Origin of the sequence: Hydrogenophaga aromaticivorans (assembly GCF_013387465.1) — a bacterium.
Lineage (GTDB): Bacteria > Pseudomonadota > Gammaproteobacteria > Burkholderiales > Burkholderiaceae_C > Hydrogenophaga > Hydrogenophaga aromaticivorans.
On sequence record NZ_VYGV01000003.1, the window covers coordinates 112,541 to 169,483 of the forward strand.

The 56,943-nt window shown below is 66.4% G+C and carries 53 protein-coding genes (2 of these 53 only partly in view); 26 read left to right on the top strand and 27 right to left on the bottom strand.

The window, feature by feature from the left end; all coding sequences use genetic code 11:
* The 6 genes from F3K02_RS02595 to F3K02_RS02620 form a co-directional block, all read right to left on the bottom strand.
* On the bottom strand, positions 1-929 hold the 5' portion of the coding sequence (locus F3K02_RS02595) for an ABC transporter ATP-binding protein (RefSeq protein ID WP_246309105.1). The gene continues 163 nt to the left of window position 1, outside the view; 929 of the gene's 1,092 nt are visible here — the first part of the coding sequence; its start codon is at positions 927-929; the stop codon falls past the left edge of the window.
* Positions 926-1,924, bottom strand: a complete 999-nt coding sequence (locus F3K02_RS02600) for an ABC transporter ATP-binding protein (protein ID WP_177132999.1) — start codon at positions 1,922-1,924, stop codon at positions 926-928. Before F3K02_RS02600 ends, F3K02_RS02595 begins: the two co-directional genes overlap by 4 nt.
* 6 nt (positions 1,925-1,930) lie before the next feature.
* Positions 1,931-2,842: an ABC transporter permease gene (locus F3K02_RS02605; RefSeq protein ID WP_177133001.1), complete on the bottom strand. Its 912-nt coding sequence runs from the start codon at positions 2,840-2,842 to the stop codon at positions 1,931-1,933.
* Between the two features lie 142 nt (positions 2,843-2,984).
* Positions 2,985-4,562: an ABC transporter substrate-binding protein gene (locus F3K02_RS02610; RefSeq protein WP_177133003.1), complete on the bottom strand. Its 1,578-nt coding sequence runs from the start codon at positions 4,560-4,562 to the stop codon at positions 2,985-2,987.
* Between the two features lie 37 nt (positions 4,563-4,599).
* The gene (locus F3K02_RS02615; protein WP_177133005.1) at positions 4,600-5,826 is read right to left on the bottom strand and encodes a M20 aminoacylase family protein; all 1,227 of its coding nucleotides are present in this window, start codon (positions 5,824-5,826) and stop codon (positions 4,600-4,602) included.
* Position 5,827: 1 nt separating this feature from the next.
* Positions 5,828-6,808, bottom strand: coding sequence for an ABC transporter permease (locus tag F3K02_RS02620; protein ID WP_177133007.1), 981 nt, complete (start codon positions 6,806-6,808; stop codon positions 5,828-5,830).
* A gap of 615 nt (positions 6,809-7,423) precedes the next feature.
* Between F3K02_RS02620 and F3K02_RS02625 the strand changes: the two genes are divergently transcribed.
* Positions 7,424-7,765 carry a ComEA family DNA-binding protein gene (locus tag F3K02_RS02625; RefSeq protein WP_177133010.1) on the top strand — a complete coding sequence of 114 codons (342 nt, stop codon included), beginning with the start codon at positions 7,424-7,426 and terminating at the stop codon, positions 7,763-7,765.
* 93 nt (positions 7,766-7,858) lie between these two features.
* Here the strand turns inward: F3K02_RS02625 and F3K02_RS02630 are convergent, their stop codons facing one another.
* Together F3K02_RS02630 and F3K02_RS02635 are read right to left on the bottom strand one after the other, a co-directional pair.
* Positions 7,859-8,785 carry a porin gene (locus F3K02_RS02630; protein ID WP_177133012.1) on the bottom strand — a complete coding sequence of 309 codons (927 nt, stop codon included), beginning with the start codon at positions 8,783-8,785 and terminating at the stop codon, positions 7,859-7,861.
* A 287-nt stretch (positions 8,786-9,072) separates the two neighbouring features.
* Entirely contained in the window at positions 9,073-10,026 is a 954-nt protein-coding gene (locus F3K02_RS02635; protein ID WP_177133014.1) for a porin, read from the bottom strand.
* A gap of 308 nt (positions 10,027-10,334) precedes the next feature.
* Between F3K02_RS02635 and coq7 the strand changes: the two genes are divergently transcribed.
* Complete coding sequence (gene coq7, locus F3K02_RS02640; RefSeq protein ID WP_177133016.1) at positions 10,335-10,979, top strand: 2-polyprenyl-3-methyl-6-methoxy-1,4-benzoquinone monooxygenase; 645 nt, start codon at positions 10,335-10,337, stop codon at positions 10,977-10,979.
* A gap of 28 nt (positions 10,980-11,007) precedes the next feature.
* Here the strand turns inward: coq7 and F3K02_RS02645 are convergent, their stop codons facing one another.
* Positions 11,008-11,457: an OsmC family protein gene (locus F3K02_RS02645; RefSeq protein ID WP_177133018.1), complete on the bottom strand. Its 450-nt coding sequence runs from the start codon at positions 11,455-11,457 to the stop codon at positions 11,008-11,010.
* Between the two features lie 232 nt (positions 11,458-11,689).
* On the opposite strand from F3K02_RS02645, the gene ilvA reads away from it, so the two are divergent.
* Together ilvA and F3K02_RS02655 are read left to right on the top strand one after the other, a co-directional pair.
* Positions 11,690-13,300: a threonine ammonia-lyase, biosynthetic gene (ilvA, locus tag F3K02_RS02650; RefSeq protein ID WP_177133021.1), complete on the top strand. Its 1,611-nt coding sequence runs from the start codon at positions 11,690-11,692 to the stop codon at positions 13,298-13,300.
* Between the two features lie 63 nt (positions 13,301-13,363).
* Positions 13,364-14,398: a nicotinate-nucleotide--dimethylbenzimidazole phosphoribosyltransferase gene (locus F3K02_RS02655; protein WP_246309107.1), complete on the top strand. Its 1,035-nt coding sequence runs from the start codon at positions 13,364-13,366 to the stop codon at positions 14,396-14,398.
* Positions 14,399-14,411: 13 nt separating this feature from the next.
* Here the strand turns inward: F3K02_RS02655 and F3K02_RS27740 are convergent, their stop codons facing one another.
* The gene (locus tag F3K02_RS27740; RefSeq protein ID WP_177133025.1) at positions 14,412-14,909 is read right to left on the bottom strand and encodes a general secretion pathway protein C; all 498 of its coding nucleotides are present in this window, start codon (positions 14,907-14,909) and stop codon (positions 14,412-14,414) included.
* Positions 14,910-15,053: 144 nt separating this feature from the next.
* Here F3K02_RS27740 and gspG point away from each other — a divergent pair, with 144 nt between their 5' ends.
* The 17 genes from gspG to F3K02_RS02745 all read left to right on the top strand — a co-directional run bounded on the left by gspG (position 15,054) and on the right by F3K02_RS02745 (position 35,200).
* The gene (gene gspG, locus F3K02_RS02665) at positions 15,054-15,482 is read left to right on the top strand and encodes a type II secretion system major pseudopilin GspG (RefSeq protein WP_177133186.1); all 429 of its coding nucleotides are present in this window, start codon (positions 15,054-15,056) and stop codon (positions 15,480-15,482) included.
* 171 nt (positions 15,483-15,653) lie between these two features.
* Positions 15,654-16,133: a prepilin-type N-terminal cleavage/methylation domain-containing protein gene (locus F3K02_RS02670; RefSeq protein WP_281362704.1), complete on the top strand. Its 480-nt coding sequence runs from the start codon at positions 15,654-15,656 to the stop codon at positions 16,131-16,133.
* Entirely contained in the window at positions 16,130-16,519 is a 390-nt protein-coding gene (gene gspI, locus F3K02_RS02675) for a type II secretion system minor pseudopilin GspI (protein ID WP_177133027.1), read from the top strand. Before F3K02_RS02670 ends, gspI begins: the two co-directional genes overlap by 4 nt.
* A gap of 1 nt (position 16,520) precedes the next feature.
* Positions 16,521-17,327 (top strand): PulJ/GspJ family protein, encoded by an 807-nt coding sequence (locus F3K02_RS02680; RefSeq protein ID WP_218179337.1) that lies wholly within the window; start codon positions 16,521-16,523, stop codon positions 17,325-17,327.
* The gene (gspK, locus tag F3K02_RS02685) at positions 17,327-18,328 is read left to right on the top strand and encodes a type II secretion system minor pseudopilin GspK (protein ID WP_246309111.1); all 1,002 of its coding nucleotides are present in this window, start codon (positions 17,327-17,329) and stop codon (positions 18,326-18,328) included. Before F3K02_RS02680 ends, gspK begins: the two co-directional genes overlap by 1 nt.
* Positions 18,329-18,435: 107 nt before the next feature.
* Positions 18,436-19,683: a type II secretion system protein GspL gene (gene gspL / locus F3K02_RS02690; protein WP_177133033.1), complete on the top strand. Its 1,248-nt coding sequence runs from the start codon at positions 18,436-18,438 to the stop codon at positions 19,681-19,683.
* Positions 19,684-19,688: 5 nt separating this feature from the next.
* Positions 19,689-20,228 (top strand): type II secretion system protein GspM, encoded by a 540-nt coding sequence (gspM, locus tag F3K02_RS02695; RefSeq protein WP_177133035.1) that lies wholly within the window; start codon positions 19,689-19,691, stop codon positions 20,226-20,228.
* Positions 20,225-21,019, top strand: a complete 795-nt coding sequence (gene gspN / locus F3K02_RS02700; protein ID WP_177133037.1) for a type II secretion system protein N — start codon at positions 20,225-20,227, stop codon at positions 21,017-21,019. The genes gspM and gspN overlap by 4 nt, the downstream gene beginning before the upstream one ends.
* A 45-nt stretch (positions 21,020-21,064) precedes the next feature.
* Positions 21,065-23,224: a type II secretion system secretin GspD gene (gene gspD, locus F3K02_RS02705; RefSeq protein WP_177133039.1), complete on the top strand. Its 2,160-nt coding sequence runs from the start codon at positions 21,065-21,067 to the stop codon at positions 23,222-23,224.
* A gap of 4 nt (positions 23,225-23,228) precedes the next feature.
* Positions 23,229-24,668, top strand: a complete 1,440-nt coding sequence (gene gspE, locus F3K02_RS02710; RefSeq protein ID WP_177133041.1) for a type II secretion system ATPase GspE — start codon at positions 23,229-23,231, stop codon at positions 24,666-24,668.
* 435 nt (positions 24,669-25,103) lie between these two features.
* Entirely contained in the window at positions 25,104-26,816 is a 1,713-nt protein-coding gene (locus F3K02_RS02715; RefSeq protein ID WP_246309113.1) for a multicopper oxidase family protein, read from the top strand.
* A gap of 432 nt (positions 26,817-27,248) precedes the next feature.
* On the top strand, positions 27,249-28,958 hold the full coding sequence (locus F3K02_RS02720) for a multicopper oxidase family protein (RefSeq protein WP_177133044.1): 1,710 nt from the start codon (positions 27,249-27,251) through the stop codon (positions 28,956-28,958).
* Between the two features lie 48 nt (positions 28,959-29,006).
* Complete coding sequence (locus F3K02_RS02725) at positions 29,007-29,597, top strand: SCO family protein (RefSeq protein ID WP_177133046.1); 591 nt, start codon at positions 29,007-29,009, stop codon at positions 29,595-29,597.
* Positions 29,598-29,662: 65 nt separating this feature from the next.
* Positions 29,663-30,892 carry a type II secretion system inner membrane protein GspF gene (gene gspF / locus F3K02_RS02730; RefSeq protein ID WP_177133048.1) on the top strand — a complete coding sequence of 410 codons (1,230 nt, stop codon included), beginning with the start codon at positions 29,663-29,665 and terminating at the stop codon, positions 30,890-30,892.
* Positions 30,893-31,059: 167 nt separating this feature from the next.
* Positions 31,060-31,956: a 5'-nucleotidase gene (locus F3K02_RS02735; protein WP_177133050.1), complete on the top strand. Its 897-nt coding sequence runs from the start codon at positions 31,060-31,062 to the stop codon at positions 31,954-31,956.
* Positions 31,957-31,972: 16 nt separating this feature from the next.
* Complete coding sequence (locus F3K02_RS02740) at positions 31,973-33,757, top strand: ABC transporter ATP-binding protein/permease (protein WP_246309114.1); 1,785 nt, start codon at positions 31,973-31,975, stop codon at positions 33,755-33,757.
* A 198-nt stretch (positions 33,758-33,955) separates the two neighbouring features.
* Positions 33,956-35,200 carry an MFS transporter gene (locus tag F3K02_RS02745; protein WP_177133054.1) on the top strand — a complete coding sequence of 415 codons (1,245 nt, stop codon included), beginning with the start codon at positions 33,956-33,958 and terminating at the stop codon, positions 35,198-35,200.
* Between the two features lie 61 nt (positions 35,201-35,261).
* On the opposite strand, the gene F3K02_RS02750 is transcribed toward F3K02_RS02745, so the two are convergent.
* The 14 genes from F3K02_RS02750 to flgB form a co-directional block, all read right to left on the bottom strand.
* A complete protein-coding gene (locus tag F3K02_RS02750; RefSeq protein ID WP_177133056.1) occupies positions 35,262-35,675 on the bottom strand; it encodes a nuclear transport factor 2 family protein in 414 nt (137 codons plus the stop codon).
* 46 nt (positions 35,676-35,721) lie between these two features.
* The gene (gene queC / locus F3K02_RS02755) at positions 35,722-36,471 is read right to left on the bottom strand and encodes a 7-cyano-7-deazaguanine synthase QueC (protein WP_177133058.1); all 750 of its coding nucleotides are present in this window, start codon (positions 36,469-36,471) and stop codon (positions 35,722-35,724) included.
* Between the two features lie 41 nt (positions 36,472-36,512).
* Entirely contained in the window at positions 36,513-37,766 is a 1,254-nt protein-coding gene (locus F3K02_RS02760; RefSeq protein WP_177133059.1) for an HDOD domain-containing protein, read from the bottom strand.
* A gap of 3 nt (positions 37,767-37,769) precedes the next feature.
* The gene (flgL, locus tag F3K02_RS02765; RefSeq protein WP_177133061.1) at positions 37,770-38,990 is read right to left on the bottom strand and encodes a flagellar hook-associated protein FlgL; all 1,221 of its coding nucleotides are present in this window, start codon (positions 38,988-38,990) and stop codon (positions 37,770-37,772) included.
* A gap of 26 nt (positions 38,991-39,016) precedes the next feature.
* Positions 39,017-40,930 carry a flagellar hook-associated protein FlgK gene (gene flgK, locus F3K02_RS02770; RefSeq protein ID WP_177133063.1) on the bottom strand — a complete coding sequence of 638 codons (1,914 nt, stop codon included), beginning with the start codon at positions 40,928-40,930 and terminating at the stop codon, positions 39,017-39,019.
* A 118-nt stretch (positions 40,931-41,048) separates the two neighbouring features.
* On the bottom strand, positions 41,049-41,912 hold the full coding sequence (gene flgJ / locus F3K02_RS02775; RefSeq protein WP_177133065.1) for a flagellar assembly peptidoglycan hydrolase FlgJ: 864 nt from the start codon (positions 41,910-41,912) through the stop codon (positions 41,049-41,051).
* The gene (locus F3K02_RS02780; RefSeq protein WP_425485557.1) at positions 41,913-43,085 is read right to left on the bottom strand and encodes a flagellar basal body P-ring protein FlgI; all 1,173 of its coding nucleotides are present in this window, start codon (positions 43,083-43,085) and stop codon (positions 41,913-41,915) included. It abuts the gene before it with no gap.
* Positions 43,086-43,132: 47 nt separating this feature from the next.
* On the bottom strand, positions 43,133-43,825 hold the full coding sequence (locus F3K02_RS02785) for a flagellar basal body L-ring protein FlgH (RefSeq protein ID WP_177133067.1): 693 nt from the start codon (positions 43,823-43,825) through the stop codon (positions 43,133-43,135).
* A 146-nt stretch (positions 43,826-43,971) separates the two neighbouring features.
* Positions 43,972-44,754 (bottom strand): flagellar basal-body rod protein FlgG, encoded by a 783-nt coding sequence (gene flgG / locus F3K02_RS02790; RefSeq protein ID WP_177133070.1) that lies wholly within the window; start codon positions 44,752-44,754, stop codon positions 43,972-43,974.
* A gap of 12 nt (positions 44,755-44,766) precedes the next feature.
* Complete coding sequence (gene flgF / locus F3K02_RS02795) at positions 44,767-45,507, bottom strand: flagellar basal-body rod protein FlgF (RefSeq protein WP_177133072.1); 741 nt, start codon at positions 45,505-45,507, stop codon at positions 44,767-44,769.
* 166 nt (positions 45,508-45,673) lie between these two features.
* Positions 45,674-46,888: a flagellar hook protein FlgE gene (gene flgE / locus F3K02_RS02800; RefSeq protein WP_177133074.1), complete on the bottom strand. Its 1,215-nt coding sequence runs from the start codon at positions 46,886-46,888 to the stop codon at positions 45,674-45,676.
* Between the two features lie 40 nt (positions 46,889-46,928).
* Entirely contained in the window at positions 46,929-47,594 is a 666-nt protein-coding gene (locus F3K02_RS02805) for a flagellar hook assembly protein FlgD (RefSeq protein WP_177133076.1), read from the bottom strand.
* A 14-nt stretch (positions 47,595-47,608) separates the two neighbouring features.
* Entirely contained in the window at positions 47,609-48,013 is a 405-nt protein-coding gene (gene flgC, locus F3K02_RS02810; RefSeq protein ID WP_177133078.1) for a flagellar basal body rod protein FlgC, read from the bottom strand.
* Between the two features lie 10 nt (positions 48,014-48,023).
* The gene (gene flgB, locus F3K02_RS02815; RefSeq protein WP_177133080.1) at positions 48,024-48,437 is read right to left on the bottom strand and encodes a flagellar basal body rod protein FlgB; all 414 of its coding nucleotides are present in this window, start codon (positions 48,435-48,437) and stop codon (positions 48,024-48,026) included.
* A gap of 236 nt (positions 48,438-48,673) precedes the next feature.
* On the opposite strand from flgB, the gene flgA reads away from it, so the two are divergent.
* From flgA to F3K02_RS02840, 5 genes are all read left to right on the top strand, one after another.
* Positions 48,674-49,456 carry a flagellar basal body P-ring formation chaperone FlgA gene (gene flgA, locus F3K02_RS02820; protein ID WP_177133082.1) on the top strand — a complete coding sequence of 261 codons (783 nt, stop codon included), beginning with the start codon at positions 48,674-48,676 and terminating at the stop codon, positions 49,454-49,456.
* 123 nt (positions 49,457-49,579) lie between these two features.
* The gene (flgM, locus tag F3K02_RS02825; RefSeq protein ID WP_177133084.1) at positions 49,580-49,927 is read left to right on the top strand and encodes a flagellar biosynthesis anti-sigma factor FlgM; all 348 of its coding nucleotides are present in this window, start codon (positions 49,580-49,582) and stop codon (positions 49,925-49,927) included.
* A gap of 23 nt (positions 49,928-49,950) precedes the next feature.
* Positions 49,951-50,319, top strand: a complete 369-nt coding sequence (locus F3K02_RS02830) for a hypothetical protein (protein ID WP_177133086.1) — start codon at positions 49,951-49,953, stop codon at positions 50,317-50,319.
* Between the two features lie 278 nt (positions 50,320-50,597).
* Positions 50,598-51,695 carry an enolase C-terminal domain-like protein gene (locus F3K02_RS02835; RefSeq protein WP_343066960.1) on the top strand — a complete coding sequence of 366 codons (1,098 nt, stop codon included), beginning with the start codon at positions 50,598-50,600 and terminating at the stop codon, positions 51,693-51,695.
* Positions 51,696-51,944: 249 nt separating this feature from the next.
* Positions 51,945-54,416, top strand: coding sequence for an HAD family hydrolase (locus F3K02_RS02840; RefSeq protein ID WP_177133090.1), 2,472 nt, complete (start codon positions 51,945-51,947; stop codon positions 54,414-54,416).
* A gap of 69 nt (positions 54,417-54,485) precedes the next feature.
* On the opposite strand, the gene F3K02_RS02845 is transcribed toward F3K02_RS02840, so the two are convergent.
* The 3 genes in view from F3K02_RS02845 to F3K02_RS02855 are tightly spaced (each overlapping or abutting the next) and all read right to left on the bottom strand, a layout consistent with a single transcriptional unit that may run on beyond the window.
* Positions 54,486-54,989 carry a class I SAM-dependent methyltransferase gene (locus F3K02_RS02845; protein WP_177133092.1) on the bottom strand — a complete coding sequence of 168 codons (504 nt, stop codon included), beginning with the start codon at positions 54,987-54,989 and terminating at the stop codon, positions 54,486-54,488.
* Entirely contained in the window at positions 54,986-55,999 is a 1,014-nt protein-coding gene (locus F3K02_RS02850; RefSeq protein ID WP_177133094.1) for a class I SAM-dependent methyltransferase, read from the bottom strand. Before F3K02_RS02850 ends, F3K02_RS02845 begins: the two co-directional genes overlap by 4 nt.
* On the bottom strand, positions 55,996-56,943 hold the 3' portion of the coding sequence (locus F3K02_RS02855; RefSeq protein ID WP_177133096.1) for a hypothetical protein. 186 nt of this gene lie beyond the right edge of the window; the window shows 948 of its 1,134 coding nt (coding positions 187-1,134); its start codon lies off the right edge, out of view — the gene reads right to left on this strand; it ends in the stop codon at positions 55,996-55,998. Before F3K02_RS02855 ends, F3K02_RS02850 begins: the two co-directional genes overlap by 4 nt.

A 56,943-nucleotide genomic window follows, 5' to 3' on the forward strand; every position in this document is an offset into this window, starting at 1 on the left:
GGCGTGCGCGCCTTGCCGGTGTCGTGCATCTTGGGAATGGCGTCGAGCAGCATGCGCGTGTAAGGGTGGCGCGGGCTGTCGAACAGCGTGTGCTTGGGCGCCAGCTCCACCAGCCTCCCCAGGTACATCACGCCCACCCGATCGCTCACGTGGCGCACGACCGCCAGGTTGTGGCTGATGAACAGATAGGTCAGACCTCGCTCGCGCTGCAGGTCTTTCATGATGTTGAGCACCTGCGCCTGCACGCTCACATCGAGCGCCGAGGTCGGCTCATCGCAGACCAGAAACTCGGGCTGCGTGGCCAGCGCGCGCGCGATCGAGATGCGTTGGCGCTGCCCGCCCGAGAACTGGTGCGGGTACTTCACGCGGTCGTGCGGCGACAGGCCCACGGAATGCAACAGCGCGTCGACGCGGGCGCGCAGTGCCACCGGTTCGATTTCGATGCCATGCTCGCGCAGCGGCTCGGCGATGATGTCTTCGACCACCCAGCGCGGGTTGAGGCTGGCGTATGGATCCTGGAAGATCATCTGGATGCGGCGGCGCAGTTGGCGCCCTCCCGGCGTCTTGAACGCCGCATGGGCATCCTGTCCGTCAAACTCGAACCCGCCGCGGGTCGGCTCGTACAGCCCCACCAGCAGGCGCGCCACCGTGCTCTTGCCACAGCCCGACTCGCCCACCAGCGCCAGCGTCTCGCCGCGCGGGATGTCAAAGGAAACCCCGTCCACCGCGCGCAGGAGTTGTCGGGGCTGGCGTTCGAGCACGCGGTTGAGCCAGGGCGCCGAGACGTCGAAGGTTTTGGCCAGGTCGGTGGCACGTACCAGCGACGCCTGGGACTCTGGCAAGCCCTCTTGCGAAAGCACGGGTGTCTGCGATGAAGCCAGCTCTGGCTCGTGGCGCAACACCGCTGGATCAGTCTGGTCCGAATTCATGCCGCCACCCCCTGCGCAAGGATCTGCGCCGCGGACGACCCGGCATGCAACCAGCAAGCCGCCCGGGTCACGCCCGCAGGCATCAGATCGGGGCGCTCGGCGTGGCAGCGGTCAAACACCCGGTCGCAGCGCGGGTTGTAGGCACAACCGGCCGGAATCGCATTGAGCCGCGGCATGGCGCCATCGATCTGGTGCAAGCGCTCGCGGTCCACGCTCATGTCCGGAATGCAGGCCATGAGTCCGGCGGTGTACGGGTGGGCCGGGTGGTTGATGACTTCATGCACCGGGCCGATCTCGGCAATGCGCCCGGCGTACATCACCGCCACGCGATCGCAGGTCTCGGCGATCACGCCCATGTCGTGCGTGATCAGCATGACCGCAGCACCCCGGTCTTTGCAGATGGTCTTGAGCAGCGTGATGATCTGGGCCTGGATCGACACATCGAGCGCGGTGGTCGGCTCGTCGGCCACGATCAGCTGCGGCTCGGCCGCCAGCGCCAGCGCAATCACCACCCGCTGGCGCATGCCTCCCGAGAACTGGTGCGGGAAGTGGTCGATGCGCTGCTCGGCCGCCGGAATGCCGGTGTCGCGCAGCAGCTGAATGGCGCGTTTGCGCGCTTCCGACTGATTCACCGGCAGGTGTGTGGTGATGGTTTCGATCAGCTGGCGTCCGACCGAGTACAGCGGGTTCAGCGAGGTGAGCGGATCCTGGAAGATGGCGCCGATCTGGCGCCCGCGTACCTTGCGCATTTCATCGAACGGCAGGTTGTCGATGCGGCGGCCTTCCAGCAGGATCTCACCGGATGCCACACGCCCGGGCGGCTCCAGCAGGCCGATGATGGAAGCGCCCGTGAGCGATTTTCCCGCACCGGACTCGCCCACCACGCCGAGAATTTCGCCGGGCGCGATGTCGAAGGAAATGTCGTCGAGCGCACGCAAGGTGCCCCTTCGGTGGGGAAACTCGACAACGAGGTTCTTGACTTGCAACAGGCTCATCGTGGTTTACCGGAGTCTTGGGTTGAGCGCGTCGCGCAGCCAGTCGCCGAGCAGGTTCACTGAGAGCGCGATCAGCACCAGCATCGCGCCCGGGAAGATGGTGATCCACCACTCACCCGAGAACAGGTAGTCGTTGCCGACCCGGATCAGCGTGCCCAGCGAGGGCGAAGTGGGCGGTGCGCCCACACCCAGGAACGACAGCGTGGCTTCGGTGATGATGGCGGTGGCCACCTGGATGGTGGCCAGCACCAGCACCGGCCCCATGACGTTGGGCAGCACGTGGCGGCGCATGATGCGCAGCGGCGCCACGCCCGTCACCCGCGCGGCCTGCACGTATTCCTTGTTGCGCTCCACCATGGTGGAGCCGCGCACCGTGCGAGCGTACTGCACCCAGCCCGTGAGCGTGATCGAGAGGATGAGCACACCAAAGGCCAGCGAGTCGTGGGCATCCGGAAACAGCGCCCGCCCCACGCCCGCGATCAGCAGCGCCACCAGAATGGCGGGGAACGACAGCATCACGTCACACAGGCGCATGAGAAAGGCGTCCACCCACCCCCCCAGAAAACCCGCCAGCAGACCGAACGCCACACCGATCACCACGGACAGCACCACCGAAGCCAGACCCACCGCCAGCGAAATACGCGCGCCGTATATCAGGGCAGAAAGGATGTCGCGCCCCTGATCGTCGGTGCCGAGCAGGAACTGGGACACACCACCCTCGCTCCAGGCCGGTGGCAGGCGCGCATTGGACAACTCCAGGGTGGCGAGGTCAAACGGGTTGTGCGGGGCCACCCAGGGGGCAAACACCGCACAGAACAGGCAGACGAAGGCGATCGCTGCCGCGACCATGGCGGTGGGCGATGTGCGGAAACTGTGGCCGACATCACTGTCAAGCCAGCGGCGAACAAAGGCAATCAATGTGGGGACTTTCGAGTTCCTTGACACAACCAGGCGGGAGGTCAGAGTGGAAGCCAATCCAGGGCCAGCGCGGAACCGGCTCTGCCGGGCCACTGCTGGCGTCCCCCTGGGGGGAAGCCGCGCAGCGGCGCAGGGGGAAGCCCTACCGGACGCTGATGTATCGGAACGGCATCTGGTTGTCGGCCCGTTGCGTCAACTGCACGTTGTTGGCCACACCCCAGGCCAAGGCCTGCTGGTGCAGCGGCAGATGACCCACGTCGTTCGAGTGCAGGGTGAACGCTTCCTTGATCATGGCGTTGCGCTTGGCCTGGTCGGTTTCAGACTGGATCTTGAGCGTGAGTTCGTCCACCTTCGGGTTGCAATAGGCACCCAGGTTGAACTGGCCCGACCCCTTGTCGTCCACGCAGCGGATCAGTGCATTCAGCACGTTGTGCGCGTCGTAGGTGCTGGGCGACCAGCCCAGCAGGTAGAAACTGGTGTCGCGCTTGAGCACCTTGGGGAAATAGGTGCCCTTGGTTTCCACCTGCAGGTTGACCTTGACACCGATGCGGGCCAGGTTGGCCGCCACCGCCTGGCAGATGGCGCCATCGTTCACGTAGCGGTCGTTCGGGCAATTCATGCCGACCTCGAAGCCGTTCGGGTAACCGGCCTCGGCCAGCAGCTTCTTGGCGGCCTCGGTGTCGTACGGCAGGCGGGTGTTCATGGCGGGATCAAACCCGTTGATGCCCGGGCCCACCAGCAGCGCCGCCGGTGTGGCCGCACCACGCATCACCGTTTTCTGAATGCCATTGATGTCGATGGCCTGGTAGAAGGCCTGGCGCACGCGCTTGTCCTTGAACGGGTTCTTGCCCTTCACGCTGGAATTCAGCAACTCGTCGCGCTTCTGGTCCATGCCCAGAAAAATCCAGCGCAGCTCGGGGCCCTGGAGCACCTTGGCCTTGCCGCTGGCGTTGACGCGTGCCACGTCCTGCACGGGCACCGGCTCCATCACGTCCACCTGGCCCGACAGCAGCGCAGCCACGCGGGTCGAATCGTTGCCAATCGGGGTGTATTCCACGTTGACCACGTTGCCTTCGATCTTGCCCCAGTAGTTGCCGTTGCGCACGAAGCTGGACTTCACGCCGGGCTGACGCTCGCGCAGGCGGAACGGTCCCGTGCCGTTGGCGCGGAACGACGCAGCGTTCTCAACACCTTTGCGGCGGTCCACCGGCCGGGTGGCCTGGTTCTCCTCGCTCCACTGCTTGCTCATGATGTAGAAGAACGACAACACGCCGGGCAGGATGGGAAACGGCGCCTTGGTTTCAAACTCCACCGTGTGCGCGTCGATCTTGCGCACTTCCTTGATGTCGTTCGTGTAGCTCTTCATGTCCGAGCCGTCACCTGACCCACGGGCAAAACTGAACAACACATCGTCGGCGGTGAAAGGCTTGCCGTCATGAAACGTCACGCCCTTGCGCAGCTCGAACCGCCAGACGTTGGGTGAAGTCTGCTTCCAGCTGGTGGCCAGCGCGGGCTCCAGCTGCAGTTCCTTTCCGCGGGTGACCAGGGGCTCGTACACATTGCCCGTCACGCTGAGTTGCAAGGACTCGTTGAGCGAGTGCGGGTCCATCGACAGCGCATCGCCCTGGTTGCCGATGCGCACCGTCTGCGCCTGCGCGGCCCCCAAGGTGGCGAGGGCGGCGGCCACCGCACAGACCGTCAACGTTTGCTTGAACTTCATGAGTCGCTCCTAGGCGTGGTTGGGAAAATGGAAAACATCAGTCGGCGCTGGCCAGCGGCATGCCCTGCTCGATCAGGCCCGCGTGCAGTGCAGCGCCCAGCGGCAGCACATCGTCGTTGAAATCGTAGCGGCTGTTGTGCAGAAAACAGCTGCCCACGCCGTTTTCGGCGCCCTGGCCGAGCCGCAGATAGGCCCCGGGCTTGACCTGCAGCATGAAAGAAAAATCCTCGGCGCCCATGCTGGGCTCCAGGTCGCGGTCCACGTGGTCGTGCCCCAGCAGCTTCTGAGCCACTTCGGCAGCGAACCGGGCCTCCTGGCGGCTGTTGATGGTCGCGGGGTAAATGCGCTCGTAATTCACATGGGCCGCGGCGCCCAGTCCCAACGCCACACCGGAACACACCTCGTGCAGCCGGCGCTCGACCAGGTCCTGAACCTCCGGGTTGAAGGTGCGCACCGTGCCCATGAGCGTCGCCTTGCCCGGCGTCACGCTGAACGCCCCCATGTCGCCAGCCTGCATGGCGCACAGGCTCACCACGGCGCTGTCGATCGCCCGCACATTGCGGGAAACAATGCTTTGCAGCGCCGTGATGATGTGGGCCGAAACCAGCACCGGGTCCACGGTCTGGTAGGGGTGTGCGCCGTGACCACCCTTTCCCGTGATCTCGATCGTGATGCGGTCCGCCGCCGCCATCATGGGTCCGGGATTGATCCCCACCGTGCCCGGGCGCATCTGCGGCCAGTTGTGCATGGCGTAGACCGATTGCACGGGGAAGCGGTCAAACAGACCGTCTTCGATCATGGCCTTGGCACCGGCAAATCCTTCTTCACCGGGCTGGAAAATCAGCACCGCCGTGCCATCGAATTGCCGGGTTTCGGCCAGGTAGCGGGCCGCGCCCACCAGCATGGCGGTGTGGCCGTCGTGGCCGCAGCCGTGCATCATGCCCGGCTTGAGGGATTTCCAGGCAAAGTCGTTGTGCTCCGTCATGGGCAGGGCATCCATGTCGGCGCGCAAGCCGATCATGCGACCGCTCTGGCACTGGCGACCGTGGATCACAGCCACCACCCCTGTTTTGCCGATACCGGTGTGAATTTCATCCACGCCGCACAGCTTGAGCGCCTCGACCACGCGCTGCGCGGTGTAGTGCTCCTCGAAACCGATTTCGGGGTGCGCGTGCAGATCGCGCCTCAACGCAGTGAGCTCGGGGTGGTACGCCGCGATGTGCGCGAACGCGCGGCCATGGGCCTTGATGCGGGGCGCCAGCAAGTCAGTGCCCTCCCGCTTTGTCGGCACGCAGGCGCGGGTCAACGGCGAAATACAGCAAGTCGACGATGAGGTTGATCACCACGAAGATCAGGGCAATCAGGCACAGGTAAGCCGCCATCACCGGGATGTCCGCAAAGGTCACGGCCTGGATGAACAGCAGCCCCATGCCCGGCCACTGAAACACGGTCTCGGTGATGATGGCGAAGGCGATCAGGCCGCCCAGCTGCAGACCGGTGATGGTCATCACGGGCACAAGGGTGTTTTTCAACGCGTGCCCGAAATGCACGGCCCGGTTGGTGAGGCCGCGCGCGCGGGCGAACTTGATGTAGTCGGTGCGCAGCACTTCCAGCATTTCGGCGCGCACCAGCCGCATGATCAGCGTGAGCTGGAAGATCGCCAGCGTGATCGCTGGCAGCGTGATGTGCAGCCAACCTTTGGCAGTCAGCAGCCCGCTGCTCCACCAACCCAGCTGCACCACGTCGCCACGGCCAAAGCTGGGAAACCAACCCAGTTGCACGGCAAACACGAGGATCAGCAAGATGCCGATCAGGAAGGTGGGCAGCGATACCCCCAGCAGCGAGATCGTCATGAACAGCTGGCTGGTGAAGCTGCCGCGCTTGAGCGCTGCGTACACACCCATCGGAATACCCAGCGCCAGCGCCATCACGCCAGCCACCAGCGCCAGTTCCAGCGTGGCCGGCAGGCGTTCACCGATCAACCGCGACACTTTGGCCCCCTGGCGCAGACTGAGTCCGAATTCGCCTTGAACGGCGTTGACCAGGAAATGCCAGAACTGCACCACAAACGGCTGGTCAAGCCCAAGGTCGACGCGGAGTTCGCGAATCTGTTCTGGTGTGGCGTCCTGCCCCAACAGGAAGACGACCGGATCACCCACATACTGGAACAGCATGAAGGCGATCAAGGTCACGCTGACCATCACCACCACAGCCTGCGCCAGGCGCCTGAGAATGAATGCGAACATCTTGTGGGGAAGAAGAGAGGGTCAACCCAGCCGGTGAGCGATACCCTGCCGTCTGACTGAAATCAGTTTACCTTGATGAGGCGCAAGTCCATCCAGTTGTCGGTGCAATGCACCACATCGGTGTTCTTCTTTACGGTCCATGGGATCACCTGATTGATTCGGGGAATGCGGACCCCAACAGCCAACGCTGCTCACCAGAGCATGAGCGGTGTTTTCATTGCTTGACATCTAAATGAATAGCGGTAGCCGCACTATGCAGCAACCGTTCCACTACCCAGAACAGGACTAACCCTAGCGACCCCTGGCCGGACACCGACTTCATCTCCTCAGGTTGGCCCAGCCCGACCCGTTCTATGGCCACGGCTCGTTGGCACAAAACCGGCAAGATTTGCCGGCAAGCTCCATCGATTGGCTTCAGCGTCTCATATATGCAACTATTTAGTTACCATTTCAGGCCCATTCATCCAAGAATCCTCCATATCCCCCAAACGCGGGAGGGACATTCAATGCCGACTCCTCTAAATTTCGCCTAGGTGTGTTTGTTACACGCCAACGTCGCGCTCAGCTCAAACCCGAGCAACAGCGCTTTTTCAATCTGTATCCAGGGAGTTTTGAATGATCAGGAAGATGATGATGACCTTGCTCGCGCTGTTCGCCGCCAGCGCATTTGCCGCCGTTGACGTGAACAGCGCCAGCGAAGCCGATCTCGACAGCATCAAAGGCATTGGTCCAGGCACCTCGACCCGCATTCTGAGCGAACGCAAGGTGGGCAAATTCAAGGATTGGGCGGACCTGATTCAGCGGGTTTCCGGCATTGGCGAAAAACGCGCTGCGAAGCTGTCTGCGGAAGGACTGACCGTCAATGGTGTCGCACACCAGGCCACTTCAGCACCCGTCAAACCCAAGCTGGAGAAAACGGGGACGAAAGCCACTCCAGCCCCTGGAACCGCGCAGTAAGACAGCCCGCTCCATCAACGAAAAAGCCCCCGGGGAGATGTCCCCGGGGGCTTTTGTTCTGTGAATCCATCGGCCTCAGGGCCGCCTGGGAAATCAGAACTTGTGGTTCAGGCCAATAGCGAAGATGTCGGCATCGGTACCCGTTGCCTTGCGGTCTTCAGCACGGAAGCCGGTGTACACCATGGTGCGCTTGGACAGGCTGTAAGCTGCGGCCACACCAAAGGCGCTGTCGCTCTCGGAAGCACCGTCTGCCTTGGAGCTGGCGTAGCCCACGGACAGCGTGAACGCACCCAGGGGAATGTCAGCGCCGAGTTGGTAGGAGTTCACGTCAGCGTCGGCAACGCCGCCAGTGTCTTTGGTCGTGTAGTAGCTGGCGAGCAGCTTGGCGGCGCCCAGATCGTACGAACCGTTGAGCATGGTGCCCTTCTGGCCGACTTCGTTGGTTTCGTAGCCAAGGGCCACAGCCACAGGACCACCGGCGTATTTCACGTGACCAGCGGAGATGCGCTTGGCACCAGCAGGAACGTTACCGGTCAGCTGCGTGCTCACAGCACCGCTGACACCAGCGAATTCAGGCGTGGCGTAGTACAGCTGTGCATCGGCAGCGCCGGTGTAGCTGTTCTGCCAGATCGCGTTGGCCGACAGAGCCGAGTCAAAGCCGCTGTTGGAAGCACCAAAGACATCGTCCATGGCGTTCCAGTTGCGACCCAGCTTGAGGGTACCGAAGCCACCGGCCAAGCCGACGTTGGCTTGACGATCGAACAGCTTGTCGTTGGTCGAACCATCGCCCAAGCTCAGCTTTTGCTCGAATTGGAAGATGGCAGACAGACCGCCGCCCAGATCTTCAGAGCCCTTGAAGCCCAAGCGGCTGGTGTTCACACCGCCGCTGCCGGCAGCAGCCGACTGGCCTTTAACCTTGGCCACGTAGATGTCAGCGATACCGTACAGGGTCACGCTGGATTGGGCCATGGCGGCGCCCGAAGCAGCCAGAACGGCCAGAGCAATCAGAGACTTTTTCATGAGATGTTTCCTTGTTTGAAAAATCCAGTCCCGTATATCGAAACCGGCTGTGAAGCGAAATCACGCTACAAATACTAAACCGCGCTCTCAGCCCCACAAGGGTTTTCCCGCAAAAAACGACCAAGCTTGTTCAAGTTTGTCGGTTTTTTGACACAGCGACATACCTCAGAAGAAACCAGAAGTGAGCCACAAGACCACATGCAACGAACCCACCAATAAAAAACCCCTGCCGGCTGACCGACAGGGGTTTTGATTCGGACCGGTCGCCAGCTCAAGCCGGCGCCAGATCAGAAGTTGTGGCGCACACCCAGAGCCAAGTGGTTGAAGTTCTTGGCGTCTTCACCCTTGCCATCACGGACGATCGCGGCGTAGGTGAAGGTGCGCTTGCTCAGAGCGTACTTGGCTTCAACCAGCAGATCGGTGTCTTTGGCTTCGGTGTCGCGTGCGACATCCAGCGTCAGGGTCACAGGACCCATGGTGGTGCTGCCGCCCAGCGTGAAGCCCTTGGCAACGCCGGAAGGATCCATCACGGAACCAGCCAGCTTGAAGCCGCCGAAGTCGTAGCTGCCGCCCAGCGACTTGCCGGCCTCAGCATCCTGGACCTTGTCGTAGGCGAAGGCCACCACGATCGGGCCGTTGCGGTAGATGGCGTTCAGGTTGTTGCGCGCACGCTCAACACCCGCGACAGCAGGCGTTGTGGCGGTAGCGGCCACGGCGCCCACGACGTTGTTGCCTTTGAGCACGTGAGCAAAGCTGACAGAGAAGCCGGCCATGCTGGGAGATGTGTACATCAGCTGGGCAGAGCTGCGGGTGTTCAGGAAGCCGAACTGCGAACCGACCACCGAGTAGTTGGCGGTGCCGGTCAGTTCCCAGGCAGCGATGCCATAGAACGAAGGCGTCAGGCTGCGGCCCAGACGCAGGTCACCGAAGCCACCGCTCAGGTTCATCCAGGCAGCACGGCCGAAGTCACCAGCGCCAGCGGTGGAGATGGAGCCATCGCCCAAACTGAGACCTTGCTCGAAGTTGAAACCGGCCTTCAGACCGCCACCGAGATCTTCGGTGCCACGCACGCCCCAGCGGCTGGTACCGTTGTTCAAAGCGCCAGCGCTCATCACAGCCGCGGAGGTGTCGGTCGACTTGGTCAGGGCCACGTCGGCCACGCCGTACAGGGTCACGGAAGACTGAGCGAAGGCGGCGCCGGTAGCAGCCACGGCGGCCAGAGCAATCAGGGTCTTTTTCATTAAGAGTATCTCCAAGGTTGAAAAAAGAGGCCGCGGGTCTGATGCCCCCGAGCCAACCTCCGTTTTGGAAGCTGAATCGATTGCACCAGAATGCACTGCCCGCCGCCATGCTCACAGGGCTGACTCTGGGTAAACCCTAAGGCTTCTGTTGTTCCCTGACAACAGACTCCCAGACCGCCCACACATTCCACCAAGTGCCTTGATGGACAGTCTGTTTTGATGTCTGACAGACTGACGCCTGAAGGCCAACCCGCCTTGATCCTCGAGGCGAGAACCACCGTCACGCTGCCGACTTTGGAGAAACACCCATGTCCCTGGATCCCTTGCTGAACGCTACCGATTCGGCACTGCGCACGCTGTTCGTGCCCCCGCGCGCTTCACGCGCCTGCCCCATCCTGCCCGAACGCGGCGATGTCGATCTGGGGGACGCCGACCGGCGGCTTTCAGGCGCGCTGATGCGGGTGAACCACGTGGGCGAGGTTTGTGCCCAGGCGCTGTACACCGCCCAAGCGCTGGCCGCTCGCATGGGCGGTGCAACGACCAATGAAATGCTGGCGCGACAGCTGGAAGCCGCCGGACGGGAAGAAACGGACCACCTGGCCTGGACCCGGGAGCGGCTGGACGAACTGGGTGCTCGCCCTTCTTTGCTGAATCCGCTCTGGTATGCGGGTGCTTTTGGACTGGGCTTGCTGGCAGGGCGCTTTGGGCCAGGCGTGAGCCTGGGCTTTGTGGTGGAGACAGAGCGCCAGGTGGAAGCGCATCTGGCGAGCCACATGGACCGCCTGCCTCCCGATGATCAGGCGTCAAGGGCCATCGTGGCTCAAATGAAGGACGACGAAGCACGCCACGCCCGCGATGCCCAACACGCGGGTGCCACCGAGTTGCCAGAACCCGTCAGGGGCCTGATGCGGCTTGCCGCCCGTGTGATGACGACGGTGGCGCATCGGATCTGAGCGCCTGAAACCCCCTTCAGCGTGGGTCTCAGGCTTCCAGCACGTCGAAACCGGTGGTGATTTCCGCCGTCTTGCCCAGCATGATGCTGGCAGAACAGTATTTGTCGTGGCTCATGGCAATGGCTCGCTCCACCGCCGCGGGCGGGATGGCCTTGCCGGTGACCGTGAAATGCATGTGGATTTTGGTGAAGACCTTGGGATCGGTCTCGGCCCGTTCGGTGCTGAGCTTGACGCTGCAGCCCCGAACATCGTGGCGGCCACGTTTCAGGATCAGAACCACGTCGTAGGCGGTACAGCCACCCGTGCCTGCCAGAAGTGTTTCCATGGGCCGCGGCGCCATGTTGGCCCCGCCATTTTCAGGTTTCGCGGCGTCTGGAGCACCGTCCATCGCCAACACATGACCACTGCCGGTTTCCGCCACAAAACCCATGTGCGATCGGGTGCCGGTGGCGCCGGTCCAGGAGACGGTGCATTCCATGAAGCTTCCAGATGTGAAATAAACGACGATTTTTGAATCTGCTCCCTAAAAAGGAGCAAATTCAGGATTCAGGATGTTGCGTTGCAGCATGCGAGCGCTATACTGACGTCATTGTATTGAAGGTTGTCTCCTCTGCCCTCCAAGGGTGGATTTAAACCCGGACCGGTTCTTCCAGTCCGGGTTTTTTTTGGCCGACTGGCGCGCTCTATATGATGAGCACCGAGGAAACACCATGCCCGTCAGCCCCAAAAAGCCCGCCGCCCCTGCCGCTCTGCCGGCCTCGTCCCCCGTCACAACGCTGACACCCGCCGAATACCTCAAGAAGATCCTGACAGCCCGGGTCTATGACGTGGCCGTTGAATCGGCTCTGGAACCGGCAAAAAACCTGGGCCGGCGTCTGCACAACACGGTGCTGCTCAAGCGCGAAGACCAGCAACCCGTGTTCAGCTTCAAGCTGCGCGGTGCCTACAACAAGATGGCGCAGCTGACCCCCGAGCAGCTGAAAAAGGGCGTGATCTGTGCGTCGGCCGGCAATCACGCCCAAGGCGTGGCGCTGGGCGGCCACAAGCTGGGCACCCGCGCGGTGATCGTGATGCCGACCACCACGCCACAGGTGAAGGTGGATGCGGTTCGGGCGCTTGGCGGTGACGTGGTGCTGCACGGCGACAGCTACTCCGATGCCTACACCCACGCGGTGGCGCTGCAGAAAAAGCAGGGCCTGACTTTCGTGCACCCGTTTGACGACCCGGACGTGATCGCCGGCCAAGGCACGATTGCCATGGAAATCCTGCGACAACTGCAAAGTCTGGGTTCGGACCACCTCGATGCGGTGTTCGTCGCGATTGGCGGCGGTGGGTTGATTTCGGGTGTGGCCAATTACATCAAGGCGGTGCGACCGGAGATCAAGGTGATCGGGGTGCAGACCGTGGACTCCGACGCCATGATGCAATCGGTCCAGGCGGGCCAGCGCATCGCGCTGGCCGATGTGGGTCTCTTCGCGGACGGTACAGCCGTCAAGCTCGTGGGCGAAGAAACCTTCCGCATCGCCAGCGGTCTGGTGGACGAGTTCATGGTGGTCGACACCGACGCGGTGTGTGCCGCCATCAAAGACATCTTTATCGACACGCGCAGCATCGTCGAGCCCTCAGGCGCGATGGCGGTTGCCGCGGTCAAACAGTACGTCGCCAAGCACAAGACCAAGGGCGAGACCTACGCCGCCATCCTGTGCGGCGCCAACATGAATTTCGACCGGCTGCGCTTCGTGGCCGAGCGCGCCGAGGTGGGCGAAGAACGCGAGGCCCTGTTCGCCGTGACCATCCCCGAGGAGCGCGGCAGCTTCAAACGTTTTCTGGAAACCATCGGCGACCTGCCCGGCGGTCCGCGCAACGTGACCGAGTTCAACTACCGGATCGGCAACGCCGACACGGCGCACGTTTTTGTGGGACTGACCACGCAGGGCAAGGGCGAGTCGGCCCGGATCGCCGCCAATTTCAAGCGCCAGGGATTCGAGGCGCTGGACCTCACGCACGACGACCTGGCCAAAGAACACATTCGCCACATGGTGGGTGGGCATTCACCGCTGGCCCAGGACGAGCGCCTGTTGCGCTTCGTCTTTCCCGAGCGGCCGGGCGCCTTGCTCAAGTTCCTCAGCCTCATGCGCCCGGGCTGGAACATCAGCCTGTTTCACTACCGCAACCAGGGTGCTGACTACGGCCGCATCCTGGTTGGGCTCCAGGTGCCGCCCAAGGACGACAAGGCGTTTGCGCGCTTCCTCGACACACTGGGCTACCCGTACGTCGAGGAAACCGCCAATCCGGTGTACCGTCTGTTTCTCAAAAGCTGAGGCACCGACACTATGGACGCAAGGACTGAAACAGTGGTTGAAGAACCCCGGAACAGAGCGTCCTTGCCCGAACCCCAGTGGCCGCAGGTGGAGCCCACGGATGACGCTGAACTGGAGCGGTACCTCCGGCAGGTGCTCCGGCCGGAGCACCTGCCCGAACACGCCTTGGGCCGCATGGAAACACTGGCCCTGCAGCTGGCCCGCATCCAGCACGCCAGCCCGCTGATCTTCGATCAGGTCCGTCTCGACCAACCGCAGTTGCTGGTGTTTGCCGGCGACCACGGCATTGCCGACGAAGGCGTCTCGCTGTCTGAACAGGGCCTCACCCGCCAGCGTGTGCTGCACATGTTGCAGGGCACGTCACTGGTCAATAGCCTGGCCGAGCAGCAGGGTTTCAATCTGACGGTGGTGGACGCGGGTGTGGCCTCCCACATCCTGCTGCCCGACGATGCCCCGTCGCAAGTCCCGCTCCTGCTGCGCAAGATCGGTTACGGCACCCGCAACATGGTGCTGGGTCCGGCCATGTCGGTTCCGCAGGCCATTGCCGCGTTGAACGCAGGCATGGACGTGGTGAAGCACCTGCCCGGCAACGTGCTCGCCCTCGGCGATGTCGGCGTGGCCAACACATCCTGCGCAGCGCTGCTGCTGTCGCGCCTGTGCGGTGTGCCACTGAGCGACGCCTGTGGAGTCGGCGCCGGCCCGGACGAGGTCTGGCTGAAGCACAAGCTGGAGAAACTCTTCGCCGCCGCCAGCCGGCACCGCAAAGCGGTCAAGCCACTGGACGCGCTGGCCGCCATGGGCGGATTTGAAATCGCCATGATGGCCGGCGCGATGCTGCAGGCTGCGAGCGAGCGGCGCGTGGTGCTGGTGGACGGGTTTGTGGCCGGAGCGGCAGCGCTGGTGGCGCGTGGTCTGGTCCCTGCTGTGGCGGACTACCTGGTGTTTGCCCACCGGTCGGCCGACCCGGGCCACCGCTTGCTCCTGATCCACCTGCAAGCCCAGCCACTGCTGGACATGGAACTGCGCATGGGTCAGGGTGTGGGCACCTTGCTGGCCTGGCCCCTGCTGCAGGCGGCCCAGCGGCTCTTGGCGCACTGAACCGGGGTCTTTCTCAGTCCTCGACCTTCGGCAGGACCAGCTGCACCGTACTGGGCCCGGTGCGCTGGGGTCCCAGCCTGGCTTCACGGCCGTTCACCGACTGCAGCACCAAACCCGCCTCCAGCGCATCGCCCACCCGCACGGGGCGCGGCGGCTGGTCGTCGATCGCGATCAGGGCTGCGCCGCCCTGCCCTGGGCGGACCGCCAGACCGATCAGCCGGTAACGCGTCGCGGGCGGCGGCGCGGTTGCGGCCACCCCCGGTGGCGGACGCGATCCCAGCGCGCGGGCCACCGCGGCCACGTCGGCCTGGGGCGCCGATACCGCCAGCGCGGCCAGCGGGGTCAAAGGACCCTGCCCCCACACACGCAGCGCCCAGTACCCGGCACTCAAGCCCGCCGCCAGCCAGAACAAGCCGGCAGCCAGAGCGGGCCAGAAACGGCCACCCGTCCAGCCCGCTGCCGCACTGGCCACAGGGTTGAAGACGCGCCCGGAGAATGCCCGTTTGTTCATGGCCGCATTATGATCGACCGCCTGTCACGACCCTCTGTGGGTGTGCCTGCCGCTGGATGCCGTTCAGACCGGCGCACCCCAGCCATCTGCTCCCGGGAGATCGCCTTGAAACACCACCCTCTGCCCCCACACACCACGACGTTGATGCCCACCTGGCGGCGTTCGCTGCAGCGCGGCTTCACGCTCATTGAACTGATGGTGGTGCTGGTCATCATCGGCGTGCTGGCCGCGCTGATCGTGCCCAACGTGCTCGATCGCGCCGACGACGCCCGCGTCACCGCGGCCAAGACCGACGTCAACAACCTGATGCAGGCGCTCAAGCTGTACCGCCTCGACAACCAGCGCTACCCCACGAGCGAGCAGGGCCTGAACGCACTGCTCGTCAAGCCCACGATCAACCCGGTGCCACCCAACTGGCGCCCTTATCTGGAGAAGCTGCCGGGCGACCCCTGGAACCGTCCGTACCAGTACCTCAACCCCGGCGTGCACGGCGAAGTCGACGTGCTGTCGCTGGGCGCTGACGGCCAGCCGGGTGGCGAAGGCCGCGACGCCGACGTCGGCAGCTGGCAGTGAACAAACACCCCCCTGCGCCGCTGCGCGGCTTCCCCCCAGGGGGACGGTGCCTTTGGACCGGCGGAGCCGGATCTTCGGCACCCGCTGGGTTGAGGCACTTCGCGCACAGGGGCTCGTTGACTTCAGCCTGTTTGTCCTCGCGCCCGAACGCATTGCCGGAGTTCTGAGGTGTTGTCGACCCCATCACGCACCAGCTCGCCCCAGCGGGGCTTCACCCTGCTGGAGCTGATGGTCGTTGTGGCCATCGTGGCGCTGGCCACGGCCGGCGTGAGCCTGACCTTGCGCGACAACGACGGCAGCCGGCTGGAAACCGAAGCCCTGCGCCTGTCGGCGCTGCTCGAATCGGCGCGTGCCCAGTCGCGCAGCAGCGGTGTGCCGGTGTACTGGCGGCCGACAGCGGAGGGGTTCGAATTCCTGGGCGCGCCGGCGCGTCCGCAGGCGCCGGCCTCTCTGGCGAACGAACGCCGCTGGCTGCACCCGGAGACCCGGGTGCAGATCGCCCAGCCCACCGGAGCGAGCAGCCTGGTGCTGGGTCCCGAGCCCCTGATCGCGGCGCAGCGCCTGCGGCTAATGCACGGCGAGCACCAGCTGACGCTGGGCACCGACGGGCTCTCGCCGTTCGCCGTGTTGCCCGAGGATGCTGCGCCATGAACACCGCGCGTTCTGGTGAAAACCGTGCCCGGGGTTTCACCCTGATCGAAATCCTGGTCGCGCTGGCGGTGGTGGCGATCACGCTGGCCGCCGGCATGCAGGCCACCGGCGCCCTCACCCGCGCCGCGGAGCGGCAAAGTGATCAATGGCTGGCCCAGATCTGCGCCGAAAACGAGCTGACCAGACTGCGCCTGAACCGCCAGCTGCCGGGCGTGGGCGAGAGCACGAGCACCTGCGAGCAGGCAGGGCGGCAGCTGCAGGTGCGGCTGGCCGTGTTGCCGACGCCGAACCCCAACTTCCGGCGCGTCGACGCCGTGGTCGAGGGGCCGGTGCAAGGGGTGAATGCGCGGCTGCTCACCCTGTCCACGGTGATGGGACGGTACTAAGATGAAACACCCCCGCCGCGCTTCGCGCGACCCCCAAGGGAGCGGCACTGGCCGTCCGGCAAAGCCGGCCCGGCGGTGCCCTGGGCTGGACCGTTTCGTGCGGCGCGGGTCGTCGCGCTACCAGCACCGCGGCTTCACGCTGATCGAACTGCTGGTGGCGCTGGCGGTGATGGGCGTGCTGGCCTTGCTCAGCTGGCGCTCGCTCGACGGCATGAACCGCGCCCAGGAAATCACCCAGCAGCGCGCCGACGAGGTCCTGCGGCTGCAGGCGGCACTGGGTCAGTGGGGCGCCGATCTGGACGCGCTGGTCGAAACCGGCGAACTGGGTGCGCTGGATTTTGACGGCCGCGTGCTGCGCCTGACCCGGCGCGACAGCACCGAAAACGCACTGCAGAGTCCGGGCATCCGTGTGGTCGCCTGGGCGCGCAAAGACCCGGCGGCCGGCGGCACCGGCGGCCCGCAATGGATGCGCTGGCAATCGCCACCGCTGCGCCGCCGCGACGAACTCGCGCAAGCCTGGGCACGCGCCTCGCAGTGGGGACTCGGTGAACAGCAGCGCGATGGCGCGGGCACCAACGACACCGCGCTCGCGCTCATCGGCATCGATCGCTGGCAACTTTTCTACCACCGCGGCGCCACGTGGGGCAATCCGCTGTCGTCCATAGGCAATGAAGGGCGTGGCGTGGCGGGCGTGAGCCTGCTGCCCAACGGCGTGCGCCTGGTGCTCGAACTGTCTGCGGGCCAGGGCCTCTCGGGCACGCTGGTGCGCGACTGGGTGCGGCCGACGCTGGCGGCCGGATCGCCATGATGAAGAACCGCCGACGCCCCATCGGTCGCCAGCGCGGCGCCGCACTGCTGCTGGCCATGCTGGTCGTGACCCTGGTCGCCACGCTGGCCTCGGCCGCCGTGTGGCAACAATGGCGCTCGGCCGAGGTGGAGGCGGCCGAGCGCCAGCGCGTGCAGGCGAGCTGGATACTCACCGGCGCGCTGGACTGGGCGCGGCTGATCCTGCGGGAAGATGCCCGGGGCAACCGCAACAGCGGCCACGCCGATCACCTGGGCGAACCCTGGGCCACACCGCTCGAAGAAGCCCAGCTCTCCAGCTTTCTGGCCGCCGACAAGAACAACAACAGCAACAGCGCCGACGACATGTTGCCGGCCTTCATGTCGGGCGAAATGTCCGACGCACAGTCGCGCCTGAACGCCTTGAACCTGGTCCGCAGCACCGGCAGCGGTGCGAAAACCCAGGTCGAGGTCTCGCCGCCCGATCTGGCGGCTTTCACCAAGCTCTACCAGTTGCTGGATCGGCCGCAGGCCGAACTCGACAACCTGGTTTCAGCCCTGCTGAACACGTCGAACCTGACGCTTAACGACCCCAAGCCTTCGCCCACCCCACTGCTCCCGACGCGCTTTGCGCAGCTCGGCTGGCTGGGCGTGAGCCCGGCGAGCCTGAAGGCCTTGCAGCCCCACGTCACGGTGCTGCCCGAACGCAGCACCCTGAACCTGAACACCGCCAGCGCCGAAGCGCTGAGCGCCAGCATCCCCGGTCTGGACCTGGCCCAGGCGCAACTGCTGGTCAGCGAGCGCGCCGACCGGCCCTTCCGGGACCTGCCTGGCGCGCAGGCGCGCATTCCCGGTGCCACCAGCGAAACCGTCAACAGCCAGCAACACGATGTGCGCAGCCGCTTTTTTGAGGTCCGGGTCCGCTTGCGGCTGGACGACACCGTGACCGAAGAACATTCGCTGGTGGTGCGCAACGGACTCAACGTCAACGTCCGGTGGCGCGAGCGCGTCGCCGCCCGCCCATGACGCGCCGGCAGGGTGTGCGACACCAGGGGCGATCCGCCGGCACGCGGCCGGTCCCTAAAATGCAGAACATCCCGCGTGCGCGCACCCTTCCCTGACCCAGGCCCGACGTGCTGATCCTCACACCCACATCGTTCTCCGTCGCCAGCGCCACCGCCTCCGGTGCGACACTGGACTGGGCGCGTTCAGGCAACGGGCAACAACTGGCCGAACACGGCACCTGCGCGGCCTCGCTGCTGCCCGCCGACGACGAGGTGGTGCTGGTGTTACCACCCCACGCCGTGTCCTGGCACCGCGCCACCCTGCCCCGCGTGGCCAATGCCAAGCTGCGAGCCGTGCTCGACGGCGTGCTGGAAGAACACCTGCTGAGCGACAGCGCCGAACTGCATTTCGCGCTCGAACCCGGTGGCCGATCCGGGCAGACGGTGTGGGTGGCCGCCTGCCACAAGGCCTGGCTCAAGACCTGGCTGCAAATCCTCGAGGACGCGGGCCGTCCGGTCTCGCGCATCGTGCCGTCGATCTGGCCGCACCTCGCATCGTCGCGCAGCGTGACCCCTCCGACGGTTCACTGGGCCCACCACCAGGGGGGTCGACCCTGGCTCGCAAGCGCGAGCGCGCTGGGTGTGGTCTGCACGCCGCTGCAACCCGGCAGCACCGGCGTGGCGGCCCTGGTCACGCCCACCCCGGGGGATGCCGAAACGCCCGACGGCGCCATTCAGTGGCTGGCCGAGCCCGCCGCCGCGGCCGAAGCCGAACAGTTGCTCGGCCAGCGCTTCGAGCTCGTGGCGCTGCCGGCCTGGCTGCTGCGCTGCGCCCAGTCCGAATGGAATCTGGCGCAGTTCGACCTCAGCCTGTCCAGCACCGCCCGGCGCGGCCAGCGCCTGCGCCAGACCCTGCGCCAGTGGCGCAGTGCGCCGGCCTGGCGGCCTGCGCGCTGGGGGCTGGCCGCGCTGCTGGTGGTCCAGCTCATCGGCCTGAATGCCGCCGCCTGGCAGGAGCGGCGCGTGCTCGCGGCCAAACAGCAGGCCCTGGGGCAGACGCTGCAGCGCAGCTTTCCGCAAGTCAAGCTGGTGCTCGACGCTCCCTTGCAGATGCAGCGCGAACTGACCCGCCTGCAGCAGGCCAGCGGCACGCTGTCCCACCGTGACCTCGAAGCCATGCTCGGCGTGCTGGGCCAGGCCACCGACGACCCTGCAGCGGCACTGAGCAGCATCGATTTCAGCAGCGAAGAAGGCCGCTTCACCGTGACACCCGACAGCGAAGACGCACTGGCAACGCTGCAGCAAACCCTGCAGCGCAGCGGCTGGCAGGCGCAGCTCAAAGACACCGAGCTCACCCTGCGCCCGGCAACCCCCTGACACCGATGAACACACGCACCCGACCCACCGCTGCCCTGGCCCGTTTCGGACAGGGCTTGGGTGCGGCGCTCGAACGCCTGTCGCTCCGCGAACGGCGCGCCGTGGTCGCCGCCGCCTGGGTGGTGGGCCTGGGTCTGCTGTGGTGGCTGGCGCTCGCGCCGGCCCTGAGCACGCTGCGCCAGGCACCCGAACGCCATGCCCGGCTGGACACCCAACTGGCGCAGATGCAACAACTGGCCGCCAGTGCCGAGCAGTTGCGCTCGCTCAACAGCAGCCCGCCGCCGGGCCGCGCCGCCACGCTGCGCGCGCTGGAGCAATACACCAGCCAGCTGGGTGGCACAGCGCAGGTGTCGGTACAGGGTGACCGCGCGAGCGTGAATTTCCGGGGCACCGCGCCCGAGGCCCTGTCCCAGTGGCTGAACCAGATGCGCGTCAACGCCCGCCTGCTGCCGGTGCAGGCCCAGCTCCAGCAGCAGGCCAACCCGGCCGGATGGAGCGGGAACCTGGTGCTGGCGGGGCCCGGTCTGCAGTCGGACGAACGATGAGCAGCCCTTGGTCCGTGCGCCTGGCCTGGCTCGGCGGCTGCCTCGGCCTGTTGCTGGCGATGCTGCTGTTTGCGCCCGCGCGCTGGCTCGCCGCGGCCGTGCACAGCGCCAGCGCGGGACAGGTGCAGCTGGTCAACGCGCGTGGCAGCGTCTGGCAGGGCCAGGCCGACCTGCTGCTCACCGGCGGCGAAGGCAGCCGCAGCCTGAGCGCCCTGCCCCAGGGTCTGCGCTGGCGGCTGGCGCCGGCCTGGGCTTCGGGCCAGCCGGCCGTCGCGCTCCAGCTCAACACACCCTGCTGTTCGCCCGAGCCGCTGGACATCCTGCTGCTGCCCGGCTGGCAGGGCATGGAACTGCGTCTCGCCGCCTTCAGCAGCCAGTGGCCCGCCGTGTTGCTGGTGGGCCTGGGCACCCCCTGGAACACCCTGCGGCCCGACGGCCAGCTGGCGCTGCGCTCCAGCGGCCTGGTCGTGCAGCAGGTGCAGGGGCGCCTGACCCTGCAGGGTGGTCTGACCGTGGACGCGCTGGACATGGCGTCCCGCCTGTCCACCCTGCGCCCGCTGGGCAGTTACCGGCTGGAACTGCGGGCCGCGGCCGACGGCCACAGCACCACGCTGAACCTGAGCACGCTGCGCGGCGGGCTGCGGCTGCAGGGCAGCGGCCAGTGGGTGGGTGGACGGCTGCGCTTCCAGGGCGAGGCCCAGGCCGCCCCCGGGCGCGAGCCGGCGCTGGACAACCTGCTCAACATCCTCGGGCGCAGGCAGGGACCGCGCTCGATTCTGAACATTGGCTGAAGCGTGGCACCGCCGATGCCCAGCACTTCGCGATAGGATCAAGCGATGAACCGCAAACCCTCCCGAGCCCAGCCCACCCGGGTCCACCCGAAACCCGGGCAGACAGCGGGTCTGCTGAGAACGCTCACCCTGGCCGGCAGCCTGGCGCTGTGCCTGCTGCCCGGGCCGGTCGCGCTGGCGCAAAGCGGGCGCAACGAGCCCGTGGTGCTGAGTTTTGTCGACGCCGAGATCGAAGCGGTCGCCCGCACCATGGCGTCCATCAGCGGGCGCAACGTGGTGGTGGATCCGCGTGTCAAGGGCACCATCAGCCTGTCCACGGACAGGCCCGTTTCTCCTGCGGCCGCACTCAACCAGTTCAGCGCCGCGCTGCGGCTGCTGGGCTTTGCGCTGGTGGACACCGGCGGCCTCTACAAGATCGTGCCCGAGGCCGATGCCAAGCTGCAGGGCAACCCGGTGAACGCGGGCCCGGTGAGCTCACTGGCGTCGTCGAACCAGATCGTGACCCAGATCTTCCGCCTCAACCACGAGGCCGCCAACAACCTTGTGCCCGTGCTGCGGCCCCTGATCGGCCCCAACAACACCATCAACGTCAACCCCGGCAACAACTCGCTGGTGATCACCGACTACGCCGACAACCTGCAGCGCATTGGGCGCATCGTCGCCGCGCTCGACGTGGCGGGCGCCACCGACGTCGAGATCATTCCGCTGCAGCACGCCATCGCGATCGACATCGCCCCGCTGATCACGCGCCTGATCGAACCCGCCACCGTGGGCGCCGGCCAGGCCGCTGACACCTCCTACAAAACCACCCTGGTGGCCGAGCCGCGCAGCAACACCCTGGTGCTGCGCGCGGCCAACCCGGCGCGCCTGGCGCTGGTGCGCTCGCTGGTGAGCAAGCTGGACCAGCCCCGGGGGCAGGACGCGAGCGGCAACATCCATGTGGTCTACCTGAAGAACGCCGACGCCACCTCGCTGGCCGCCACGTTGCGCGCGGCCATGGCCGGCGAAAGCAGCGCGGGCGGAGCCGGTGCACTGACCAGTGCCCCCACCACCGTCGCCATCCGTGCGGCGGCCGGGTCCACCGCCGCCGGCAGCCCCCAGGCCTCGGCGCCGGTGGCCGCCAGCGCCAGCCCGTCCACCGGCGGGCAGATCCAGGCCGACCCGGCCACCAACGCGCTCATCATCACCGCGCCCGAGCCGCAATACCGGCAGTTGCGCGCCGTCATCGACCAGCTCGACGGGCGGCGCGCGCAGGTCTACGTGGAAAGCCTGATCGCCGAGGTCAACGCCGACAAGGCGGCCGAATTCGGCATCCAGTGGCAAGGCCCGCTGGGCAATTTCGGCGACAGCGTGGTGGGCCTGATGGGCACCAACTTCGGCACCGGCGGCAACAACATCCTGACCAACCTGCTGCCCATCGCGCAGGGTGACACCGCCAGCATCACAGCGCCCGGCACCGGCCTGAACATCGGCGCCGCGCAGCAGCGCAACGGCGTCTACATCCTCGGCTTTCTGGCGCGCTTCCTGCAGCAGAACGGCGAGGGCAACATCCTGTCCACGCCCAACCTGCTGACGCTGGACAACGAAGAGGCCAAGATCGTGATCGGCCAGAACGTGCCCTTCGTGACCGGCCAGTTCACCAACACCGGCAGCAACGAGGGCTCGGTCAACCCGTTCCAGACCATCGAGCGCCAGGACGTCGGCCTGACCCTGCGCGTGAAGCCGCAGATCAGCGAGAACGGCACCATCAAGATGACCATCTTCCAGGAGGTCAGCAGCGTGCAGGCGTCCTCGATCAACTCGGCCACCGGCCTGATCACCAACAAACGCACCATCGAATCGACGGTGCTGGTCGACGACGGCGGCATCGTCGTGCTCGGCGGCCTGCTGCAGGACGAATACGCCGGCAACCAGGAAAAGGTGCCCGGTCTGGGCGATGTGCCCTTCTTTGGCAACCTGTTCAAGAGCGAGACCCGCAGCCGCAAGAAAACCAACCTGATGGTGTTCCTGCGCCCGGTGGTGCTGCGCGACGCGCGTGCCACAACCAACCTCTCGCTCGACCGCTACGACCTCATGCGCGCTGCGCAGAAAGACGCCCAGCCCGTGCCCAGCAGCGCGCTGCGCGTCAACACCGCGCCCGTGCTACCACCCCAGCGCGCGCCCGGAGCGGCGCAGCCGTCACCGCCCGCTGCCCCGGCCAACTGATCCCATGAGACACCCGCTGCCCTACGCCTTTGCACGCCAGCATCTGTGGCTGCTCGAAGACGATGGCCAGGGCCTGACCCTGCTGGGCAGCAGCACACCCGCGGCCGACCCGGCCGTGCAGACGCAGCGCCTCTCTGCACTCTCGGAAATCCTGCGCTGCCATGAGGTGCGCGAGTTCCTGTGGGAGCCGGGCGACACGCTCACGCAGCGCATCAGCGCGGCCTATGCCCAGGGCGAATCGAGCGCGGCCGCGGTGGTGAGCGAAGTGCAGAGCGACGCCGACCTGAGCCGCATGATGCAGGAGCTGCCGGCGATTGAAGACCTGCTGGAAACCGCCGACGACGCGCCCATCATCCGCATGCTCAACGCCCTGCTCACGCAGGCCGCGCGCGACGGCGCCAGCGACATCCACATCGAACCCTTCGAGCGCCATTCCAGCGTGCGTTTCCGCATCGACGGCGTGCTGCGCGAGGTGGTGCAGCCCAACCGGGCCCTGCACGCGGCGCTGATCTCGCGCCTGAAGATCATGGCCGAGCTCGACATCTCCGAAAAGCGCCTGCCGCAGGACGGCCGCATCTCGCTGCGCATCGGCACGCGCGCGGTGGACGTGCGCGTGTCCACCCTGCCCAGCGCCCACGGCGAACGCGCCGTGCTGCGCCTGCTCGACAAGAGCGAGAGCCGCCTCAACCTCGAAGCCGTGGGCATGCAGGGCGATGTGCTGGCCCAGTTCGAACACCTGGTGCAGCAGCCGCACGGCATCATCCTGGTGACCGGCCCGACCGGATCGGGCAAGACCACCACGCTCTACGCCGCCCTGCAGCGCCTGGACGCCGGCACGCTCAACATCATGACGGTCGAAGACCCGATCGAATACGAGCTGGCGGGTGTGGGCCAGACGCAGGTCAACCCCAAGATCGACCTCGACTTCGCCAAGGCCCTGCGCGCCATCCTGCGCCAGGATCCGGACGTGATCATGATCGGCGAGATCCGCGATTTCGAGACCGCGCAGATCGCCATCCAGGCTTCGCTCACCGGCCACCTGGTGCTCGCCACGCTGCACACCAACGACTCGGTGAGCGCCGTGACGCGCCTGACCGACATGGGCGTCGAACCCTTCCTGCTGTCGAGCTCGCTGCTCGGTGTGCTGGCGCAGCGCCTGGTGCGCAAGCTCTGCGTGCATTGCCGGCGCCAGGACGAAAACGGCCGCTGGACCGCGCCCGGTTGTGCGCACTGCAACGCGGGCTACAAGGGCCGCACCGGTGTCTACGAACTGCTGGTGGTGGACGACCCGATCCGTGCGCTGATCCACAGCCGGGCGGCCGAAAGCGAGCTGCTGGCGGCGGCGACAACGACGGGCCTGCGCTCCATGCGCGAAGACGGCCAGCGGCTGGTGAACGCCGGCGTCACCAGCCAGGAAGAAGTCCTGCGCACCACGCGGGATTGAAGGCGTCCCGGTGACGGCGCCCCGCCGGGGCTCTGTGTCCAGATGCGCTGGAAACAGCTGCTTTCGTGGCGTTTCTTTCAGACCCAAAAGTTACTGAAATAAACATCTCCAAGGTGTTGACGGTGGGGAACAGGCATTGTCAACATCACCGCGTTGAGCGACTTTTGACGCACAGGTGAGCGTCAGAACCGTGGCCTTTCCCACTCAGCACGCGTCAAAAGGCCGGGCAAAGTTGTCACCAGTTTTATGGATTGACGCTGAAACGGGCCGGACAAAAACTGTGCTCAGCGGATCACACATGTAAACAAATGCGCGGGAAGGGGAGGCGCACTGCAGCTGAAGCCGGCGTTTCCCGGGACACACGTGACGGACCCGTCCTGGCCGCCAGACCAGGCATCTTCTGGTGGTTCGTTCAACCCGCCCGGAGGTAACAGCATGTCTGAACCCACCACCCACCAGGGGCCGCGTCTCAACCGTCGGAAGTCCATCCAGCTGGGGGCTGCTGGCGTTGCCGCGGCTTCGGCGATCCCGCTCAGCCAAGAAGCCCCTGCCAAAAGTCCGGACCCCGCCGTGGGGCCGACCACCACACCCTGGGTGGAGCCGCTGCCGGTGTACCAGCCCAAACAGAATGTGGCGTCGCTCGACCCCGCACCCGCGGCACAACCGTGGGAAAACGAATGCGGCCGAGCAGCGCACCAGTTCTGGCCGGCGGGAGGCCCCGGCAAGCTCTACAACATCCACGCGCAGGTGGCGCAGCACGCGTTTCACCCGCAACTGCCCATGAACACCGTCTGGGCCTACGACGGCATGCTGCCCGGTCCGACGATCGTGGCCCGCTACAACGAACCGGCCCTGGTGCGCTTCCATGCCGACATCGACCCTTATGCCGTCGGTTACGGATCGCCCGAGATCACGGTGCACCTGCACAATCTGCACGCCGCCTCGGAGAGCGACGGTTTTGCGGGCGACTACTTCAGCGCGGCCCGGTACGGCCCCGGCGTCACGCGGGCCGGCACGTTCAAAGACCACCTCTACCTGAACCGCTACGCCGGTTTCAGCACCGACCCGGCCGGCATCGGCGACCCGCGCGAGGCGCTCGGCACGCTCTGGTACCACGACCACCGCATGGACTTCACCGAACAGAACGTCTACCGCGGCATGTTCGGCACCTACCTGCTCTTTGACGATGTCGACTCGGGCGACGAGCACGACACCAATCCCAAGGCCCTTCGGTTACCGGGTGGCGTGGGCCGTTACGACATCCCGCTGCTGTTCGCCGACTTCCTGTTCGACCAGAGCGGCTACGTGCTCTACAACGCCCTCGAAATCAAAAAAGGCCACCTGGGCAACAAGCTCACGGTCAACGGCAAGATCCAGCCCTTCTTCAAGGTCGAACGCCGCAAGTACCGCTTCCGCCTCATCAACGCCAGTGTGGCCCGGTTCTACGAGTTCTATCTGATGAACGGAACCACCAGCCAGAACTTCACCCGCATCGCCACCGACGGCAACTTGCTGCCCGCTCCGCTGACCATGAACAACGCGCGCGTGCCGCCCGCCGCGCGCGCCGATATCGTGATCGACTTCAGCCAGTATCCGATCGGCAGCCAGCTGTTCCTGGTCAACCGCCTGGCCATGGCCGACGGCCGGGGACCTTCCGGACTCACCGCCAACGACCAGATGTTGCGCTTCGACGTCGACAGCGACCCCGCCGAACCCGATGTCAGCCGGGTGCCCACCACGCTGCGGGCCCTGCCGCCCATTGAGCTGCACAAGGTGGTTTACCGCCGCCGGTTCGAGTTCAAAAAAGAGCTCAACGACATCTGGGTGGTGAACGACAAGATATTCGACGTCGAAAAAGCCGCGCACAACGTCAAGCGGGGCACGGCCGAGATCTGGGAACTGGTCGGGCACGGCGACTGGCACCACCCGGTGCACATCCACCTGGAGGAAGGGCGCATCCTCAAGCGCAACGGCAAGGCCCCTCCGGCCCACGAGCGGGGCCGCATGGACGTGTACACGCTGGCGCCTGAAGAACGGGTGGAGGTGTTCATCCGCTTCAGGGACTTCACCGGCAAGTACCTCATGCACTGCCACAACCTCTCCCACGAGGACCACGCCATGATGCTGCGCTTTGACGTCAGGCCATGACTTTGAAGGGGGGGCCAATGCCCCCTTCAAGGCCATCCCTCATGGAAGGGAAAAACCGGCACTTGAAACTTAAAACAGCAAAAGTTACATAACGACACAAACACATTGAAACAACTGACAAATGTCAATTCATGCTTATTCACCGAGCAGCGGCGACATTCAGGTATCAATGTTTTGGCATTTATTAGTACTTTAGAAAACATTAGCCTTTCACTCATCAAGGACTTGCGTACCCATTTCTATTGATTGACGCGCCACGCCGCCCGAAAAACACTGACGTCAACGGGTCACACATGTAATCAAAAGCGTGTTTTCTGCTCCAGCCCCCACGGCCGTTACAGAACCCCACTGACAAACATGTCAGCCCGCCCAGGCAGCAGGAAACCGGCATTCCCCGGACCTTGCCCCACACACCAGCTCGGGAGCCATGAAATGTCTGACACCACCCAACACAAAGGGCCGCGGCTGAACCGGCGGCAATCCATACAACTGGGCGCGGCCAGCGCTGCCGCCGGCTTGGTGGCCGCCCGGCCCGGACGCTTGGCCCATGCAGAGGATCCGCCCACGGGACCCTCCACCGCACCCTGGATGATGCCGCTGACGGTGCCCGTCCCCAAACAGACCGTGGCGTCGCTGAGCCCCGAACCCAGCCACTACCCCGTTGCGGGTGAAGCCGGACGCGATCCGCACCAGACCTGGACCGGCGCCGCGCCACAGAAGCTCTACACCATCCGCGTCAAGGAGGCCCTGCACTCTTTCCACCCACAACTGCCCACCCAGACCATCTGGGGTTACGACGGGACCTTCCCCGGTCCCTGCATCGTGGCGCGCTACAACGAGCCCTGCCTGGTGCGCTTCTACAACGAGATCAACCCCTACGCCGTTGGCTATGGTTCGCCCGAAATCTCGGTTCACCTGCACAACCTGCACTGCGCTTCGGAGAGTGACGGTTTTGCCGGCGACTACTGGAGTTCCGTTCGTTATGGCCCGGGCCTCACGCGCGCGGGCCAGTTCAAGGACCACCTGTTCATGAACCACTACGCCGGGTTTTCCACTGACCCGGCCGGCATCGGTGACACCCGCGAAGCCCTTGGCACCCTGTGGTTTCACGACCACCGCCTGGACTTCACCGAGCAGAACGTCTACCGCGGCATGGCCGGTCTGTACCTGATGTTCGACGAACTCGATTCCGGCAACGAGAAGGACCCCAACCCGCTGGCGCTGAAACTGCCCAGCGGCGTCGGCCAATACGACATCCCCCTGGTCTTCGCCGACTTCCTGTTCGACAAGAGCGGTTACGTTTACTACAACCCCCTGATCGACAACAAGGGCCATCTGGGCAACAAGGTCACCGTCAACGGCAAGATCCAGCCCTACTTCAAGGTCCAACGTCGGAAGTACCGTTTCCGCCTGCTGGACGCCAGTGTGGCCCGCTTCTACGAGTTCTACCTCATGAACGGGACCACCAGCCAAAACTTCACCTACATCGCCAACGACGGCAACCTTCTGCCCGCGCCGCTGACCATGAACGCCGTGCGCCTGGCGCCGGCCGAGCGGGCCGACATCGTCATCGATTTCAGCAAGTACCCGCACGGCACGCGGCTGTACCTGGTCAACCGCCTGCTCATGAAGGATGGCCGAGGGCCCGAGGGCCTGAGCAGTCGGGGTGAACAACTGCTGCGCTTCGATGTCGACACCGACCCCATGGAACAAGACGTGAGCCAGGTGCCCGCCCGCCTGCGCGATCTGCCCCCCATCAACCTCAACGACGTGGTGCGCACCCGCAGATGGGAGTTCGACAAGGACAACGCCATCTGGACCGTCAACAAGAAGATCTTCGATCCGGAGAAAGCGGCCGCGGTCGTCAAGCGCAACACCGCGGAGATCTGGGAACTGCGTGGCAACGGCAGCTGGCACCACCCTGTGCACATCCACATGGAGGAGGTTCGCATCCTCTCGCGCAACGGTGTTCCGCCACCACCCCATGAACAGGGACGCAAGGACGTGATCGTGCTGAAACCCGATGAGCGGGTCAAGGTGTTCATCCGCTTCCGGGACTTCACCGGCAAGTACCTGCTGCACTGCCACAACCTCACCCACGAAGACCACGCCATGATGGCCCGCTGGGACGTGGTGGCCTGACACAGCTCCGACCGAAACCCGTTCAACCTCCATGAAAGGAAGGTCATCATGAACAGCAAGCGCAACCTGCTCCGCCTCGCCGGCGGGGCAGCCCTCATGCCCCTCGTGGCCCAGGCCCGGTCGGTCCGCCCCTCTGCCCAACGCAGCCCGTTGGCCGACTACTTCCCCAACGTCGTACTCGAAACCCACGACGGCCGCAAGGTCCGTTTCTATGACGACCTGATCAAGGGCAAGGTGGTCGCCATCAACATGATGTATTCCATCTGCACCGGCGTCTGCCCCACGGGCACCGCCAACCTCAAGCAGGTGCAGCAGGCGCTGGGCCAACGGCTGGGCAAGGACGTCTTCATGTACTCCATCACCCTGCGCCCCGAGTTCGACAACGGCGCCGCACTGCGCGACTACATCAAGCACTACGACATCCAGCCCGGCTGGACCTTCCTGACGGGCAAGCCGCAGGACGTGGACCTGGTGCGCCGCAAGCTGGGTTTCGTTGGCGACACCGAGGCCATCGATGCCGACATCAACCAGCACACCGGCATGGTGCGCATCGGCAACGAACGGCTCGAACGCTGGACCATGGCGCCCGCGCTCGGCTCGCACCGCCAGATCCTGCGCACCATCCTGGAACTCACCTGAGGCCAGGGCGGCGCAGCGCGGGTGGTCGCGGCCTGGTGGTGCACAGGCCACGCTAACATCACCGCATGCCCGCCTATTCTTTCGAGGCCCTGGACGCCCAGGGCGCCACGCAAAAAGGCCTGATCGACGCCGACACCGCGCGTGCCGCGCGCGGCCTGCTGCGTGCGCGCGCCCTGGTGCCGCTGCTGGTCGAACCGGCGGTCAACGCCCAGGGATCGGCAGCGGGCAGCGGACTCAACATCACGCTCTGGGGCGGGCGTGTCTTCAACGCCACCCGCCTCGCCATCTGGACGCGCCAGCTCGCCGGCTTGGTCTCGGCCGGGCTGCCGCTGGAACGCGCCCTGTCCGCGCTGGCCGAAGAAGCCGAGGAAGAAGACCAGCAGCGTCTCGTGGCTTCGCTGCGCTCCGAGGTCAACGGTGGTTCACCCTTTGCCCGCGCGCTCGCCCAGCACCCGCGCGAGTTCTCCGAGATCTACAGCGGCGTGATCGCCGCGGGCGAACAAAGCGGCCAGCTGGGCACCGTGCTCGAACGCCTGGCCGATGACCTGGAAGAACGCGAAGCGCTCAAGAACAAGCTCATCGCCGCCTCGCTTTACCCGGCCATCGTCACCCTCGTGGCGATCGTGATCGTGGTGTTTCTGGTCAGCTATGTGGTGCCGCAGGTGGCTGGCGTCTTTGCCAGCAGCAAGCGCGCCCTGCCCATCCTCACCGTGATGATGCTGGCCCTCAGCGACTTCGTGCGCAGTTACGGCTGGCTGATGCTGGGCGTGTTGATCGCTGCTGCTGGCGGGCTGGTGGTGGCGCGGCGCCAGCCGGCGATGCGCCTGGTCATGGACGCCGCCTGGCTGCGCCTGCCGCTGGTGGGCAAGCTCGCGCGCGGCTACAACGCGGCGCGCTTCGCCGCCACCCTGGCCATGCTGGCGGCCGCGGGTGTGCCCATTCTTCGCGCGCTGCAGACCGCCGCCGAAACCCTGAGCAACCAGGCCATGCGCGCCGATGCGCTGGACGCCCTGGTGCTGGTGCGCGAAGGCGCTCCGCTGGCCTCTGCCATGGCCAGCAAGAAGCGTTTTCCGCCGCTGCTGGCGATGTTTGCGCGCATGGGTGAACAGACCGGCCAGCTGCCCGCCATGCTCGGCCGGGCGGCCAAGCAACTCGGCGCCGAGGTGCAGCGCCGCGCCATGCACCTCGCCACCATCCTGGAGCCGCTGCTGATCGTGGGCATGGGCGCGGTGGTGATGCTGATCGTGCTGGCGGTGCTGATGCCGATCATTCAGCTCAACCAGCTTGTGAGGTAGGTCCACCCCCGTCGCTGCGCTCCGCCCCTCAAGGGGCAATGCGAGCGGCCCGGCGGAGCCGGTTCCGCCGCATTCTGGGCGGGACGCCCCCTCTGCTTCCTGTCCTTCTTCGCAGTTGGGCTACGCTTCGCCATTCCTGTTGGTTTTCTACTCTGAGAGTCTGATCCATGCCTGTAACGCTTGAAGGCCAGCTCGTTGTCGCGATTTCTTCGCGTGCGCTGTTTGACTTCGAAGAAGAAAACCGCCTCTTCGAGACCGGTGACGACCGGGCTTACATGAAGCTGCAGCTGGACCGGCTGGAGGTGCCGGCCCAGCCGGGCGTGGCGTTTTCGCTGGTGCGGAAGCTGCTGGCGTTCAACGATGTCAGCACGCAGCGGGTGGAAGTGGTGATCCTTTCGCGCAACGACCCGGTCTCGGGCATGCGGGTGTTCCGCTCGGCACAGCACTACGGTCTGCCGATCCAGCGCGGCAGTTTCACGCGCGGCCAGCCGCCCTGGCGCTACCTGCGGCCGCTGCGCGCCAACCTGTTCCTCAGCACCCACCTGGCCGACGTGCGCGCCGCGCTCGACGCCGGCGTGCCCGCCGCGCAGGTGTACCCGCTGTCGGTGCACGCCAGCGATGCGCACCCGCACGAGGTGCGCATCGCCTTCGACGGCGACGCCGTGCTGTTCTCCGACGAGGCCGAGCGCGTCTACCAGGCCGAAGGCCTCTCGGCTTTCCAGGCCCATGAAGCCAGCCACGCTGGCCAGCCGCTGGCCGGCGGTCCGTTCAAGCCGCTGCTGGAAGCCCTGCACCGCCTGCAGGCCGAGGGCACCAGCGCCATGCGCATCCGCACCGCGCTGGTCACCGCGCGCAGCGCCCCCGCGCACGAGCGCGCCATCCGCACGCTGATGGACTGGAACATCGAAGTGGACGAGGCCATGTTCCTCGGCGGCCTGCCCAAGGGCGAGTTCCTGCGCGAGTTCGAACCCGACTTCTTCTTTGACGACCAGACCGGCCACATCGAATCGGCAGCCATGCACGTGCCATCCGGGCATGTGGCCAGCGGCATCTCGAACGGGTGACTCCATGACCGAACCCATGTCCAAACTCCAGAGCTTCCGCCAGTTCGCCGCCAAGGTCGGCGCGCTCACCCTGCCCTATTTCCAGTCGGAAGAGAAATGGAAAGCGCGGGGTTTGCTGGCGGCCATCGTGGCGCTCAACCTGGGCGCGGTCTACATGCTGGTGCTCATCAACGAGTGGAACCGGGTGTTCTACGACGCGCTGCAGAACAAGGACGCCGCCGTGTTCTGGCGCGAGCTCGGGCGCTTCACCTACCTCGCGTTCGGCTTCATCATCATCGCGGTCTACCGCTTCTACCTCACCCAGCTGCTGGAGCTCAAATGGCGCGCCTGGATGACGGCGCACTACCTCGACCGCTGGCTCGCCAACAAGGCCTTCTACCACCTGGAGCTCGCGCGCTTCTCGAAGGCCGAGGACGCGATTCCCGACAACCCGGACCAGCGGATTTCCGAAGACATCAACCAGTTCACCACCTACACCGTGAGCCTCTCCATGGGGCTGCTCAACGCGGTGGTCACGCTGGCGAGTTTCGTCGGCATCCTGTGGACGCTCTCGGGCAGCTTCGCGTTTTCGTACAACGGCAACGCCTACACCATCCCCGGCTTCATGGTCTGGATGGCGGTGCTCTACGCGGCGGCGGGCAGCGTGATCGCGCACTACCTGGGCCGCCCGCTGATCGCGCTCAACTTCCGCCAGCAGCGCGTCGAAGCCGACTTCCGCCACCACATGGTGCGCGTGCGCGAATACAGCGAATCGATCGCGCTCGACCGCGGCGAACCGGTGGAACGCGAACAGATCGGCGGCCGCTTCAGCGCCGTGCTGGCCAACTACCTGAACCTGATCCGCATGCAGAAGCGCCTGATCTGGTTCACCAGCGGCTACGGCCAGGCCGCCGTGGTGTTCCCCTTCATCGTGGCCGCGCCGCGCTTCTTCAGCGGCGCCATCCAGCTCGGCGAGCTGATGCAGATTTCGTCGGCCTTCGGCCGCGTGCAGGACTCGCTTTCGTGGTTCGTCGACAACTACGACAGCCTGGCCGCCTGGCGCGCCACCACCGACCGCCTGACCAGCTTCGAGGCCAGCTTCCAGCAACTGCAGACCGCGGTGGCCACCGCCGCGACCGACACCACCACCGGCGCACCCGACACACTGGCCATTGACAGCCTGCAACTCGGCCTGCCCGACGGCCGCGAGCTGCTGGCACTGGCCGGCCTGCAGGTGGCCGCGGGCGACACGCTGATCATCAAAGGCCCCTCGGGCAGCGGCAAGTCCACCCTGTTCCGCGCGCTCGCGGGCATCTGGCCCTGGGCGAAGAGCCGCGTGCGCCGGCCAGCCGACTTTGATGCCCGCGTCATGTTCCTGCCGCAGCGGCCCTACTTCCCCAACGGCGCATTGCGCCACGCGCTGGCCTACCCGGCGTTGGCCGGGCAGTACACCGACGCCGCGCTGCAGCAGGCGCTGCGAGACGCGCTGCTGCCGCACCTGGCCGACGAGCTCGACCGCGAAGACACCTGGGGCCAGAAGCTCTCGGGCGGCGAGCAGCAGCGCCTGGCGATTGCGCGCGCGCTGCTGAAAAAACCGCGCTGGCTGTTTGTGGACGAAGCCAGCAGCGCGCTCGACGAAACCGCCGAACGCACGCTGTACGAACGACTGAACGCCATGGTGGCGAAAGAGAACGGCGCCATGGTCTCCATCGCCCACCGGCCCACGGTGGCCGCCTTCCACCAGCGGCTCTGGACGCTGGAGCCCGTGGCGGGCAGCCACAGGCCGGACGAACCGCCGCGCTACCAGCTCGTGGCATCGTGAGCGGCCTGCGGGCACCGCGCATGAACGTGCAAAACCAAGGGTTTCTACCAAGGTTCTGCACCCGGTTTCGCCGGCGGTGGCACCATCGCAGGCTCGCGCTCGCGCGCTCAACCTGAGCGCTGCCTGCCCCGCCCCCTCCGCACCGGGTCGCCTGCGTGGCCCAGCCCTTTCCTGCCGCCGCCCGTGTCCAGTCCCTCCATGCCCGAGCTTGCCTCGACGCCGCCTTCCATCCTCGTCGCGCACCCCGCCCGCGCCATGCTCGCCCTGGGGCTCGGCAGCTTCGCCATCGGCACCGGTGAGTTCGTCATCATGGGCCTGCTGCCCGAGGTGGCGGCCGACATCGGCGTCACCATCCCGCAGGCCGGCCACGTCATCAGCGCCTACGCGCTCGGCGTGGTGATCGGCGCGCCGGTGCTTGCCGTGCTCGCCGCCCGCTGGGGGCGCCGCGCGTTGCTGGTCGCGCTGATGCTGGTGTTCGCGCTCGGCAACTTCGCCAGCGCCGCGGCGCCGGGCTACGCCAGCCTCAACGCGCTGCGCTTCGTGGCCGGCATGCCGCACGGCACCTACTTCGGTGTCGCCGCGCTGGTGGCGGCCGGGCTCGCCGCGCCGGGCCAGCGGGCGCGTGCCATCGGCCTGGTCATGACCGGCCTCACGCTCGCCACGCTGCTCGGCGTGCCGCTGGCGGCCTGGCTGGGGCAGCTGTTCGGCTGGCGCGCCGCCTTCGTGCTGGTGGGCGGCATCGCCCTGCTGGCCGCGGCCATGATCCACCGCGAGGTGCCCGCCATCGCGGCACCCGCCGACGCCAGCCCGCTGCGCGAGCTCGACGCGCTGCGCAACAAACAGGTGTGGCTCACGCTCGGCATCGGCGCCATCGGCTTCGGCGGCCTGTTTGCGGTGTTCAGCTACGTGAAGCCCACCATGATCGAAGTCGCCGGCCTGCCGCTGGCCGGCGTGCCGGTGGTGCTGGCCCTGTTCGGCCTCGGCATGGTGATCGGCAACGTGCTCGGCTCGCGCCTGGCCGACCGCGCGCTCATGCCCACCGTGGGCGGCATGCTGGTGTGGTCCGTCGTGGTGCTGGTGGCCTTTGTGTTCACCGCGCAGAGCGTGGTGCTGGGGTCCATCAACATCTTCCTCATCGGCACCGTGGTCGCCATCGGCCCGGCGCTGCAGATCCGGCTGATGGACGTGGCCGGTGAAGCGCAGGTGCTCGCCGCCGCGCTCAACCACTCGGCGTTCAACATGGCCAACGCGCTCGGCGCCTGGCTCGGCGGCGTGGCCATCAGCGCCGGCCTGGGCTGGACGTCCACCGGCTGGGTCGGCGCGCTGCTGGCCCTGGCCGGGCTGGGTGTGTTCGCCTGGGCGGTGGTGGATGCGCGCTCGCGCCCGGCTGTGGGGCACAAGGGGCCGGTGCGCGTGACGCCGCCAGCGAGCGGCCCGGCCTGAGCCGGGTTCGGGTGCGCTGACCCCGGTTCACCACCGGAAGCCTGCATCTCACCGGGCGACTTCAGCGCGACTGGTTCGTACCGGCGCTGGCCGGTGGGCGGTTCTTGCGATAGGAATTCTTCAAGGCGATCTTGCCGTCCCGAAAGGTGAACAGGTCACACCCGTGCACTTCCACACGGCTGCCATCGGCTCGCGTCCCCGTGAAAGTCCACTCCGAGACGCCGCGCTCCCCCTGAACCCAGTGACGCGCATGCCCCCAGTGGGCATCGGGAAAGGTCGCCCAGACCTCCGCAAATCCAGCTCGCACAGCCTCCCGGCCGGCGTAGCGTGTGCCGCAGATGTCGGGACCTGCCGAAGATTCAAAAACACAATCGTCGGTCATGAACGACATGAGGGCATCGATGTCGTGGCGATTCCAGGCATCGGCGAAGGCCTGCAGGACATCGGTCGTGGGTTCTGGAATCGTGGTGGCCATGATCGATCCTCTTTCAAGTGGGTTGCGCTACTGTTCACTCGCCGGCTCATTCCATCCCTCTATACCCCGCCCAGCCCCGAGCCCGCAACTCGCAAGCCGGGCATTGCCCGCACCCGTAGCCCCAGGCCTGGCGGTGCTCGCGATCCCCGAGGTAACAGGTGTGTGTGTGTTCGACGATCAAATCCACCATGACCTGGCCGCCGCCGGCCACGCCCGTCGCTTCGCCCAGCGCTTCGGCCATGCGCCAGGTTTCGGCCTTGTCGATCCACATCAGCGGGGTGTCGATCAGGAAGCGGTGGTCCATGCCGAGGCTGAGCGCGACCTGCAGGGCTTTCATGGTGTCGTCGCGGCAGTCGGGGTAGCCGCTGAAGTCGGTCTCGCAGACGCCGGTGACGATGACCTGGATGCCGCGGCGGTAGGCGAGCGCGGCGGCGAGTGTGAGGAACAGCAGGTTGCGCCCGGGCACGAAGGTGTTGGGCAGGCCGCTGGCTTCCATGCGGAAGGCCATGTCGCGGGTGAGCGAGGTCTCGCTGACCTTGCCGAGCACGGCGAGGTCGAGCAGGTGGTCTTCGCCCAGGCGTTCGCTCCAGGCGGGAAAACGTTCGCGCAGCTCACGCAGCACCACCAGGCGCGCCTGCAGCTCCACGCTGTGGCGCTGGCCGTAGTCGAAGCCGAGCGTTTCGACGCGCGGGTAGCGCGCCAGCGCGTGGGCGAGGCAGGTGGTGGAGTCTTGCCCGCCCGAAAACAGGACGAGCGCGCTGGTGTGGTGGGGGGCAGAGGTCGGCGACGGGTTCATGCGCGCGATGGTAGCGCGCCCCTTGCCGCCGCGCTGGCCCTTCAGGCCCGGTGCGCCGGCTCCGGTGCGCCGCCGTGGTCGCGGCTGGTGGCGAGCATGCGGATGAGGCCGCGGTTGACGACCTCCAGCCCCATGTCGTGCTGCTCGCAGATGGACGGCAACTGGTGCGGGCGATCGAATTCGCCCTGCGCGCGGGCGATGTCGAGCAGCGGGTGGTAAGGACCGTCCTGGCGCAGCAGGGCATCGTAGATGCGGCCCGAGAGCGGCAGCTTGTTGAGCAGGTCGCCCAGCGGTTGTTGTTCCAGGCGGTCCAGCTGGGCGAACAGGGCCGCCAGGTAGACCTCGGCGCGCAGGTTTTCTTCGGAACTCGGGTCCAGCAGGTGCTGGGCCAGGCGGGCCCGCATGACCTGGGCATAACGGATCGGGTGCAGCGCGGCATCGGTGTCGCTGCCCGGGAGCTGGGTCGAGAGCCAGGCGCCCAGGGCGGTGAAGCCGAGCATCATGATCGCGTGGCGCAGGGAGTCGATTTCGTGCTTCAGGCCGTAGGCGGCGGAGTTGACCAGCAGCAGCAGCCGGTAGGCGAGCACGGGGTCCTGGCGCACGAAGCGTTCGATCTGGTCGAGCGAGCTGTCGCGGTCGATGGCCTGACGGATCTGGGCGATCACGCTGGCGTCACAGGCCATGGGCTGGTGGCGCCAGGTGTGGAGCACGTCGTCTTCGGGCCAGCCCGCCAGCCCCCAGGCCTCGGCTTCGTCGAGGCAGTGGGTGGCCAGCGCGTGGCTGCAGACGCCTTCGTACAACTGGCCGGGCACGATCGGGGTGCGGCGAACCACCGGGGACGCGCCGTCCACCGGCCGGGAGCGCAGGGCCTCCAACGCTTCTTCGGCGCTGGGGCACAGCAGGCTGCGCACGTCGAGCGGCGCGATCACTTCGCGGCGCACATCGGCCAGCGGCGCGTGGCGCAGCAACTGGTGGCCCCGGCGGATGGCGACGGCCAGCCGGGCCATGCCCTCGGGCGTGGTGAACCAGGCGCCCGGCACCTCGATCCAGGTGTGGTGCACCGGCTCGGTGTTGAGGGCCTGCTCCAGCAGCGCGGCCGAGGTGAACGACAGGATCAGCAGCGGCGCGGCCGCGGGCCAGTCGCCGCCCAGGTTCTGCATCAGGTGCTGGGCGTCCACCGACTCGTGGTGCACGGTCAGCACGTTCAAGCGCACGGCCGCGAGCTGGCGGCGGCGGTTCCACACCGGCTGGTAGGTCAGCGCGACGCTGTCAAGAACCGTGTGGTGGTGGAGCATGCATCACCCGATGTACTGGAACAGCGAGAGGCGCTGTACCTGCGCATACGACTGCAGCGCGGCCTGCAGCCCGGTCTGCTGATTCTGGAAGTCCGAAATGCCCTTGATCATGTCCAGGTCTTCGAGGCGCGATTTTTCGCTCTCGTGGTCCACCATGCGGTCGGACAGCAGGCCGTCGACCGCTTCGCCGCGGTTGAGCCATTCGCCGGCCTGGGCGCGTGCCAGCAGCACGCGGTCGTGCCCGGCGTCGAGCTCGGTGAGCGAGCGGCCGATGGTCTGCGTGAGCTGGGCGGACTGGCCGGTGCTGGCGCCGCGCAGCGCGTCCACCGCGTTCTGCATCACCTGGAACAGATCGGTCGGCGCCGTCACCGGGAGCAGCTCCACGGTGTCGCCGCTGGCGGGCTGGCCCAGCATCTGGAAGGACATGCCGTCGAACTCGATGGAGCTGCCCGACATGTAGGGCACGCCGACCTGGCCGGCCACCGGCGTGCCGGTGGTGGTGTTGGTCACGGTGTACTGCATCACACCGGCCACCTGGGCAAAGCCGATGCTGTAGTCGTTGCCGGTGAGCGCGCTCGGGTTGGTGACCTGGCCCATGTCGGTGCGCACGCTGCCGGTGTTGCCGGCCGGCAGGTCGAGGCGGAAGGTGCCGTTGGCTTCGGGCACGCGCATCCAGATGGCGTTGCCGTCCAGGGCCTGCGGCAGGCTGTTGCTGCCGGTGGCTTCCTGGCCGCGCTGGCCGTCAAACCGCACCACCCCGGCGCCGCTGGGGCCGTAGAGCTCGACAAAGGGTGTGGACGAGCCGCCCAGGCCGCCAAAGAGGGTGCGGCCGAAGCTGTCTTTCTGGTTGACCACGCCGAGCAGGCGCTCGCGCAGGCCCTCGATCTGCTGCGCCAGGTCTTTGTATTCGTTGCCGCTGTAGCCGCCGTTGCCGGCCGCCACCAGCAGGTCGCGCACGTCCTGGATCAGCTCGCCGGCGTCGCCCAGTGCGCTCTCGGCCTGGGTCAGGCTGGTGCGCGAGGCTTCGAGGGAACGTTTGTCCGCCTCGACCCGCGACAGGCGGTTCTGCGCGGTTTCGGAGAGCACCGCGGCCACCGGGTCGTCGCTGGCGCGCTGCACCCGCTTGCCGGTGGAGATGTGTTCCTGCAGGGTGGTCAGATCGGCCTGGCGCTTGTTCAGGGCGGCGATCGTGTTGTCGTAGCTGTTGGCGGTGGCGACTCTCATGGCGGGGTTCCTTCGGGTGCGTGCGCTCAGCGGCCCACGGTCTGCAGCAGCGTGTCGAACGTGCTCTGCGCGATCTGCAGGAACTTGGCCGAGGCCTGGTAGGCCTGCTGGAACTGCAGCAGCCGCGCCGCCTCTTCGTCGAGGTTGACGCCCGAGACGGCGGCGCGCGCGGTCTCGGTGCTGGTGGCCAGCTGGCCGGAAAAACTGGCCGAGAACTTGGCCCCCTGCACCTGGGTGCCGAGGTGGGACAAGACGCTGGTGTAGCCGTCGGCCAGCGCCACGCCTTCGAAGGTGGCCTGGTCGCGCAGCGCCAGCACGGCCTTGGCGTTGCCGGCGTTCTGCTGGGTGCTGCCCGCGGGGGCGGCGGCGATGTCGAAACTGTCGCCCGGGCTCGGGCTGCCGCGCAGCGTGAGGCTCCAGCCGTTGAACTGGATCGGCTGGCCCGGCGTGTAGTTGTAGCTCGCGGGCGGGCCGGCGTTGTCGGGCGGCGGGTTGCCCGGGCCCAGACCGGTGGCGGTGAAGCTGCCGTCGGCCAGGAAGGTGATGTTCACCGGGTCGGTGAGGTTGGCCGACGGGTCGGTGGCGTACAGGCTTTCGATGCTCAGGCCGCTGGCGTTGGCGGTGCCAGGCGTCACGGCCACCGGGCTGGCCGCGGCCAGGCTGTCGGGCGAGCCGATGGCCAGGTTCATGGCGCGCGCCACGTTCACGTAGGGGCGCACCAGGAAGCTGTCGCCCACGGCGCTGGCGCCGGCGTCCAGCTGAAAGCTCAGGCCGTCGAGCTCGGCGGGCAGGCTGGCGAACGAGGTGCTCACGCCATCGGACAGGCGCTGGATGCTGACCCCGGCGGCTTCGAACCGGACGCGGTAATCGGACGCCATCAGCGCGGTCGGGTCGCTGACCTCGCTGTGGATCTGCGCCGTGCCGGTGTTGCTGGCGGCGGGCAGGCCGGCGGCGTCGGCCGCGGGCGCGAAGAAGTCGCCCCCGGCATTGCCCAGCTGGTCCACCCCCAGGTTGTGCTGGGTGTTGATCTCGGTGTTGAGCGCCAGCGCCATGCGCCCGAGCAGGTTCTGCATCTCGGGCAGGTCTTCGCTCAGGAATTCCAGGTCGCCGCCGATCTGGCCACCGAGCGCGGTCTGGGGCAGCTCGCGCGTCACGCCGCCCTGCACGAAGCCGACGCGCAGCTGCGAGTTGTCGGTGGTGTCGCGCGTGGCGACCAGGGCGTTGGCCTGGCGGCCCAGCACCAGCGGCTGGCTGCCGGCCACGAACACGCTGACGCTGCCATCGTCGGCCGCCACGGTGCTGGTCTGCACGTACTGGTTGAGCTCGCTGAGCAGCGCGTCGCGCTGGTCGAGCAGGTCGTTGGGCTCGCCGCGCGAGTTCCCCGTATCGATGATGCGCTGGTTGATGGTGGCGATGTCCTGCGCCAGGCGGTTGACCGCCGTCACCGAGCTTTCCACCTGCTGTTGCGCGCCATAGGCCAGCGCGTCCATCTGGCCGGCGGTGTCGCGCAGGCGGGCGGCCAGCTCGTCGGCGCGCGCGATCACCACCACACGGGCCGACTGGTTGGTGGGCGCGGAGGCCACGTCGGCCCAGGCGTTGAGCATGTCGTTCATGGCCGCCCCCAGCCCGTTCTCGCCGGTGGGAAACAGCGATTCGAGCTTGGTGAGCTTGGCCAGGCGCTCGGCGTCGGCCGCCGCCACCGAGGTGGCCAATTGCGCTTCGCGCGTGAGGTAGGCGTCGTGCGAGCGCGAAACGGTGCCCAGCTCGACGCCCTTGCCGAAGTAGTTGCCGCCGAGCTGCTGGTAGCCGGCGCTCTGGGTGTTGACCGTCTGGCGCGAGTAACCGGCCGTGTTGGCGTTGGCGATGTTGTGGCCAATGACCTGCAGCGCCGCCAGGTTGGTGGACAGCGCGTTGGCACCGATGTTGAGGGCGGAGGACATGTCAGTGGCGCCCGGCCGCCCGAAGGCGCTGACGCACCCCCTCGGGGGGCAGCGAACGAAGTGAACGTGGGGGCTGTTTCATCCTAGTGGCTCACGAAGTGGGCTGGCAACGGGGTGGTCATGTCTGCGCCCGTTGCAGGCTCAGGGTCATGTTGATGGCCCGGCTGAGCTTGGCCGCGTACTGCGGGTCGGTGGCGTAGCCGGCCTTCTGCAGGCCGCTGGCAAAACCCTGCACCGAACCGACCTGGTCCATCACCTGGTCGTAGCGCGGGCTCTTGGTGATCAGGCGCGCGTAGTCGCGGAAGGAGTCGGCGTAGGAGTCGTAGGCGCGGAACTTCGCCACCGTCTTGCGCGGTGTGCCGTTGACGTATTCGGTGGTGGTGATCTCGGCGACCTTGCCCTTCCAGGCAGACGTGGCCTTGATGCCAAAGAGGTTGAACGACGGCGAACCGTCCGCGTTGCGGATCTCGCTCTTGCCCCAGCCGGTTTCGTGGCCGGCCTGGCCGATCATGTAGCTCGCCGGAATGCCGGATTCGCGCTCCACCGTCGCCGCGGCCTGGCTGTGCTGGTCCACAAAACCGGCCTGCCGCGCACCGCCCGAGGCGCGCGACACGGTGCTGGCCATGGGCGCGGTCTTCGTGGCATCGGCGGCGGCCGGTTCGGCAGGCGCCATCTGGCGGCTGAGCTGGCGTTCGATGGCGCCCGACAGACCACCGGGCATGCCCGAGAGCTGCACGGCGAACTGCTGGTCGAGCAGGTCGTTGCCCAGGTTGCCGCCCTCGCCTTCGAGCAGGCCGGACTTCATGGTCGCCTCCCGCATGCTCTTGATCAGTTCGCGCATGAACAGCGCCTCGAACTGCTTCGCGGTTTCCTTCAGCGCGGCCTTGCCCTTGTCGCCCTCCTGCCCCGCGCTGAACTTCAGCGCGTTGAGCGACCCGGGGTCGCTGGCCAGGCGTTGGTTGGACAACCCAGGGGTGTTCATCTAGATCACCTCGAGTTCGGCGTTCATCGCGCCGGCGGCCTTGATCGCCTGCAGGATCGCGAGCAGGTCCTGCGGCGTGGCGCCCAGGCCGTTGAGCATGCGCACCAGATCCGACAGCTGGGGCGCTGCGTCCATCTGGATGATGGCGCCGCTGTCCTGGCTGATCTTGATGTCGGCTTTTTCGGCCACCACGGTCTCGCCCTTGGACAGCGGGTTGGGCTGGCTGATCACCGGCGTGGAGCTGATGGTGACCGAGAGGTTGCCATGCGCCACGGCGCAGGAGCCGAGCGTGACCGCCTGGTTCATGACGATGGAGCCGGTGCGGGTGTTGATGATGACGCGCGCGGCCGGTATCGTGGCTTCGAGCTGCAGCTCCTCCACTTCGGCCAGGAAGCTCACGCGGGCGTCGGGGTTGGCCGGCGCGCGCAGGCGCACCACGCGCCCGTCCACGGCACTGGCCACGCCGGCGCCCATGCGGGCATTGACCGCCTCGGCCACGCGGCGCGCGGTCAGGAAATCGGACGAATTCAGGCCGAGGTCGATGGTGTCGCCGAGGGCGAAAGCGGTCGGCACGCTGCGCTCGACCTGCGCACCAGCGGGGATGCGACCGGCGCTCAGGTGGTTGATCTGCACCTTGCTGCCGCCGGCCGAAGCACCGGCGCCACCGACCAGCAGGTTGCCCTGGGCCAGGGCGTAGATTTCGCCATCGGCGCCCTTGAGCGGCGTGGTGATGAGGGTGCCGCCGCGCAGCGATTTGGCGTTGCCCATGGAGGACACCGTGACGTCGATCATCTGGCCCGGCTGGGCGAACGCCGGCAGTTGCGCGGTCACGAGCACCGCGGCCACGTTCTTGAGCTGCACCTTGGCATCGGCCGGCAGGTTCAGGCCGAGCTGCTGCAGGTAGTTGCTCATGCCCTGCGAGGTGTAAGGCATCTGGGTCGTCTGGTCGCCCGTGCCGTCGAGACCGACGACCAGGCCGAAGCCGGTCAGCTGGTTGCTGCGCACGCCCTGCACCGCGGCGATCTCCTTGATGCGGATCGCGTGCGCGTCCTGTGGCCAGCCGAGCCAGGCCAGGCCCGCCAGCAACAGGCTGCTCCAGACCATCAGCTGGCGCAGCCAGGCCATGCGGCCGGTGCGGGCAACCAGGCGGGTGGGGTGGGACAGCGGGTGCATGGGGTTCACCAGGTACGGGGACTTCATGACCCTGATGCTAGGCCGCATCAGAACGGGAAAACGTTCAAAAAGAACCGCGACAACCAGCCAATTGAGAGCGCTTCGCTGACCGCACCGCGCCCTTTGGACTCGATGCGCGCGTTGGCCACCTGGGTGGAAGCGACCACGTTGCCGGGCCGCACGTGGCGCGGATCGACCGTGCCGGAGAAGCGCAGCACGTCGACGTTGTTGTTGACGCCGATCTGTTTCTCGCCCGCCACCAGCAGGTGGCCGTTGGGCAGCACCTGCTGCACGGTGACCGTGATCACGCCCGAGAAGTCGTTGGCGTTTTCGTTGTCGCCCTTGCCGGCGAAGTTGTTTTCGGACTCGCCGCCGAGGTTGAAGTTGCGGTCGCGCGTGAGCTCCTTGGCCACGATGCCCGGCAGGGCCGAGACGCCGCCCGAAGCGCTGCCGCTGCGGTCGATCGAAGCGGAAGACGACTGGCTGGCGCTGATCTTCTCGGTGATCTGGACCGTGAGGGTGTCACCGGGCCAGCGCGCACGCGGGTCTTCAAACGCGGGGCGGTAGCGCGCGGTCTGGAACAGGCTGCCGTTGGTGGGCGTGGCGACCGCCGCGGCCGGGTAGTTGATGGGACCGGCCGGCACCACCTCGACCGGCTTGGTCATGCAGGCGGTGAGGGAAATCGCAACGCCCAGGCAGGCCAGCGGACGGGCGAGTTGGAACAGGAAAGCGCGGATCATGATGGTCTTTCGATGCAGCGTTGCGGAGGCGCGAAGGGTTTTCGACCAGGGATCCCGCGGAACCGGCTTCGCCGGGCCGCCAGGATCGCCCCCTTGAGGGGGGATGCGGCTACGCGCAGCGAGCAAGCAACGGGGGTGGGTCTGTTTTACAGCTGACCTAAGCGTTGCAGCATCTGGTCGGAGGTCTGGATCGCCTTGGAATTCATCTCGTAGGCGCGCTGGGTCTGGATCATGGTCACCAGCTCCTGCACCACGTTGACGTTGGAGGTCTCGACATAGCCCTGCATCAGGGTGCCCAGCCCCGCTGAGCCGGGCGCGCCGTTGACCGGATTGCCCGAGGCCACGGTCTCGGTGTAGAGGTTGCCGCCGCGCGGCTCCAGGCCGGCCGGGTTCACGAAGCTGGCGAGTTCGATGTTGCCCACCTGCTGCGGCTGGGCATTGCCCGGCAGCTTGACCGTGACCACGCCGTCGTTGCCAACGGTGACGCTCTGGGCTTCGGCCGGAATGGTGATGTCACCGGCCACGGGCAGGCCGCTGGCGGTGACGAGCCGGCCCTGGGCGTCCACCTGCAGGCTGCCGTCGCGGGTGTAGCCGGTGGTGCCATCGGGCAGGGCCACCTGGATGAAGCCGCTGCCGTTGATGGCCAGGTCGAGCTGGTTGCCCGACTGCTGCAGGCTGCCCTGCGTGAACGAACGCGAGGTCGCCACGGTGCGCACGCCCAGGCCGATCTGCAGGCCGGTGGGCAGGTTGTTCTGCTCGGTGTCGGCGGCGCCAACCTGGCGCAGGTTCTGGTACATCAGGTCCTCGAACACGGCGCTGGCGCGCTTGAAGCCGTTCGTGGACACGTTGGCCATGTTGTTGGAGATCACGTCCAGCTGTGTCTGCTGGGCCTGCATGCCGGTCTTGGAAATCCAGAGGGAATTGATCATGGTGTGCTCCTATCAGCCATTCATGCTAAGCAGCCGCGAAGCGGTCTGGTCGTTCTTTTCGCCGTTCTGCAGCATTCGCATCTGCAGCTCGAACTGGCGCGAGACGGCGATCATCCCGACCATGGCCTCGATGGGGTTCACGTTGCTGCCTTCGAGCGCGCCGCTCTGCACGCGGGCCTGCGCATTGGCAGGCAGCGGCTCACCCTGCGTGCCGCGGAACAGACCGTCTTCGCTGCGCCTGAGGCGGTTCTCGCCATCGGATGTGACGAGCTTGAGCTTGCCCAGGGCCTGCGCCGGCTGGTCGCCCACGCGCGCATTGACACTGCCGTCGGCGCCGATGTCGATCTGCGCGTTGGCGGGCACGACGATGGGCGCACCGCCGTCGCTGAGCACGGGCAGGCCCTGGGCGCTGACGAGGGTGCCATCGGCGTTGACTTCAAAGGCACCGGCGCGGGTGTAGGCCTCGGTGCCGTCCAGGCCCTGCACCGTGAAATAGGCGTCGCCCTTGGCGGCGACGTCGAGGCTGCGCCCGGTCGGGTTGATCGGACCGGGGGTGTCCAGGTGACCGGCGGTGGCTTCGAGCGCGAAGACGCGCGTGGTGGAGCCGTCGCCGCGCACCGGCACCGCGCGGAAGGTGGCAAGCTCGGCGCGAAAGCCCGGCGTGGACGCATTGGCCAGGTTGTTGGCCAGCACCTGCTGGCGCTGCTGCGCCGCGTTGGCGCCGGTCATGGCGGTGTAGATCATGCGGTCCATGCGGATCTCCGATGGGTTTCGATACGAACTGCGTGGGCACAAACACACCCTCTGCGACCGACGGGACTTGCGCCCAGGGCACCGCGGGGCCGGCTTTGCCGGACCGCCAGTGCCGCCCCCTTGAGGGGGTCGCGCGAAGTGCGGCGGGGGTGTTTCATAGTCTTGATCAACGCATGTTGAGCAGGGTGCTCAGCACCTGGTCCTGCGTCTTGATGGTCTGCGCGTTCGCCTGGTAGGCGCGCTGCGCGGTCATCATGTTGACCAGCTCGCCCGTGAGGTCGATGTTGGAGTCTTCCAGCGCGCCCGAGCGCAGGGCACCGAGCTTGCCTTCGCCCGGCGCGCCGCGCACCGGCTCGCCCGATTCGAAGGTCGTGGCCCAGTTGCCGCCGCCGGTGGGCACGAGGCCCTGCACGTTGCGGAAGTTCACCAGCGAGATCTGGCCCGCAGCCTGCGACTGGCCGTTGGAATAACGCGCCATGATCACGCCCGACTCGTCGATGCCCAGACTGGTGAGTTCGCCCGGGCGGTAGCCGTCCTGCGTCAGGTCGGAGACCGAGAAGTCGGCGCCGAACTGCGTGGCCGCGCCAAAGTCCAGGTCCACGTTGAAGGTCAGGGCCGGGTCGTTGGGCGAAGCCAGTTGCAGCTGAGGGATCACGGTGGCCGGGTCGAGCGAGCCGTCGGCCAGGAAGGAGATGGTGAACGGGGTCGACAACGCCGGATCGGCGTTGTTGACGCTGGTGTAGACGTTCCACTGGTTGTTGCCGATCTTGTCGAACACCAGGCCGACCGGGATCTCCAGGCCCTGGGCGTCAAACGCGTTCAGCGAGGTGGCGTAGGTGCCCAGCGGCGTGGGTGGCACGACCGTGGCGGCGATGGGTGCGCTCGCGTCCAGGTTGAATTCGGCCGCGATCGCGGTGGTCTGCTTGGCCGGGATCGGACCGCCCGTGGGCAGGGTCAGCGGCACGGAATCGAAGCCCTGGCGCACGCCCGCAGCGTCGGTGGGGTAGCCCATGAGCTGGCCGCCCGTGTTGGTGATGATGTTGCCCTCGCGGTCCAGCTTGAACATGCCGGCGCGGGAATAGGCCATGGAACCGTCGGGCATGGCGAGTTCGAAGAAGCCGTTGCCGTTGATGGCGACGTCCATGTCGTTGCCGGTGACGCTGATATTGCCCTGGGTGAACATCTGCGACACGGTGGCCACGGTCACGCCGATGCCGGAATTGACGCCGCCCGAGGCGTTGATGGAGCTGGCGTAAAGCTCGGCGAACTCGGCGCGGGAGGCCTTCATGCCCACGGTGTTGGCGTTGGCGATGTTGTGGCCGATCACGTCCAGGTTGCGGCTGGCGGTGTTCAGACCGGAGAGACCTTGCTGGAAAGCCATGGTGATGTCCTTGAAAAGTGGGATGAAGAAAGAACCGCGCTCACATGAAGCCGCGGGCCTGGTCGTAGGCCACGGCTCGACCGTTGGCCAGTTGCAGCGAGATCGCCCCGTTGGCGAAACTGACCGAATCGATGCGCTGGGGTGACAGCGCCGTGTTGGCCACCGCCTCGCCGCCGGTGGAGACCGAGCGCACGACAAAGCGCGACACGGTGGCCGGGTCGATGCTGCCGGCGTCCCAGCTGAAGCTGTGCTGGCCCGCGCCTTTGGCGCCGAGCTTGATCGTGTCCAGCACCTGGCCGGTGCTGCCCATCACGTCCACTTCCACCGAGCCGGCATCGGCCGCGAGGTTGAAGGCGCCCTTGCCGGTGCTGCCGTCAAAGGCCAGCGCATCACCCTCGACCAGTGCCTGACGGCCGATCAGCGCGGCACCCTGCAGGGAGCCGAGTGCGGCCGACTGCTCGGCCATGCCCTTGAGCGTGGCGTTGAGTTCCTGGATGCCACTGACCGTGTTGATCTGCGCCATCTGGGTCGTCATCTGCGCGTTGTCCATCGGGTTGAGCGGATCCTGGTTGTTGATCTGCGCGACCAGCAGCTTGAGGAAACGGTCCTGCGAGGCCTGGGGATCGGAGGCGTTGTTGCTGTTGACCGCCGTGGTGCTGCCCACGGTGGTGCCGAGGTTGCTGAGATCGAGGGCTGACGTGAGCATGGTTCAAAGGCCTTTCACTGCCCCATCTGGAGCGTTTTGAGCAGCAGCGATTTCGCCGTGTTCATGACTTCGACGTTGTTCTGGTAGGAGCGCGAGGCCGACATCATGTTGACCATCTCCTCCACCGGATTGACGTTGGAATGGGTGACGTAGCCCTCGGCGTCGGCGCTGGGGTGGCTGGGGTTGTGCACGCGGCGCCCGGGCGCATCGCTTTCCTGGATGTCCTGCACCTTCACGCCCGCGTTGCCCGGGCCACCCATGGGCACGGTCTGGAACAGCACCTGGCGCGCCTTGTAGCTCTGGCCGTCCGGTCCGGCCACGGCATCGGCGTTGGCCAGGTTGCTGGCCACGACGTTGAGGCGCTGCGACTGCGAACTGATCGCGCTGCCCGAGACACCGAAGATGGCAAACATCGACATGACAAGCTCCTTATTGACCAGTGATGGCGCTCAACATGGTTTTCACATGCGAATTGATGAAACGCAGCGTGGACTCGTAGCGGATGCTGTTGTCGACGAAGTTGGCGCGCTCGCGGTCCAGGTCGACCGAATTGCCGTCCTGGCTGGGCTGGGTCTGCACGGTGTAGGCCATGTCCGGGCTGCGCGGATCGGTGGAACCCAGGCGCAGGTGCTGCGCGTGGGTGCGGTCCGGCGCCGAGCGCAGACCCGACGGATCCTGCAGGCCCGCAGCGTCCTTGAGCGCGGCGGCGAAGTCAAAATCGCGGGCCACAAAGCCGGGCGTGTCAGCGTTGGCGATGTTGCTGGCGATCACCTGCTGGCGCTGCGAGCGCAGCAGGAGCGCGTTGGACTGGAAGTTCAGTCCTGCGGTCATCTGTTCAAGCATGGCGTTCTCCAGACAGGGTTGAGGGGGCGGCAAAAGCGCAGGCTTGCACCGACATGAACGCAAGTATGGGAAAACTTGAGCCCCTGCAATGGCCCGAACAAACGCCACTTAGTCGGGCATTTCGCCGCTTTGATGGTTGCCGGGCCGGCCTAAAGTGGCTCACAGCAGGCATGGGCTGGGCACACCCGTCCGCCTTTGCGCCGGCAGCAGCCGGACCGCCTGCGGAGGTCTTCCCGATGAACAAGCACACTTCTTTCTGTTTTCTGCGCTCCGCCCGAGCCGGCGCTGCCGGGTGGCTCGCCGCCGGGCTGCTGCTCGCTGGCCTGACCGGCCCGGCCCGGGCGCAGTTCGCCGTGGCACCGGCCACCAGCGCCGACGACCGCGCCCTGCTCGCGCAGATGGCGCGCGACTACGTCGAACCGGCCCTGGCCAACGCCCTGACCGAAAACGCCGGCGGCGTGCTGCGGCCCGAGGTGGTCATGGGCGCGCTGGACTCGCGCCTGCGCCTGAGCCCCTGTCCGCGCATCGAACCCTATCTGCCCCCGGGTACCCGCCTCTGGGGGCGCAGCCGCATCGGCCTGCGCTGCCTGGAGGGCCCGGTGCGCTGGAACGTGTTCGTGCCCGTCACCATCAAGGCCTGGGGCCCGGCCTGGGTGCTCAGGCGCCCGGTGCCCGCCGGCACCGCCCTGGTTCAAGAAGACGCCGAAGTGGCCGAAATGGACTGGGCCGAGCAGTCGGCCAGCGTGCTGGCCACGCCCGAGAGCTGGATCGGCCAGCAGGCGGCCTTTGCGCTGAACCCGGGGCAGACCCTGCGCGAGAACATGGTGCGCCCGGTGCCGGCATTTGACCGGGGCGCTCAGGTCAAGGTAAAAAGCGAAGGCACTGGCTTTCAGGTGGTGGTCAGCGGCGAGGCCATGGGGGTGGGCGTCGTGGGCCAGACGGTCCGCGTGAGGCTCAACGGCGGTCGCGTGGTCACCGGAACGGTGCGCGATGGACCGCTGGTGGAGGTCCGGCTTTGAGCCCGCAAGTACCGCTTTGTCAGCAGTTTTCGTGATCTATTCAGCAAAAAAGACCTTAAGTACGCCTTCTTTTGTGCCGATAGTCATTCCACAACGCCTCGAATTCGAGGTTTGGAGAGTGAAATGAAAGTCGAATCATCATCACCGGATTCCTACATTGGTTCCGTCGCCGGGGGTCCGCAGAAGACGGCCGACAACCCGTCGGCTGGCGCCCAGGGTGCGGCCGCTGCCGGGGCGGCCGCCAAGCCGCAGGCGAATGCGGGCGTGACCGTCACGCTGTCGTCGTCGACCGTGTCGGCGATGCAGAGCGCCACCGCGAGCGGCAACGAGGTGTTCAACGCCGAAAAGGTCGAGTCCATGAAGGCGGCCATCGCCAACGGGAGCTTCCAGGTCAACGCCGAAGCGATTGCTGACAAAATGTTGTCCAACGCGGCTGAAATGCTCAGCGGCGCCAGCGGCAACCGCGCCTGATCACCCCTCACCGGACCATCGCCATGAGCCAAGCTCCCGACACCCACCCCTGGATCGCCTCGCTGCAGACCGGGCTGGACCGTCTGGAAAGGGCTTTGCTCGACAGCGATCCCGACGGTGTGGAGAAGGCCAGCGCCCAGGTCCAAATGGTGTTGCAGAAGGCCCCGAAGACCGCCGAATTCGCCGTGCCCGGCAGCAGCCTGCGCATCGACATGCTGCAGGCCGCCCAGCGCTTTGGGCAGCTGCGCCAGACCGTGCTGCGCGCGGGTGCGCAAAGCCAGCGCGCACTCAACAGCCTGCTGCCGCAGCAGGCCCAGCCATCCACCTACAACCGCCTCGTCGGCCCGGCCTCCTCCATCGGTGGCGCCGGACGGGGCTATCTCTCCGCTTGAGCTGAGACACCCCCGCCGCGCTGCGCGCGACCCCCTCAAGGGGGCGGCACTGGCCGTCCGGCAAAGCCGGCCCGGCGGTGCCTCTGGGAGGCGTTGCTTCATGCATGGCGGGTGGCGCTCCGGTGCCATGGACAACTGAAACGAACCGGCCCTGCCGGTTTTTTTGCGTCTGCGCTCCGAACCCCCGGCCGCCGCGGCACTTGACCCGCCGTTCGGCCGGATTTAACGTGCGACTCCGACGTCCGGCCATCGCGCCGCTCCCGCCACAGGAGGTGCCCGTGGAAACATCCGCCTTGCTGACCGTCCGTGAACTGCGCGTGCGCGCGGTTCATGTGCCCATGCCACTGCCGCTGCGCACCAGCAGCGGCACGATCCAGATCGCGCCGCTGGCCCTGATCGACCTGCTCACCGAGCAGGGCGTCACCGGGCACACCTACCTGTTCTGCTACACGCCGCTGGTGCTCAAGCCGGTGGTGCAGCTGCTGGAGAACCTGTCGCCGCTGATCCAGGGCGACCCGGTGGCCCCGCTGGCGCTGGAGCGCAAGCTGCAGGGGATGTTCCGGCTGCTGGGGCTCAAGGGGGTGACGGGCATGGCGCTGGCGGGCATCGACATGGCGGCCTGGGACGCACAGGCGCGGGCCCAGGGCCTGCCGCTGGCCCGGCTGCTCGGTGCCGACCGCGACCGGGTACCGGCCTACAACAGCTGCGGGCTGGGCATGATCGGCAGCCACGATGCGCCCGTCGAAGCCGAACACCTGCTGGTGCACGGCTTCGAGGCCATCAAGGTCCGGCTGGGCTATGTCGAGGCGCGGACCGACGTGGAGGTGGTCTGGGCGGTGCGGCGCGCCATCGGCGAGCGCGTGGCCCTGATGGCCGACTACAACCAGATCCTGTCGGTGGCCGAGGCGGTGCGCCGCACCGATGCGCTGCAGGACGAAGACCTGCACTGGGTGGAAGAGCCGACGCTGGCCGACGATTTCAGCGGCCACGCGCAGATCCGCAGCCACACCCGCATTCCGGTGCAGATGGGCGAGAACTGGTGGGGCACCCACGACATGGCCAAGTCGCTGGCGGCCGGCGCATCGGACCTGGGCATGCCCGACGCCATGAAGATCGGTGGTGTCTCGGGCTGGCTGCGCGCCGCGGCCCTGGCCGAGGCCGCCGGCATGCCGGTGTCGAGCCACCTGTTCCCCGAAGTCAGTGCCCACCTGCTGGCCGCCACGCCCACCGCCCACTGGCTGGAGTACGTGGACTGGGCCAACCCGGTGCTGCGGTCGCCGCTGCGCATCGAACTCGGCCAGGCCGTGGTGTCCGACCGGCCGGGCACGGGCATCGAATGGGACGAGGACGCCGTGGCGCAGTACCTGGTGAACTGAGAGGCTGAGAGTCTTTCGCTCACGCCCGAAAAACTCTCAGCCTCTGATTCCCGGCGGTGATCGTGCCGCCCAAGGCGGGCGCGCCGATCAGGGCCTGTTCACGGGGCAATCGTCCGAACAACCGTCTTCAGGGCAATGTGTTCAGGGCTTCAGCCCGAAAGCGCGCTGCTACATTGACTTTCACCCCGCAAGGCAGGACCACGGTCAGCCCTGCGCTCACGGCTCCACGCCCGGCAGGAAGTCTCCCCCATGAATCAAGAAATTGGCGCTCACGAACTGGACACATTGCTGGAGCAGCTGGCGCCCCAGACCAAGGTCCTTTCGCTCGATTGTTTTGACACCATCCTGTGGCGCAAGGTGGCCCGACCGACCGATGTGTTTTTCAGCCTGCAGTCGCTGGAGCCCTTCCGTTCGGCAGGCATCACCGCCGCCTTGCGGGCCAAAGCTGAATCGGAACTGCGCCGCCGCAAGCAGCTGCTCACCGGCAACAGCGAAGTCACCCTGGAAGACATCCACCGGGAACTGCTGCCGCACGCAGACCCGCAGGGCATTGCCCAGGCCGGCGAGGTCGAAATCGCCTGCGAGATCGCACACGCCTTCATCTTCGAGCCGATCGCGCGACTGATCCGGAGCGCGCGCGCCAAGGGGTTGCGCGTGATCGTGGTCAGCGACATCTACTTCACCGGCCAGCAGCTCGGCCACATGCTCGGCGCCCTGATGGGCGAGACCGCCGACGCCATTTCGCACATCTATTGCTCTTGCGATTTCGGTGCTTCCAAGACCTCTGGCATCTGGAAAGAGGTGCTGCGGCGTGAAAAAGTCCAGCCGCAACAGGTGTTTCATCTGGGGGACAACCGCCACGCCGACCTGCAAGGCCCGGCACGGCATGGCATCGCCTCGGCCTGGCTGCGACAACATCCGGCAGCCGTCACCAGCCAGCTGGAGCAGCGCGCCAGCGCCGCCGTTCAGCTCATGCCCGAGCTGCGCCACACGCACGCGATGCCCAGCTACTTTCACGGCCTGCTCGCCGCGACCGATACTGAAACGCTGAGCGCGGCGCAGCAGATCGGCTACCGCTCGCTGGGCCCCATTCTGTACAGCTTCGGCCGCTTCATCGAGCAGCAAATCCAGGCGCTCCAGGCGGCCGGCAAGCTGGTCAAGATCGCCTTTCTGCTGCGCGACGGCTACCTGCCCGCGAAGGTGTGCGAGGTCCTGATGGGCGCCGAGGGTTTGCATCAGATCAACGTCTCGCGATTCACCGCCATCGCGTCCTCGCTGCAGACCAAGGCCGACGTGGTCCAGCTGTTGACGAGCAGCCTGTCGGAGAGCTCCATGCCGGCCATGGCCAAACAACTGCTGCTTCCACCATCGAAGGCCCAGGCGCTGCTGGACCAGGCCACCCGATCGGACCAGCCGACCCAAACCTTCACCCGCCTGGTGCTGCGCGACGACACCTTGAAACTGGTGTTCCAGCAATCGGCCGCCTTTCGCGAGCGCATGTTCACCCATGTCAGGCAGCGCACCGGTCTGGCACCGGGAGAGACCCTGGTCCTGGTGGACCTCGGCTACAGCGGCACGGCACAGACCCGCCTGGCCACGGTGTTCAAGCAGGCCATGGATGTCGATCTCTTCGGCCTCTACCTGATCGCGAGCCGCGTCAAGGGCCAGCAGACCGACCGCAAGGGCCTGATCGATGCCAGTTGGGCCGACGAACGCCTGATCCTGGCCATGACGGCGTACATCGGCCTGTTCGAGATGATGTGCACCACGCCCGAGGCCAGCACGGTGGACTACACCGAACAGGGTGAACCCATCCGAAGCCAGTCCAATACCGCGCGTCCGCAGTCGGAGGTGGTGGCCGACATCCAGGCCGCCTGCCTGCGTTTCGTGGCCGACATGGCGCGCACACCCGAGCGCCACCAACCGCGCCAGACGCCACTGGAGCTGGCGCAGCAGGCGGCGGCCGACCTCGGCCGACTGCTCTACTTTCCCAGTGCGCCAGAGATCGCCTGCCTCTCCGCGTTCGAGTTCGACTTCAACCTGGGGACCGACCTGCTGCTGCCCACGGCCAACCTGCAAGCCGGTATCCACGAGTACCGCAAGGAGGGCTTCGCCCTCATGACCCAGGAGCTCAAGGCGATGCGCGTCAGCTACCCCATGGAGATGCGGCAGATGGACATCTCGCTGGCCACCACGCTGCTGTCGGCACAGCGGTTTGGCTACAGCCTCGCACCGTCCGAAGCCAGCTTCCGGACCACCAGCATTCCGACGCTGATCGCGAACCGCGACCAGCACGCCCTCGTCCAGACGCTGGCCACCGCCACCTTCGACGGCTACTACCGCCTGCACCTGCCCATGAGCGCCGCCTTCGACCAGAGCCTGCTGCTGGGGCAGACCCACGAGTGGCTGCAGCTTGACAGCATCCAGAAGGTGCCACTGGACGACAAGGAACCGGGCGAAGACCTGGCGCTGGGCGAGGCGGTGCTGCTCGACGGCCTGGAGCAGGTCGAAGGCACGCTGGTCAAGTTCAGCCCTGGCGGCATGATGTATTTCCCGGCCTGCGGCTCGAAGGAACACGGCAAATTCATGATCCGCGTGGTGTTCCGCCCGGTGCTGGCGCGAGCCGAATCAACCGATGTTGCTTCGCACAGCGCCCACGAAGCAGCGGCTCCCTATAGACCGACCATCACCGCATCCAGCCCCATCAAGGAGCCGGTATGAAGGGCTTCACATGGAAGGCCGGCGCGGTATGGACGGTCACTGCCCGGTCAAAGGCAATGGGTGACGCACCTACTTGAATGCCTCGACGTTGAGGTGCCAGGGCTCGCTGTCTTTGCCTTGCTGGAGTCGTCGGACACCCGTGAATCCGATCTCTTGCAGGTGTGCGGCCAGCGTCTCGAATGAGTATCCCCAGCGGTGGCTGTCATGGATGTCGCCACCACGGTCCGGATCACACCAGCCATAGAACCCGGCCATCGCATGTTCATATTGATCGGGAAAGGCGCTGGATTCCAGCCCCAGCAGTTGCCTGGCATGAAAAAGAATGTCCGGAACAATGATGTGCAAACGTCCCGCGGGTGCCAGCAGCTGAAACCATGAGCGCAGGGTCAGGATCGCCTGGTGTCGGGGCAGGTGCTCGAGCATGTGGCGGGAGTAGACCTCGGCTACCTGTCCTGGAGGCAGATCGATCGCCCATGCATCACAGACCAGGTCCGTGATCGGCGTTTCCCTGGCATCCACGTGCACGTATCCATCCAGGCGATGCACGTTGCCGCAGCCGACGTTGAGCTTCATCCGAGGGCTCCTGGCAGGGCAGGGTTCGCGGTCTGTCCGCCTGCTTGTCCGCCTTCACGCGAGAACATGAGCATGATGAATTGACTGTTGTCTGTCAGGGGTCGCAAGTGCATCTGGCTCTCGGGCAGCAGACCCGTCAATCGCTGGTGCTGCACCTGATACACCTGCTGTCCGGCCCTGGCCAGCACATATGGAAAGCCCAGACGGCTCATGAACTGGCAGATGTCTTCCGATGTGAAGTGACGACAGTGGAAGCCGAATTGGGCCGAGAAGTCGGCATGGGGAAGGGCTCGCTCATTCGGGACCGACAGGAACACAGGGCCCTTCGTGGAACGGCAGATCTGTGCCAGCAGCGCTTCGCTGTCGGGAACGTGTTCAACCGATTCGAAGGAGACCGCGTAGTCGAAAAGTCCGGGCGTCAGTTCGAAAGGAAATACGGCCTGCCCAAACGCCACCAGATGGTTGCCGTAGTGTCTTTCGGCCAGTTCCACGGCTTCGGTGGAGCCGTCAATCCCGATCACGCGCGATCCGGTCAGGTTGCTGATCATCCGGCTGCCGTACCCGTTGCCGCAAAAGGCATCCAGTCCTGTGAGGCGGGAGCTGTCCCGGAAGTGGCTGCGCAGCAGCCGGGCAGCCCACGCATACCTGGCACGGTGATCGGCGCGAATGTTGTGAATATGGGGGGCGGTCTGACGCTCGCCGCTTTCCAGGGAGAAGTCGTGTCCGTCGGTGGGCGCCAAACCCATCTGTTCGGACACACAGAACAGCAGTTCTTGCCGGACAATTTCATCTTTTGGGGAGAGCACCAGGGCCTTCCAGCTGGCGTCCAGGGCTGCCTCTGCTTGTCCACACGCGCGATGAAGAATCGCTTGCATCGTTCGCAGCCGGGCATCGTGGGGAAAGCCGTTGATCGCCGCTTGCGCGTCTGGCAGCAAGTCGACGGCCGGCACCTCTTGCGCGCACTGGAGCAAGTGGGCCAGCGCCTCGTCCGGAAATGAATATGTGTTCATGCCACCACCTTGCCAATCTGCCCATAGCCCCAGTCCGCGTTCATGGTTCTGCGCAGCCGATCAGGCATCCATTGCGCGACGGCCAGCGATGGCACCGCCTCCAGCGACAGGAGTTCCACCCAGAATGCGGCGTCCAGCCATGAAGGCGCCTGGGAAAGGAGCGCTCCCGGAAGACCATCGCGAGGGCCATGGTGGGCATCGAAGTCATAGAGACAGGGTTTGAAACGTACTGTCTCCTTGTCGAAATAGCGGGCTTCGAACAGGCAACTGGAGTTCAAGGCGGCGATGGTCCGAATGTTGTCCTGTGCCATCAGGTGGTACGCATTGGCGGATGTGAACGCCACAGAGCCGATGTGGCGAATGGCACGGACGGAGGGGCTTTCTTGAACGTCATAGGGGTGCGGCTTGAAGTACGCATGCGCATGCGAATAGCACAGCTCGACCAGTTCCTGCAGATGGCTTTCCAGGCTGCAGAATCCGCCACCCTCGGTTGCGACCAGCGACCGGTCGCCGTGGACCTGTCCGAAGATCACCAGGGAGCCTGGAGCAGCGTCGACCGGTGCAGGCATCCAGGCCGTCTTGGCCTTGATGTCGGCGGCCCGGCTCAGGATATCGGCTTCCTGAACGGTGTTGAACGATAGCGACCCGTGCAACTCCGGGTGGTTGGTTCGCATGGCAAAAATCAGGTCCGGCATGAACCGCACAGCATGCAAGACCACATCGATGTAGGGCACCCCCAGTTCCGTCAGGGCGTCCAACAACAGGTCGGGCATCTCGTAGCCGATGACCAGCGCATCTTTGACCGTCGGCGCGAGTTGATCGATCAGGGCCTCTGGTGCTGACTTCAGGGATGCCAGGGTCGTCCAGCTGGCCATGCCCAGTTCAAGCCCCAGCCGGTCGTACAGCGCGGGCGTATCAAAGTAGGTGCTCCTTTTGGGATTGAG

Coding starts and splice junctions, on each gene's coding strand:
- F3K02_RS02845 (WP_177133092.1), bottom strand. CDS start 54,989: ATGAAGCTCAACGTCGGCTGCGGCAACGTGCATCGCCTGGATGGATAC.
- F3K02_RS02780 (WP_425485557.1), bottom strand. CDS start 43,085: ATGCACCCGCTGTCCCACCCCACCCGCCTGGTTGCCCGCACCGGCCGC.
- F3K02_RS02740 (WP_246309114.1), top strand. CDS start 31,973: ATGTCCAAACTCCAGAGCTTCCGCCAGTTCGCCGCCAAGGTCGGCGCG.
- gspF (WP_177133048.1), top strand. CDS start 29,663: ATGCCCGCCTATTCTTTCGAGGCCCTGGACGCCCAGGGCGCCACGCAA.
- gspK (WP_246309111.1), top strand. CDS start 17,327: ATGAAGAACCGCCGACGCCCCATCGGTCGCCAGCGCGGCGCCGCACTG.
- flgK (WP_177133063.1), bottom strand. CDS start 40,930: ATGTCCTCCGCCCTCAACATCGGTGCCAACGCGCTGTCCACCAACCTG.
- flgG (WP_177133070.1), bottom strand. CDS start 44,754: ATGATCAATTCCCTCTGGATTTCCAAGACCGGCATGCAGGCCCAGCAG.
- gspN (WP_177133037.1), top strand. CDS start 20,225: ATGAGCAGCCCTTGGTCCGTGCGCCTGGCCTGGCTCGGCGGCTGCCTC.
- F3K02_RS02805 (WP_177133076.1), bottom strand. CDS start 47,594: ATGCTCACGTCAGCCCTCGATCTCAGCAACCTCGGCACCACCGTGGGC.
- F3K02_RS02600 (WP_177132999.1), bottom strand. CDS start 1,924: ATGAGCCTGTTGCAAGTCAAGAACCTCGTTGTCGAGTTTCCCCACCGA.
- flgJ (WP_177133065.1), bottom strand. CDS start 41,912: ATGAACACCCCTGGGTTGTCCAACCAACGCCTGGCCAGCGACCCCGGG.
- F3K02_RS02750 (WP_177133056.1), bottom strand. CDS start 35,675: ATGGCCACCACGATTCCAGAACCCACGACCGATGTCCTGCAGGCCTTC.
- F3K02_RS02620 (WP_177133007.1), bottom strand. CDS start 6,808: ATGTTCGCATTCATTCTCAGGCGCCTGGCGCAGGCTGTGGTGGTGATG.
- F3K02_RS02725 (WP_177133046.1), top strand. CDS start 29,007: ATGAACAGCAAGCGCAACCTGCTCCGCCTCGCCGGCGGGGCAGCCCTC.
- gspE (WP_177133041.1), top strand. CDS start 23,229: ATGAGACACCCGCTGCCCTACGCCTTTGCACGCCAGCATCTGTGGCTG.
- F3K02_RS02645 (WP_177133018.1), bottom strand. CDS start 11,457: ATGGAATGCACCGTCTCCTGGACCGGCGCCACCGGCACCCGATCGCAC.
- flgA (WP_177133082.1), top strand. CDS start 48,674: ATGAACAAGCACACTTCTTTCTGTTTTCTGCGCTCCGCCCGAGCCGGC.
- F3K02_RS02850 (WP_177133094.1), bottom strand. CDS start 55,999: ATGAACACATATTCATTTCCGGACGAGGCGCTGGCCCACTTGCTCCAG.
- flgM (WP_177133084.1), top strand. CDS start 49,580: ATGAAAGTCGAATCATCATCACCGGATTCCTACATTGGTTCCGTCGCC.
- F3K02_RS02635 (WP_177133014.1), bottom strand. CDS start 10,026: ATGAAAAAGACCCTGATTGCTCTGGCCGCCGTGGCTGCTACCGGCGCC.
- gspI (WP_177133027.1), top strand. CDS start 16,130: ATGAACACCGCGCGTTCTGGTGAAAACCGTGCCCGGGGTTTCACCCTG.
- ilvA (WP_177133021.1), top strand. CDS start 11,690: ATGCCCGTCAGCCCCAAAAAGCCCGCCGCCCCTGCCGCTCTGCCGGCC.
- flgF (WP_177133072.1), bottom strand. CDS start 45,507: ATGGACCGCATGATCTACACCGCCATGACCGGCGCCAACGCGGCGCAG.
- F3K02_RS02760 (WP_177133059.1), bottom strand. CDS start 37,766: ATGCTCCACCACCACACGGTTCTTGACAGCGTCGCGCTGACCTACCAG.
- coq7 (WP_177133016.1), top strand. CDS start 10,335: ATGTCCCTGGATCCCTTGCTGAACGCTACCGATTCGGCACTGCGCACG.
- gspG (WP_177133186.1), top strand. CDS start 15,054: ATGCCCACCTGGCGGCGTTCGCTGCAGCGCGGCTTCACGCTCATTGAA.
- F3K02_RS02735 (WP_177133050.1), top strand. CDS start 31,060: ATGCCTGTAACGCTTGAAGGCCAGCTCGTTGTCGCGATTTCTTCGCGT.
- flgL (WP_177133061.1), bottom strand. CDS start 38,990: ATGAGAGTCGCCACCGCCAACAGCTACGACAACACGATCGCCGCCCTG.
- F3K02_RS02785 (WP_177133067.1), bottom strand. CDS start 43,825: ATGATCCGCGCTTTCCTGTTCCAACTCGCCCGTCCGCTGGCCTGCCTG.
- queC (WP_177133058.1), bottom strand. CDS start 36,471: ATGAACCCGTCGCCGACCTCTGCCCCCCACCACACCAGCGCGCTCGTC.
- F3K02_RS02715 (WP_246309113.1), top strand. CDS start 25,104: ATGTCTGAACCCACCACCCACCAGGGGCCGCGTCTCAACCGTCGGAAG.
- gspM (WP_177133035.1), top strand. CDS start 19,689: ATGAACACACGCACCCGACCCACCGCTGCCCTGGCCCGTTTCGGACAG.
- F3K02_RS02630 (WP_177133012.1), bottom strand. CDS start 8,785: ATGAAAAAGTCTCTGATTGCTCTGGCCGTTCTGGCTGCTTCGGGCGCC.
- gspD (WP_177133039.1), top strand. CDS start 21,065: ATGAACCGCAAACCCTCCCGAGCCCAGCCCACCCGGGTCCACCCGAAA.
- flgC (WP_177133078.1), bottom strand. CDS start 48,013: ATGTCGATGTTTGCCATCTTCGGTGTCTCGGGCAGCGCGATCAGTTCG.
- F3K02_RS02720 (WP_177133044.1), top strand. CDS start 27,249: ATGTCTGACACCACCCAACACAAAGGGCCGCGGCTGAACCGGCGGCAA.
- F3K02_RS02745 (WP_177133054.1), top strand. CDS start 33,956: ATGCCCGAGCTTGCCTCGACGCCGCCTTCCATCCTCGTCGCGCACCCC.
- F3K02_RS02625 (WP_177133010.1), top strand. CDS start 7,424: ATGATCAGGAAGATGATGATGACCTTGCTCGCGCTGTTCGCCGCCAGC.
- flgB (WP_177133080.1), bottom strand. CDS start 48,437: ATGCTTGAACAGATGACCGCAGGACTGAACTTCCAGTCCAACGCGCTC.
- F3K02_RS27740 (WP_177133025.1), bottom strand. CDS start 14,909: ATGAACAAACGGGCATTCTCCGGGCGCGTCTTCAACCCTGTGGCCAGT.
- F3K02_RS02840 (WP_177133090.1), top strand. CDS start 51,945: ATGAATCAAGAAATTGGCGCTCACGAACTGGACACATTGCTGGAGCAG.
- F3K02_RS02830 (WP_177133086.1), top strand. CDS start 49,951: ATGAGCCAAGCTCCCGACACCCACCCCTGGATCGCCTCGCTGCAGACC.
- flgE (WP_177133074.1), bottom strand. CDS start 46,888: ATGGCTTTCCAGCAAGGTCTCTCCGGTCTGAACACCGCCAGCCGCAAC.
- F3K02_RS02610 (WP_177133003.1), bottom strand. CDS start 4,562: ATGAAGTTCAAGCAAACGTTGACGGTCTGTGCGGTGGCCGCCGCCCTC.
- F3K02_RS02680 (WP_218179337.1), top strand. CDS start 16,521: ATGAAACACCCCCGCCGCGCTTCGCGCGACCCCCAAGGGAGCGGCACT.